Genomic DNA, 56,915 nt, shown 5'->3' on the forward strand with positions numbered 1-56,915 from the left:
GTCAGGTAACTGGTTAAGCGGATCGTTTAACAAGGTCTTAAAGACCGCATTGCTGGATTTAGGACTAAAGCCGTGAACCTCATAATCGTCATAATAACTAGCGTTAAAATTAATATTAAAACTTTTTGTTTCCCCATAAGTAAATGAAAACCAATTTCCTCTTGCAGTCGCTTTAGTATTGGCATGATTAAAGCGATTGATATACAAATAGCCACTGTTTTCTTCATTTGCCGGTTCCACTGAATAGGTTAATTCATTAAAATTCATATTATTTCGATTATCGTAGCCTACAGCCAAGGGAAATCGATAAGCAAAATAATCGTAATATTGTTGTTTTTCCTTTTGCTCGCCACTAATGGGTGCAAATAAATCAATTGATTCCCATTCTGGTTGCCATTCTTCATCTCCTTTTTGTGTCTTTAATGTATAAATTCGATTGATATTCGCATCGTTGCTAATACCAATACTCTCATTAAAGTCAAAATCCACGAAAGTCAGAAACCCTTGAATCGCAATTGGCTCAGATTCTCCTGGTAAATGAATGTTACTCCCTAAGGAGACTAATGGATTATAATCACTCGGATGCTCATAAAAGGTATAATTTATTTCTACATACCCTGGTTTTGCCGATTTAGTATAAGTTGATGCCCCTGTCTCAGACACAGACATCGCTGAATCTGGATTTATATCGTCGGGATCACTATCAGCATTTTGGCTACCTGTCCCAATCATCACGCCGCGAGCCAAATTTTGACCTGGGTATTTTTCCATAGTCACTTCTGCAATAGATACCACAGTCATTTTGACGTCTACTTGTTTGCCTCGGTAAGTTCCCATATTTGTGAAAATAATCGAATTCTCAACTGATTGACCATTGGATATCATATTTCCTAAAGTAAAACTCTCTGAACTATTCCGAGTCACATATGGTTCCCCACCGCTTCTCGTCACAATCGCTTGGCTTCCTCCATCTTCAGCATTAGCATTATTCCAACTTGGTGAAAAGCCGTACTCACCAGGAATTACTTGTTCATCCGCAATTTTACCAATAACTGGTGGAGCCAGGCTGTCCCCGCTAATACGTTTTGGCATTAATGTCATATGATATGGCAAGTCTGGATTATCCACTGTAGGTAGGCTACTTTTATTGATCGCATCAACTAATAAGCCATGATCTTGCTTGGTCTCATCGTACTCTACAATATGATCACCTATTATGTTAGGTAGAGCGCCCTTCAGCTGTCCCCACTTTTGATTAACAATAAAGCTAGACAGGACCACAAGTAAACACGCCAAGAAAAATATTCTACCTTTATTATGTTTTTTCATATGTCCTCCTAATTTTTATCGATTAACATTCCTAATAACATGTCAATGCTAATCTGGGCAGCTTCAGTAGGTTCAGCCAATGCCGTCAGCCCCCACCATGCTTGACGATACTGTCTTTCAGCCGCCGTGATAGTCTCACTTTTTAATTGAATTGTTAGTTTGGCATCTTGATAGCTTTGACTTAACAGAATGTTATTTCCTATGGTAACCCGAGTAAAGACAGGTGGTGTAATTTCCCCCTTAGACAGTTTTCCCAAATAATAATAATAGCCATCATTCCCTGAAATCCACTTTGGATTTAAATCAATGTCAATTTCGCTTCCAATTGTCCCTGCCAGTGAAAAGCCTTCATCAGTAGTAATCTCGGGAAAAACCATCACTCGTACAAATAGATTCAGATTACCAGTATTTTTAACAGTCACTTCTTTAGGATAGTCTACCTGACTGACTAGTTCTTGACTATCATCAAAAGTCTCCTTGAGCTCTCCTTTTAAATGGCCAATTGTCAGTCGATTCAACACACTGTCATCCTTTTTCAATGCACCATAAACTAAAGTACCTGCTACCGAACACAACAAAAGTACCAAGAGACCGATAATCACTGGCTTATTCTTTATTCCTTTCATTTAATCACCGCACCTTTCTATTTATTACTAAAATTAGGATCATTGGCAAACATGGTCAACACTGCTGAACTACTCCCCCAACTAGTTAACCCGTCTCTTGTTGGCGCGACGCCATAAGCTTCCACATCTATATAATACAACCCATGTTTAAATTGATTGGACAACTCACTGCTCATTTGCGTCACAGCTTGTAATAACTCAATTTCAGTGGTTTCTCCCCCTGCTAAGACTTTCGAATAATAAAAATACCCATCTTCGTAATACCAGGCAGGTGTATCTACTGTCCCCTGATCAAGAGGCTTGACGCTTGGGTGGAATTGCAATGCCACGCCTTCTAACGCTGAAGGTCGCTCCCCCTCACTATATAAATACGTGTGTTCCTTAATTAGTGAGCTCGCGATATAATACTGAGGCTGACCATCTTCGCTTAAACCCGAATCGTAAATGCCTCCTTCAATCCATAAATTTGGATGTTGATCCGTTATTTCTTGATCCCCATTTTTCTTCCCTCTTAATTTAAGGTTACCATTTCCTTGACCTTGTCCATTACTTAAATCAATCACAAAAGACAAGAAAGATTCCTTTAATTTTACTCGCACAATAGCTGAACGAGTGGCACTATTTCTCACCTTGATCTCTTTTTGCACCTGACTCCCATAAAAGATCACACTATTCTGTTCAAATTTTTCTTTAACCTGTACCGCAATCGCTTCGGGATTTGCCTGCATATGATTTTTTACCCACTCGGCATAGCTTGACCAGGCAAAAGTCGCCTGTAACAGAACAATCATCGTAAAGATAATCATAAAGCTCCCCCAAAATTGACGATTGTCCTTAAAAAAAGTTTGTTTGGTTGATAGCCTTCTTTGCTTTTTCTTTTTCACACATATCCCCCCTGCTTGAATTAATTTCATAAAGAAATGTTTGATGGCAAGACACTTACTTATGAAATCAATTCAAGCTTTAGCTTTCTAAAGCTTGAACTAATTTCATTCCCTCATTAAACCACGTTTTTTATACACACTCAGAGACAATAAAATAATCAGCAAACCGATAATCATCCCGATGATCACGAAAGCCAGTTCCTCACCAGTTTGTGGCAACTTCTCCGCTAACCCAGGTGGAAGTTTTGTCCACGGTCCGGTTGGCTTAGTTTTCGGTAACTCTTTTGTTTCGTCACGGTTCACATAAAATACCCAATAGAAATCAACCTCACTGATTTCCTGCCAATCCTCTTTTGGCAGATCATTTCTAACCTTAAAATCTGCATTTAAATGGCCAATTTTCCCCGTGCTATATTCTCCTAAAACAAAAGGTGTATTTTTATTACGTTTGTTATCTTTACCAGTCCCATCCATCAGGCCTTCATAAATAACCTTACCATCTAGAGTTAATCTCACGTCAATTGCCCGCAATAAATTAACCTTACCTACCGACTTGGGGACATAATCTTTGTTATCTTGATTCATGATCAGTTTAACAGTCAGTGGTCCATCCTCTTGAGAATAGTTACTCATAATAATTTCTTTAGCGAAGGTCGCCCCTGGCTCAACCTGATTGTATTCGATAAAATATTTTCCATCTGATTTTGCAGTGAAGCCCCCATCGTCTCCAATAAGAAAACCAGAAGGAAGGGATTCCGCAAATGATCTGTTAGAAAAACCAAACAGCAATAACCACGCCATTAAAACAACTAAACTTGCGACTTTTTTTACCAGCGCTCCCACTCCTTCCAGTGTCATTACTTACTTATTCAACAATAGTCACTTTAGCTGTAAAGTATTTAATCAGAGCGGCTTCGTTTGCTTTTCCAGCATCCAAGCCCCAACCAAATCCGTTAGATTCCCAAATTTTACCATCCTTATCAGGTGTTGGCGTTACCCCACTGGCAAAACTACCACCATTTGAGGCCTCCGTTAAGGCGCTTAAAGCAGCCGGAATGGCTTCCATTCCAAGATACAAATCGTAACTAGCAATGTTGAATTTTTGATTATTTGCTGGGAAAGTTATCGCTTCTAATACTGCATTTGTCGTTGTTGAACTAGAAACTAAGGTATCTAGATAATAAAAATAACCAGACTCTTCATCATAAAACCATTTCTCACCTTTAATGTTTGTTAAATCCGTCGTGACACTAGTCATAGTAAAGTTGATATCGCCGTCAATTAATGATTGGCTGTAATTAGCAGCAGTTTGCGATGGTGATGATGCTGGCGTACTGACAAAAACATTTTGTCCAGCCCAGTCGGCATCAGTCTTCGTTCCTAAAACAGCCCCAAATCCCCAATAAGCAAGAGGGTCCGTTCCATGTGTCGTTTCCACATTCCATTTACCAGTTGCCGCTTTTTTAAGAATGACACCAGACATTTTTTGTGCCACAACTGCCTCTTTTGTTCCTGTGACAAAACTGCCAGAAATAACTGGCACATTTGGAATTTTTGTGTCTTCAAAAACAAATCCCTCAGGCCATTGACTGGCGTTCATTTTAATTTCTCTGAAGATAACGGCTTTATCATCGTTGACATACAATCTAATATCGCTTGGTGCTACAACATCGTCGATAGTCAAATCTGTAGATTTATCGGTCCATTGAGATCCCGTTTTTGTGAATTCAGCAGCATTAAAAATAATTGGAAATCCAGCAGCATCCGTTGTACTGTAACCAGCGGCTGCCGTTGCAGTATCTTCTAAGTTATGCAACATTTCCTCAAATGATACACGGACAAGTGCGTCGGTGCTTGTTGAGTTCGTAACATTTACTTTTTTCGTCAACGTCCCACCGACTCCAATTTCAGTATCTGGAAACTCCTCGACAATCGACACACGGCCGTCTTCAAATCCCTTCGATTGCATGTGGTTTTTCACCCATTCAGTATAAGATGTCCAGGCAAATGTTCCCATAATAAGTGTTAGCAGGGCTAAAGCGGTTAAGATCAGCGCTACCTTTTTCTTTTTATTTTGTTTAAATTTTTTTCCAGTTCTCATTATTTCCTCCTTGTGTTACCACTATTTTATGTTAACTTGTACGGTTAGATACAAGTAGACATCCTACTAGATGTTTACAGTGACAGGTAATACCTTAACGTCATCAATGATGTGAATAAGACCACAAAGAAAATGGTTACAACTACCAGGTTCTCTCTAATGAAATTCAATCCTAAGCCCACATTGGGAATCGAATAAATCACTTTCCCAACAACTTGATCACCTTGAATCGGAATGTCCGATCCCGTATTAGCATCCCCTTGAGTCTTAATAAATGCTTCTTTCTCATCTTTTTTACCTTCATCAATGTCGATAATTCTATGAGTCAAATACGCATCTGTATTTTTTCTCGACGGATAAAAAGTGATAATATCATCCTTCTTTAACTTCGATGGTATCTCTCGTTCTAATATAATAATAGCTCCCCGACTAAAACCATCCGTAAAAGCCACACCTTTAGTTGGTGCCATTGAATTTGTTAAGACTGTCATAAAACGATAACCAAAAAAATCTTTTTTAGGGTTGTCATTAAAATTGAAAAAAATTGCACCTATAAATAGTACCAGCAATGCGCCATAAAACAATAAATTACTTATCATAGAAAAAACTGGCTTACTTTCAACTTGTTCATCACTCCTCTTTTTTATAATCTGAGAGGCAGTTTTCGACTGTTTCCTTTTTTTCTTGTTGCCTTTCTTTTTTCCCTTGGGCAACGTCGACTTTGTTGAATGGCGATCTGTTTTTCGTTTACGTTTTGTTTTAATCTTCTTTGGACAGTCTGTTTTCACTACCAACGGATCTTTTTCGTCCATTTTCCCCATTTATTGACCACCCTACTTTTACTAACTAACATGCTATGCCTTATAAATGATAATCATTTAGCAAAGACATCAAGTTCTAAATATCACCATATCACTATTTTTTATCTAATCAACTCCTTTTTTCACTATTTATCTGCATAAATTTTATAAAATTATTCATTAACTACTCCTGAAAAATAAATTAATAGGAAATTAGCAAGGTCCTCCAGAGAGGTTCACCTTTAGATTACCTTAAGGACCACCTTTATTTATGAACAAAAAAAAAGATCTTTTTTTTATAAAAAATTCTTATCAAGACGGTTCATAATAGATAGTTAAAACGAAAAAGCGCTGATCATTTCAGGTTTTTACTGCCTTGTCATGTTAGTTAACCTAAAAAAGCAGTGCCCCCTCCATAAGGAGGAGGCACTGCTTTCACTTTATTTAAATGGAAAATTAACACTAACTTTAGTCCCTTCGCCTAAGGAGCTCTCCAATTTAATTTGCCCTTTCAATAATTTGGCGTAATGACTGACGATCGATAGACCTAAGCCAGAGCCACCAATATTTCGCTGACGTGATTTACTGACTCGGTAAAAACGTTCAAAAATGCGACTCTGATCCTCTTCAGAAATCCCCACACCTGTATCCATCACACTAAAAATCAATTCCTGATCTTTAGTCCGCAAGCTGATGTGAATTTTCCCTTGATTTTCGGTATAATCCACGGCATTTTCCAGTAAATTTTTAACGACGGGTTGAAAATAATCTGATGGGACTTCTTTATTGGTCACATCGTCCAAGCCTAAGGTCACCTTTAATTCTTTGGACTCAATCTTACTTTGATACCGTGCCATTTCCTCTTCAATAATGCTGACTGGGGATACAAAGGCAATGTCTTTCTCGGCCAGACTGGTTTCTGTCCGCAACAGCAACAAAATATTTTGAATTAAGCCATATAGGCGGTTAGCCTCAGATTGAATGATTTCCAAAAAGTCCTTGGCGACTTCTTTCTCGTTTAACGCGCCGTCTAGCAAGGTCTCTGTAAACCCAATAATTGAGGTAGTTGGAGTCTTTAATTCATGGGAGATATTGCTGATAAAATCTTGATGAATCAGCTCCATTTGTCGAATATCGGTTATATCATAGACAATTCCAACATACTCTTTTTGTTTTTGATTATCTGGCTGTAAAATTCGCAAGACGACATTTAAATCCTTTTCCAGAGGGGTTTGCAAGTGTATTTCCGCCTGCAATTCCTGTCCCTCTTGTTTGACCCGCTCAACCAGTTTCTGCATCTCCTCATCGCTAAACCAAAGCTGATACGAGATTCCATTTGCCAGTGGCTCATGGGGATTAAACAACTGATGCATCGTTGGGTTGGCAGAGACGATTTCCAAATCACTATTCATAATGAACACTCCAATATTCAAGCTTTCCAAAAGAAATTGCAGCTTTTCTTCGTTAAAGAGTTGTTGATAATAGAGTTGATTGGTCTCTCGCATCAAGCGATTGACCGATTGATAGAGTTGATTCCATTCTGCCGAACTTGTATCCAGTTCCTGTTTTTTTTCTGGATGGTCAATGGCTTCTTGTAAGGCTGGTAAGACGAAACGCAGAGGCTCGTTAGTTTGCCGAATAAAATAAAACAATAAAAACATAATAGCCCCAACTAAGATAATAAATACCACTGAAATCACTTGTTGGAACTGGCGAATACTGTCGGAAAAGCCAGTGTATTTTTCTGACAACCGCAGCACACCAATTAATTCGCCATTACGATAGATTGGCTTTGCCACATACAATAGTTTTTCCCCAATGGTTTTACTTTCCCGCAAAGCGGAGCCTTGTGAAGCTTTGCCAGATAAAACAGCTTGAACTTCAGGTCGTTTGCTGCGAGTGCCGATGGCCTCCTTCTCATGGGAAGAATCGTAAATGATCAAGCCACCTTTACTAAGCAAGGTTAAACGCTCATTTTTACCAATCAAATAAGCTAAGTCATCCTCTTTTCCAAAGGCTTGCAAGTCGCTCTTTTCTTTCAACATAAGAGCAATCATCAAATCGATTTCATTGGCTAGTTTAGTCGTTTGCTGACTGATAATTTCCCGATTAAAAAAACGATTAGTAAAAATTGCCCCCCCTAAACAGAGGGCAATAAAACTAATCACAATGACTATTTTTTTGAAATGTTGAGGTTTATTCATTGGCTGTCGGCTCCTGAAATTTGTAACCAAACCCACGAATAGTGATTAAATAATTAGGGTTCTTAGGATCATCTTCGATTTTTTCCCGTAAATGACTGACGTGAATGTCAACGGTTCGCGAATTATTGTATAACTCATCTTGCCAGACACGTTGGATCAAGGTGTCTCGGTCAATCACACGGTTCTTTCGTTCCATGAAATAGACGAGTAATTCAAATTCTTTTTTCGTTAAGGTCAGCTCTTGTCCGGCTTTGCTCACCACATATTGCTGAGGATAGGCCAGCAGCAAGCCAACTTCCACTTTCTCATTGACCAGCTCGCTCTCTTCGGGGGGCGTTGAAGGAGCTGGTGTCATGCGACGGTAAACCGCCCGCATTCGTGCCAGTAATTCACGTGGACTAAAGGGTTTGGTTAAATAATCATCTGCACCAATTTCCAAGCCGATGATTTTATCGACTACTTCATCCTTGGCCGTCAGCATTAAGATGGGGGTCTCGATATGTTGTTGGCGTAGTTTTTTAGTGACTTCAAAACCATCTAACTTGGGCAACATCAAGTCCAGGACAATAAAGTCAAAGTCTTGATTTGTTGCCATTTCCACAGCTTGTTGACCATCAAAGGCAACCTCAACTTCCAATCCTTCTTTCTCCAAATTATACTTCAGGAGCGTGGTAATCGAAGGTTCGTCATCTACAACTAAAATTTTCTTCATTCAAGGCTTTCCTTTCATCAACTATTTCGCTGATATAGTTATCGTCCAGTACGTTTACCACCTAGTGATTGGTTATTGCTAAAATGACCTTTCGACACAATCACTATTCTTCGATTTTTATTATAACACAGGGCCTCTTATTCGCTTACTAAAAGACTTATTTCACCACCCCGTCTAATCCACGCTCTACTTTCATAGATGTAATTGGGATGTAATTTAATTGCTCCACCACATTCTTTTGAACATCATCTGTTAAAATATACTCGATAAAGGCTGTGACTTCTTTTGGAGCGTCTTTAGCCGTATACATGTGCTCATAAGACCAAATTTTCCAAGAGTTATCAGCAACATTTTCCGGTGTAGGTTTAACATCGTCCACAGATAAGCCTAGAAGACCTTCATCAATGTATGAGAATGCTAGGTAACTAATGGCACCTGGTGTTTCCGCCACAATTTTGCGAACTGTACCTGATGAATCTTGTTCTTGAGAGCTAACAGGTTGTTTGCCATCCATCGCCCATTTTTCAAAGGTTGCACGAGTTCCACTACCTGCCGCTCGGTTAACGACTAAAATTTCTTGATCTTTGCCGCCTACTTCTTTCCAGTTCTTAATTTTCCCAGTAAAGATATCTACTAATTGAGCTGAGGTTATATTGGTTACGCCAACCTCTTTATTGGCGACTGGTGCAATACCAACTACGGCAATTTGATGATCAGTTAAGGCATCCGCATCGATTCCGTCTTTTTCTTCAGCATAAATATCTGAATTACCGATTTCCACCGCTCCAGTTGAGACTTGACTCAAGCCAGTACCACTACCGCCTCCTTGAACTTCAATTGAATAATTAGGATTATCTGTTTGATAAATGTCAGCAATATTTTCAACTAAGGGTTGTAAGGCTGTTGAACCGACTGCTGTTATTTCAACTTTCTTTGAGCTTGTGCTACTCGCTGAGCTGTCGCTGGATTTGGTAGCAGATGACCCACAACCTGCTGCAATAAGTAAAACACCGCTAAATAAAATGGTTAAAGCTATTTTTTTCATATTTTTTTCTCCTTCAACATTTGAGTTATTAGTCCCAGTAATTGGCGACGTTTCTCTATCTTTTATCTTTTTTGTTACATCTGGTAACACACTTAGAATAACAACTTATTGTAAAGGGAATTCACGGTTAATTGTAAAATTGATGTAAAGTTATGGGGATTTACCTTATTTTTACAAAAAGACTTGCCTAGTCCCTTACATAATTGGTACCATTAACTATAAAAACCGATAAAAGTGAGGTCATAACATGACAAAAATAGCTTTATTATCCGATGTTCACGGTAACCAAACGGCACTGGAAGCTGTTGTAGCAGATGCTTTAGCTGAAAGTGTTACAGAGTTTTGGTTTATTGGCGACTTGATCATGCCAGGTCCTGGAGCCAGCCAATTGTTTACCATGCTAAAGGAACTTAACTTGACCGTATTTGTAAAGGGAAACTGGGAAGACTGCTTTTTAGAAGGGATTGCCGGCGAGATCGATGTAACCCGTCCCACCGATATTTACATTGCCAGATTGGCTCATTTTCAGTTTGAATGTCTAAGTGATAGTGATATTTCTTTCATTAAAGATCTTCCCCTCCATGTAACTCGTCAGGTAAATGGCTTAAGTGTCGGCATTTCCCATAATTTACCAACTAAAAATTACGGACCGGCACTGATGCCCAGTGCCTCTCAAAACGCTTTTGATGAGTTGCTTACTGACAAATTGGATATTGCAGTCTATGGTCACGTTCATCATCCGCTAATGCGATACAGCAATCAAGATCAATTGATTATTAACCCCGGATCTGTCGGGCAGCCTTTTGCCAAATGGCATGCACTAGGAAGAGACTTGCGAGCACAGTACGCCATCTTAACCATTGACGGGGGCTTAGCTGAAGTCCATTATAAGAAAGTTAATTATGACGTTGACCGTGAAATCCAACTTGCCAAACAAGCTAATTTGCCTTATGTTGAACTTTACCAACTGCAATTAGAAACTGGCAAAACCCATACTCATGATACGGAACGTTTATGGGAAATCAACCAACGCTTTGATTACGTCAGAGATGTCGAAACTTTTTTCGCTAAAAATAAACAGTGAGGCCCTTTTTTGCCTTACTGCTTTTTAATACACAGGCTTTTAAAGAATGGATGAAAATGACTACAGAAAAAAGAACCCAAAACTCTGGATTCTTTCAGTAACTTCTATAGTAATTCAGCACGTAGTTCTTCAACTGGTTTTGGTGACAAGTAGCTCGGCGCAATGTCCAATACTGTATGAGCACCATATTTACCTTCTTTTGCCAATTTAACACATGCTCTAGCATAAGCAACTAGGACGCTGGCTGTAAACTCTGGATTGCTATCCAGTTTTAATGAATATTCAATCACTTGATGAGAGTTTTCATGGGTTGTCCCAGTATGTATGACCGTCCCACCATGAGGCATTTTTTTATGATTAGCGTTTAGTTCTTCTTGAGAAATAAAATTAACTTCAGTTTCATAATCAGCAAAATAATTCGGCATCGTTGTAATCGTCGCTGTTAGTTGGTCCTTATCCACACCATCTGCCACCACTACAAAACATTGACGGAAGTGTTTGTCCCGAGTTGTCAGTGATAACCTTTCACCAGCTTTAAGACGGGTGATAACCTCTTCATTAGGAATAGTATATTGTGTGGCGTCAATTACTCCTGGAATACGGCGCAAGGCATCTGAATGGCCTTGACTAACCCCTTTCCCCCAAAAAGTCGTTGTTTCACCTTGGGGCAAAATACTCTGAGCATAAAGCCGGTTTAAACTAAATAAACCTGGATCCCAACCTGTTGAAATAACTGAGACTGTGTTATTCTTTTTAGCTACTTGGTCAACGTTGGCAAAATGTTCAGGAATTAACGCGTGAGTATCGAAACTGTCCACCGTATTAAAATCAGCTGTTAAAGCCGGTGTTTGTTCTGGTAAATCAGTTGCTGATCCACCACATAAGATACAGACATCAATCTGATCTTTCATCTTTAAAACGTCGTCCATAATGTAAACCTTGGCACCATCTGTTTGAACATCTACTGGTTGTCTTCTAGAAAAAACCCCGACTAGATTCATGTCACTATTTTGTTTAATAGAGCGCTCAACACCGCGACCTAAGTTCCCGTATCCAATAATTGCTACATTAATCATTCATTCCACACCCTTCATTTTTGACTAACCAAATTATAACACACTCAATCCTGCCCTGACAAAGCTGTTTCGACTATCTTTCTCACCCAAGAAAAGCTACATCACTGACAGTAAAGTGAGAGTAGATGTGCCATTCGACTTCATTCTCCTACTTTTTTAGAAAGAAACTCAGAAAAAGTAGCAAAAAGTGCTTAGATAAAAATACATCTGACTGAATTTGGCTTAACAAAGGATAGGTCATCCTTATTAAAAAATATCATCTAATTTAGCACGCGCTTTCGTGCTAGGTTGTTTTCTATTCAATCATATGCCTTGAATAAGTAGTTATAGCCAATTCTTTTAGATCCCCCCTTCAAATTACCTCACTTGATAAGAAAATATTTAACCTGCTATTTCTATATTAATTTAATTATATTAGATTATCCTTCTTGACAAACAGAACAAACGTTCGTATGATGTTCTTATAAATTAATTAGGAGTGAGGCCTTTGAAAACGAATCACATCGGTGTGGTTGATAACATAAGAGTAATCAAAACTTTTCCAGATATGCTTGTACGATTTACATTAATTACTACTAACGAACTTATCAATTGCATTGTAACTAAAAAAGAATTAGCACAACAATTGCTGTTTTTGGAAAATAGGCAAACCGAAATTGCTTGCTTTGGTCATGTTAGCAAAACTGACAAACTTGTTATCGACAAAATGACGATTAGAAACCCAACTTCATTTCTGATGGCATTCGCCATGCAAGCGTAGGTGATTGCAAATGCAATTTATAAAAAAATTAGAACTGGAAAAAGATTTTTTTGCTCCAAGATATTTTGCCAAACACACTAAAAAGTTCCGGCGGTTATCAGCTGAGAAAAAAATTATCGAAAGTATCAGCTACAACCTATGGTCTTTCTCAAGTTCAAAGATACCTATCGGAGCTGCTCTTATCCCTACAAGTAAAGCTAACCATATGCTTTTATTTAGCTTAGAAAAGACTGAGGTATTAAGCACTGTGCCTTTTAGATTTGAAAGATACCTTAAAGTTAACGAGATAACTATTGATAAGTTAATTCCTAATCAGGCTCTTTATGTATCATTTGAGGAGATAGATAGACAATACAACAATATGTAAAAGGTTGAAAATGGTTGTTTAATTGACGATTCTGAAAACTATGAATTGTTTTATAACATTATCACTAAAGATGCTGTCAGAATATTTGAGTTAAACACCTATCAATCCAATATTGATATCAATTTAACCAACAAAACTATTCAATTTCTTCAACTGCAACATGAAGATTAATCTTTCATTTCAAAGCCCAATATTCTAAGGTTTTTTCATTATTTTAAGTGCTCACAAGTTCTATTAATTTCCCTTTACTACAAAAAAGTAAGACCCTGTTACCTATTTCGATGTAGAATCGCTCTAATTCTAGTTATAGTTAATTCATCAAGTAACGCACAGGAAGCACTAGAAAGGTTAGATTCCCCTGACAAAATGAAAGTAGAAATACAAAAAAAGCTAGAGCCCTTGCCTCATAAGGCTTCTAGCTTGGCGTTACAGGCTATTGTTTTATTTCAACTTAAAGCCTCCCCTTCAGTTTGTTTTACTTTTTCAGACCTCCGTCACACATTATTTTTTGGGACTTAATTATCTGTTTTTGATTTCATTTTATTACATCTGAATTCTCATTTTTTTATTATTTTCAGCTAAATTATACACACTCCAGTAAAAAAAAGAATAGAACACTAAGTTCCATTCCTTTAAATCACTCACTTTATTTAATCTTGTTTTTGCGACCACTCTACTGGACTTTTTTTCCAATCTTGTAGCAAAGTCACTTCTGATTGATTGACATACTCAATTGATAAGGCAACATCGATCAAGGTGCTGTAATTCGTTAATGTCAATAGTTTTACTTTTTTTGCAGCAAAGTTTTCAACGCCTTTTGGTAGCTCATAAGTAAAGATCGCTGCCACACCTAAAACGGTGGCACCCTCCCGCGTGGCTGCTTCTGCCGCTTCCAGGACGCTTCCGCCAGTTGAAATTAAATCTTCGATAATCACCATTTTTTGCCCCTCAGTAATCCGGCCTTCAATTTGATTACCTTTGCCGTGTTCCTTGGCTTTGCCTCGGATATAAACCATTGGTAAATTTAAGATTTGCGCCACCCAAGCCGCATGGGGAATACCTGCGGTAGCAGTTCCGGCAATCACTTCTACGTCAGGATAAACCTCTTTAATCTGTTGAGCCAACCCTTCAGCAATGGCTGTACGAACTTTCGGATAACTCATCGTAATCCGATTGTCACAATAAATAGGGCTCTTTAAACCACTAGCCCAAGTAAAGGGTTCACTAGGACTTAAGCTTACTGCTTTAATTTCTAATAAATCTTGGGCAATCTTTTTTGCTAATTCCGTCATCTTAATTATCTCCATTCCATTCAGTTAATATTCTACGATAAGCCTCAACGGGATTTTCCGCCTGAGTAATCGGACGACCTACTACGATATAGTCAGAACCAATTCGATGGGCATCTGCAGGAGTGACTACCCGCTTTTGATCACCTACTTGGCTACCACTTGGGCGAATTCCTGGTGTTAAACAGACAAAGTAATCTGAGGTTGCACCTTTGATTTCAGCTACTTCCAAGGCCGAACAAACAACACCATCTAGTCCACTTGCTTGCGCTAATTGAGCGTAATGTCTGACACTTTCAGCTAAACTCACCTTAATCAATTGGTCGTGTTGCATTGCTTCTTCACTGGTAGAAGTCAATTGAGTGACCGCAATGAGTTGCGGACGTCGTTGTCCTTCTGCGGTTCCTTCTTCAAGCCCACGTAGAGCGCCTTCCATCATTAGTTGGCCCCCTGCTCCATGGACATTAGTCAGCGCAACCCCAAGTTTAGCAATCCCTCTCATCGCACTTTCAACCGTATTTGGAATATCATGTAATTTTAAGTCAAGAAACACATCATGACCTAGTTCTCTTAGCCAAGTAACAACGTCAGGTCCTTCCTGATAAAATAATTCCATGCCCACTTTTACAAACAGTTTTTCATCAAACTGACTTAAAAAATCTTCGACGCCTTGACGATCTGGAAAATCCAACGCAATAATCGGTCGATTCATTCTTATCTACCTGCCTTTACTTCATTTATCAAACTCATCAAACTCTCAATACCTAGTTCATCCATTCGCTTAGGTAATGCATCAATTAATTTGGGACAGACATAAGGATCGGTAAAATTCGCCGTCCCGACTGCTACTGCACTGGCACCTGCCATATACATCTCGAGAACATCATCCACTGTATAGACACCACCCATACCAATAATCGGAATATCCACAGCGTGAGAGACTTGGTGAATTAAGCGGATCGCTACAGGTTTAATGGCTGGACCCGATAGACCACCTGTTTGGTTGGCTAAGACTGGCTGGCGCGTTTTTAAATCAAGGCGCATCCCCAGTAGCGTATTGATCATCGTTAAGCCATCTGCACCACCCTCTTCAATTGCTTTGGCAATCGGCACAATGTCGGTGACATTCGGTGATAATTTAACGTAAATCGGCACACTGCTAACGGCTTTCACAGCCTTGGTTAAACGATAAGCAACTTCTGGGTCAGTTCCAAAAGCAATTCCCCCATGCTTCACATTAGGACAGGAAATATTTAATTCAATCGCTTTGACATTAGGCGCATCGCCGATTTTACGACAAACCTCCACATAGTCCTCTTCCGTGGACCCAGCCACATTAGCGATAACCGGCACATCATAAGCTTCCAAATAAGGTAGCTTCTTACTCATAACAACATCTAATCCAGGATTTTGGAGTCCAATGGCGTTCAACATGCCACTAGGGGTCTCCGCCACACGGGGCGTAGGATTTCCAAAGCGTTGTTCAACGGTTGTTGCCTTCACCATAATAGCCCCCAAAAGACTTAAATCATAATATTTGGCATACTCTTCGCCAAATCCAAAACAGCCGCTCGCTGGCATAATCGGATTTTTCAAGTCCAATCCTGGTATACTAACTGCTAAACGGTTCATAACCGCACCTCCCCTGTTGCGAAAACCGGTCCTTCATCACAGACTTTCTTACTTTCCTTACCTGTTTCATCCGCTTGTAAATGACAGACACAGGCATAACAGGCGCCCATCCCACAAGCCATTCGCGCTTCTAATGATAAATAAGCTCGAGGATGATCATGAAAATTAGCTTCCACTGTTTTCAATAGACCATTAGAGCCACAACTATAAACTGCCGTCGGCTGATAAACCTTGAGTAACTCATCTAGAAGATTTCCTGCATGTCCATGAGACCCGTATGAGCCGTCGTCTGTCGAGATATGAACTTCATCTAATGCCATAAATTGGTCCTCGTAAAAAATAACATCCTGTTTGGCAAAGCCTAAAAGATGAACCACCTTCGCCCCACGCTCTTTAATTTGACGAGACAACTCATAAAGTGGTGGCACGCCAATACCGCCACCGATAATAAAGACGCAATCCTCAGCGGTGATATCCGCAATCGGAAAACCATTTCCCAGTGGTCCCATAACATCTAATAAATCACCTGGCTCCAGTAAACTAAGGTCGGCCGTACCATCACCTTCCACTCTGTAAATAATCGTACATTCTAACCTTGCTTGATTAATAGCAGCCAAACTAATCGGTCGACGCAATAATAAATCGGCCCGAGGCACTTTAATGTGAATAAATTGACCAGGAACCTTCATTTCCTTTACCAACTCACCTGTTAAAACTAATTCATAAATATTCGGGGCCAAACAAACTTGACTGACCACCGACATCATTTCTTGCTTCATGGCTTACCTCCTCATTTAAACAATTTTTGAGCTATATATAGAATACCTCATTATACAACACAGTAGTGAAAAGTGACCTTTCCACTACTGATAATGGCTATAAGGCTTCAACTTGAAAGGCTTGAGATTCTAATACTTTCAAAATCGCACTGGCTGTGTCCAGTGACGTGAATAACGGAACCCCATGCTCCACTGATTCTCGTCGAATCAAGAAACCATCGGACTCAGCAGCCCGTTTTTTATCCATAGTATTAACTACGACTTGGGCTTCCCCTTTGCGAATCACATCAATCACTGTTTCACTGCCTTCATGAGAAATTTTAGATACCGACTTAACCGTCAACCCTTGCTGCTTAAAGTAAGCTGCCGTTCCTTCTGTTGCCACTAAACTGTAACCAATTTTAGTAAAGCGTTTTGCCAAAGCCAAGCTTTCTTCTTTCGCTTCATCAGCAATGGTGAACAAGACTGAGCCATAGCTTGGTAAATGCATCCCACTTGCTTCAAAAACCTTATACAAAGCTTTATCCAAATTGATGTCAGAGCCCATAACTTCTCCCGTTGATTTCATCTCAGGGCCTAAGTAGGTATCTACAAGCTGTAGCTTGGCAAATGAGAAGACAGGTGCTTTCACATGAACTCCTTTACTTTCTTTGTAGAGGCCATCTTCATAGCCTAACTCTTTTAAGGTTTGACCTAAAATTAATTTTGTCGCTACTTGTGACATTGGAATCCCCGTGACTTTACTTAAGAAAGGCACGGTTCTGCTTGCTCGAGGGTTGACTTCAATCACGTAAACCGTCTCTTGGTGAATAACAAATTGGACATTCATCATGCCTTTACAATTTAAGCCCAAGGCCAGACGTTTTGTATAATCCGCTATGGTTGCCTGAATGTCAGGTGATAGTGTTTGTGGTGGGTATACAGCCATGGAATCTCCTGAATGAACTCCCGCTCGTTCGATATGTTCCATAATCCCAGGAATCAAGACGTCCACCCCATCACTGATAGCATCCACTTCACACTCTCCACCTACTAAGTAACTATCAACAAGCACAGGATGTTCTGGCGATGCTTTAACCGCTTCGACCATATAACTTTCCAAATCCTCTTTATTTTCAACGATCTCCATGGCTCTGCCACCAAGAACATAACTTGGGCGAACTAAGACGGGATAACCGATGCGCTCGGCAATCACCACTGCTTCTTCCTTACTGGTGGCAGTATCTCCTGGCGGCATGGGAATGCCCATTTCAGTCAGGGCTTGTTCAAACAAATCCCGGTTCTCGGCTCGGTCTAAGTCTTCAATCGTTGTACCAATAATTTTCACTCCACGCTTTGTCAGTGGTTCGGCTAAATTAATCGCTGTCTGACCGCCAAATTGGACGATAACACCTATGGGTTGTTCCAAGTCAATGACATTCATCACATCTTCAAGAGTGAGGGGTTCAAAATACAGTTTATCAGAGATTGAAAAATCAGTCGACACTGTTTCGGGGTTACTGTTCATGATGATGGCTTCATAGCCAGCCTGCTGAATGGCCTTAACAGAATGGACCGTTGCGTAGTCAAATTCAACTCCCTGACCGATTCTTATTGGGCCAGATCCTAGGACTAAGACTGATTCCTTATTTGACTTAATACTTTCATTTTCCTGTTCATAAGTACTGTAAAAGTAAGGGGTCACCGATTCAAATTCAGCAGCACAAGTATCAACCATTTTAAAGACTGGCATTAACTGGTGCTCTTTTCTAAACTGGCTAACACTTAATTCGTCACTTTGCCATAATTCCGCCACTTTTTTATCGGTAAAGCCGTTTTGTTTCGCTTCTGCCAAAACTTCAACATTGCCGACATGTTCTGCCAGTTCTTTTTCCAATTCGATAATATGTAATAGTTTATCTAAGAATAATAAATCAATTTTGGTAAGCTCCGCTAGTTCTTCGATTGAATAATCTCGACGCAAAGCTTCAGCCAGATAAAATAACCGATCATCTTGTGCTTTGATTATTTTTTCAGTTAGCTGATCTTCTGAGACACCTGCTAGCTCTTTTAGTTCAATATGGTGAGTGCCAATTTCTAATGAACGAACAGCTTTCAATAGTGACTCTTCAATATTACGACCAATGGCCATGACTTCACCAGTGGCTTTCATCTGAGTGCCTAATTTACGCTCGCCTTTTTCAAATTTATCAAAGGGCCAACGGGGAATTTTAGAGACCACATAATCGAGAGTTGGCTCAAATTCAGCATAGGTAGTTTCCGTCACTGGGTTTTTCATCTCATCGAGAGTCAAGCCAACGGCAATTTTCGCCGCGAGTTTAGCAATCGGGTAACCTGTTGCTTTACTGGCTAAGGCAGAACTGCGACTAACCCGTGGGTTTACTTCAATGACGTAATAGTTAAAGCTATGAGGGTCCAAAGCCAGCTGAACATTACAGCCTCCTTCAATTTTTAAGGCGCGAATAATTTTTAGAGAGGCATCACGCAACATTTGGTGCTCACTGTCGGATAATGTCTGACTTGGGGCAAAGACAATCGAATCTCCTGTGTGAATGCCAACAGGATCAAAGTTTTCCATGTTACAGACGACAATCGCATTGTCGGCTGAGTCACGCATGACTTCATATTCAATTTCCTTATAACCGGCAATACTTTTTTCAATCAAACATTGGGTAGCTGGCGATAATTTTAGGCCGTTGCTGGCAATTTCAATTAACTCCTCAACGGTGTCACACATGCCGCCACCTGTTCCACCTAACGTAAATGCTGGTCTAACGATGATGGGAAAGCCAATTTCTTCAGAAAAAGCAACTGCATCGGCCACGTTATTAACAATCACACTTTCAGGAATCGGTTGATCCAACTCTTCCATTAACTGTTTAAATAAATCCCGATCCTCGGCTTGATCAATGGCCGTTAACTTTGTGCCAAGTAACTCAATCTGCAACTCATCTAAGATGCCTGATTTTGATAATTCCATGGCCATATTAAGACCGGTTTGCCCTCCAAGAGTTGGCAAAATAGCATCGGGACGTTCTTTTCGTAAAATCCGTGAGACAAACTCAAGGGTAATTGGTTCAATATAGACTTTATCGGCTATCTCTTTATCTGTCATAATCGTCGCTGGGTTGGAGTTAACCAAAATCACTTCATAACCTTCTTCTCTTAATGCCAGGCAAGCTTGTGTCCCGGCATAATCAAATTCAGCCGCTTGACCAATGACGATTGGACCAGAGCCAATCACCATAATTCGTTTAATATCTGTTCTTTTTGGCATTAGTCAATCTCCTTCCAAGCATCCATTAATTCCATAAATTCATCAAACAAGTGAACCCCATCATGTGGTCCAGGGGCAGCATCGGGATGGAATTGGACCGTAAAAGCAGGAAACGCTTTATGGCGCACACCCTCGACAGTACCATCATTGATTTCCAGATGGGTAATCAGCAGTTTTTCATGATCAATTGACGCCTCATCCACGGCATATCCGTGATTTTGTGAAGTAAAATCAATTCTACCTGTGGCTACTTCACGAACAGGATGGTTAACCCCCCGGTGGCCAAAACGCATTTTATAAGTGTCGGCACCATTAGCTAAAGCAAAGAGTTGGTGGCCTAGACAAATCCCAAAGATTGGCACTTTCCCTTGAATCCCGCGAATCATCTCTAAGACTGCTGGTAAACTTTTAGGGTCTCCAGGTCCATTACTGAGCATTACACCGTCGGGATGTAAATTTAAAATCGTGTCAGCATCAACATCATAAGGCAGTACCGTAATATTGCAATGGCGTTTGCTTAATTCCCTTAGAATGCTGTGTTTAAGGCCAAAATCCACTACTACCACATTGCGGCCAATGCCCGGGCTTGGGTAAGCCTTAGTCGTCGACACTTGCTCCACCTGATTAGTTGGCAGAACTGTCGCTTTCAACTGATCAAAGGCGTGATCAAGATCAGCTCCTTCATCAATAAAACTACCTTTCATCGTACCGACAGAACGGATTTTCCGTGCTAGCATACGGGTGTCAATGCCTGCGATTCCAGGAATATCTTTGCTTTTTAGAAATTCATCTAAGGTCATTTGACTCCGCCAGTTTGATGCCAAACGGGCATGTTCCTTAACAATAACCCCTTTACAAGTTGGTTCAATCGATTCAAAATCGTCTCGATTAATACCGTAGTTCCCCACCATCGGGTAAGTAAAGGTGATGATTTGGCCGTTAAAACTTTGATCGGTAATCGTTTCTTGATAACCAGTCATACTGGTCGTAAACACGACTTCTCCCGTGACCCCACGATCAGAGCCAAAAGCTTTTCCTGTAAAAATAGTGCCATCTTCTAAAATTAATAAGCGTTTCACAGATTATTCCCCCTGTTTCCAAGCAACCTGCCCATCGACTAAGGTCAAAAGGGTTTGGCCTTTGACTTCTTTGCCGACAAAAGGCGTGTTGGAAGATTTCGATTTAAATTCAGCAGCATCAATGGCGTAAGTCGTAGCTAGTTCAAAGACAGCCAAATCGGCTTGACCGCCGATGGTTAAACGTCCTGCATCCAAATTAAAGAGCTCAGCCGGTTTTACCGTCATCCAATCAATGACTTGTTGGAGAGTAAAGACTCCTTTTTCCACAAATTCAGTATACATCAGAGCAAAAGCTGTTTCGCTGCCAACAATCCCAAATGGTGCTTTTATCATGGTTTGATCTTTTTCATCGTGCCCGTGTGGCGCATGATCCGTCGCAATACAATCAATTGTGCCATCCAATAAACCGTCGATTAGTGCCTGACGGTCATCCGTCCCTCGTAATGGTGGGTTCATCTTAAAATTACCATGATCGTGAGTAATGTCTTCTTCCGACATAATTAAATGATGAGGGCAGACTTCACAGGTCACATGAACCCCTGCTCGTTTAGCGTCACGGATTATTCGGACACTTTCTTTAGTCGAGACATGACAGACATGGTAGTGGACGCCGGTCTCTTCCGCTAATAAAATATCACGGGCAATTTGGGAGGATTCCGTTGCGCTCATTATGCCAGGAAGGCCTAATTTTTCTGAAACCTTCCCTTTATGCATACAACCGCCGAACAACAAAGACTCATCTTCTGTATGTGCCACAATCGGGCGATTGTGCTTGGCGGCTTCTTTCATGGCCAAATACATCGTCCCAGCCGTTTGAACCCCGACGCCATCATTCGTGAAGGCGAAAGCCCCAGCTTTGGTCAAGCCTGTCATATCGACTAAGACCTCACTGCGTAACGCTTCCGTAATCGGCGCATATTGTAAGACTTTTACTACCGCATCTCGCTCAATCAGCTGTTGAACCTCGTTAAATCGTTCAACTGTATCTGGGACAGGATCAAGGTTTGGCATGGCGCATACCGTGGTATATCCCCCACGAGCCGCAGCCTTACTACCTGTTTCAATCGTTTCTTTATAAGTAAAACCCGGTTCTCTAAAATGGACATGAACATCCACTAGTCCAGGCGTAATCAAACCGCCAGCAACATCAATAACCTCATCAAATTCAATACCACTCGTGTCAAAATCAAGGCCAATGGCTTTGATTTTTCCCTCTTCAATCCAGATATCACTTTTTAATAACTCATTTTGACGGTCAATCATTTGACCATTTTTAATTAGTGTTTTCATTACTTACGCCTTCCCTTCTAAGATTGCTTCTAAAATTGCCATTCGCATAAAGACCCCATTGCTCATCTGTTGGACGATCCGTGATTGGATGCTTTCCACTAATGAATCTGCCAACTCAACATCCCGGTTGACTGGCGCTGGATGCATGATAATCGCATCTGCCTGCATTTTTTTGGCTCGTTCAATGGTCAAGCCATATTGTTGATGGTAGTCTTCTTTGGAAAAGCTTTCCGTTCCATCATGCCGCTCATGTTGAACCCTTAACATCATCATCACATCTACGGTTTCAACTAATTCATCTAATGGTAAAAATGTCCCATAGGCTTGAAACTTTTTGTCGAACCACTCAGGAGGTCCAGAGAAAAAGACTTGAGCCCCTAGCCGTTTTAACATTTGCATATTGGATTTTGCCACACGGGAATGATTAATATCTCCCACGATGGCTACTTTTAAGTTTTCAAAACCGCCAAATTCTTCATAAATTGTGAGTAAATCAAGCAAACACTGTGAAGGATGCTGGCCACTACCATCACCACCGTTAATAATCGAGCTAGTAATCGTGTTACTTTGGATCAACTGATTGTAATAATTTTCTTCTTGATGGCGGACAACGCAGGCATCTACTCCGATAGCTGACATGGTCAAAACTGTGTCGTAAAGGGATTCGCCTTTTGTCACAGAACTTGTCGACGTATCAAATTCAATCACTTCCAAACCTAAACGCTTTTCTGCCACTTCAAAACTTTTGTGAGTCCGAGTACTATTTTCAAAAAACAAATTAGCCACAAAAAACTTCCGTTGCTTCGGTTTCCAGTTATCACCATTCTTGAATTGTTGGGCCCGACGAATTAATCCTAAAACTTCCTGATCACTTAAGGCTTCGACTGTCAATAAATGTTTTAAACTAACTTGTTCTCTTGTAATAATCATCTTCTGACCTCACTTTTCTTTTTTGGTTTAATCTTCACTTAAGGCTTTTGCCGGTAAAACTAGATTAAGAATGATTCCGAATAAGGTTGCTAAAGCCATGCCCGATAAGACGAAAGCTCCTGCTTCAAATTTAAGTCCGCCAATCCCAACGACTAAGATAACAGACGCGATTAATAGATTTCGCTTTTGATCAAAGTTAACTTTATTATCGATTAATATTTTTAAACCGCTCGATGCAATCACTCCGAATAAGACAAAACTGATACCGCCAATAACAGGACCAGGGATACTGGTAATAATCGCACTGATTTTCCCGATAAAGGCCAAGATAATCGCTAAGACTCCTGCGCCTCCTAAGACAAAGACACTGTGGACTCGTGTGATGGCTAGAACGCCAATGTTTTCTCCGTAGCTTGTGACTGGCGGGCCACCAACTAAGCTAGCCACAATTTGAGCTAAACCATCACCGAACAACGTTCGAGAAAGACCAGGTGATTCGAAAAAATTACGTTTCGTCAACTTGTTTAAAACCGTTAAGTGACCGATGTGTTCGGTCATCGTCACAAATGCAATAGGCGCCATAGTCAAGATTGCCCCAAGATGCAATTTAGGCGTATAGCTGGCAAAAGGAATCTGGAAATCCGGCATTGCAAACAATGGCGCATTTTTAATTAAGTCTGTATCAACAATCCCGAAAGCCAATGCCACCAGATAGCCACCGATAATGCCTAGTAAGATTGGCAGCAATCCTAGAAACCCTTTTAAGTACATATTAAAGATAATCGTTAGGGCCAAAGTAACCAAGGCCACGATGATATAAGTGATATTGTAGTCACCAGCTGGCGTATACATGGCATTTTTCGCAGCTGTTTCAGCTAAACCAAGACCAATGACCATTACGACAGGTCCTACTACAATCGGCGGCAACAATCGATCCAACCATTTTGAGCCAAACTTTTTAATTAGTAAGGATACCAGCAAGTAAACCAATCCTGTGGTCATGGCGCCTTGAGCAATCGCTGGATAACCAGCACCCTGATCGGCCATCAGCATTTGCATGGCTGTGATAAAGGCAAAACTACTTCCTAAGTAAGCGGGAATTTTCCCTTTTGTGACGAGCATGTAGACAATTGAGCCCAAACCTGAACTCAGTAAAGCAATCCCTGGATCCAATCCAACTAATTTGGGAACAAGGACAGTAGCGCCAAACATCGTAAATAAGTGCTGTAAACTTAGACCAAACCACTGTAAGGGCTTGGGCTTGTCATTAATATCTAATACTGCATCTGGATTTCTAAACTCTGTCATAAAAAAATACTCCTCCTCGGTGGTTATTGGCCACCTATCATTATTGAAGCTGTCGGTTTCTTGTGAATCTTATTAGCTAGCGCACTAAAAGACCCTCATACCAGAGGTATGAGGGTCAATCCACTTCACCAAATTTAGGCTAGTCTTTAGCCATTGGTTCTATGATTGCTCTTCTCAGTCTCTCTGGACTCAATTAAAAAGCGCGTTTATTTTTCTTTAACGATACAGATACGATCCTGTTTGTCGAACTCTTCCATTTCAACCACAACTGCCTCTTTGGCAGATGTTGGCAAGTTTTTACCAACAAAATCAGCACGGATCGGCAACTCTCGGTGACCTCTATCCACTAATACTGCTAAAGAAATTTTTTCTGGCCGACCAAAATCCATCACAGCATCAAGAGCTGCTCGAATAGTTCTGCCGGTGTAAAGCACATCATCAACTAAAATAACGTGTTTGCCTTCCACTGAGAAAGGAATCGTTGATGCTGATAAATCTGGTTTCGCTTCAATTTCCTGACCTTTATCATCACGATACAAGGTAATATCAAGCTCTCCAACTGGTAATTCCAACCCCTCCAACTGCTTCATACGCTCCGCAATTCGTTGGGCAATAAAAATTCCTCTTGTTTTGATGCCGATTAGCACCACATCCTGAACGCCTTTATTGCGCTCAATAATTTCATAGGTAATACGAGTTAAAATCCGCTTCATTGTGACGCTGTCAATTACTTCTTTTTCAATCATCGTAATACTCCCCCTCTTTTTCCATTATTGACTGCTTATTTCTTGTCTCATTTTGCGCTTAAGTAATCTGGCTTGAATTAAGATACTTGTCTAGTGCTTTCGACATCTATTCTCATCCCTACACACTAAAGTGTTGAGAATTAAAGGCTATGATCCTATAGCATTGTGATAAAAAACATCTACACGCCTCGCTTTAACTAGACAAAAACCGTTAGCATATATCTGTATTAACCGGCTTGCCTAGCTGTCCACGGGCAAGCAAACAAAAACTCCTGCCTTTAGAATAAAGGCAGGAGTTAAGTAGTTGGATTCACTTAAATACAGTTTCCCCAAGGGATGACTGTGCGCCTTTTTAGCCTCACGGGACTAGTTCTTAAAGGTGTTTATTTAATTTTTCTTCTAACATAGTGTACCTTTAATTATCTTAAAATGCAAACTATTTTTCTAAATTTTTTAAGGTTTCAGCAAACAGCTCTGGAATCGGCATTTCGAAGAACATCTCTTCGCCTGTTCGTGGATGAACGAAGCCCAAAGTTTGAGCATGTAAAAATTGCCCTTTGCCTTCCAGTGTTTTACGACGGCCATACAAAGGATCCCCGGCTACTGGATGTTTAATGTATTGCATGTGAACGCGAATCTGATGGGTTCGGCCTGTTTCCAATTGGCATTCAATCAGGGTATAGTCTTTAAAGCGCTCAATGACGGTGAAATTAGTCACTGCTGGTTTGCCGCCTTCAATCACTGCTTGTGATTTGCGATTAATTTTCGAGCGACCAATTGGCGCATCAATGGTTCCTTTATCATGAGAAATTTCATCATGAACAATCGCTAAATACTTACGCGTAGCTGTTTTATCTTTTAATTGCTTACTTAAAGACTCGTGAGCTTGATCATTTTTGGCAATCATTAACAATCCTGAAGTATCTTTATCAATTCGGTGGACAATCCCAGGGCGAATCACATCATTTATACTGGATAAATTTTTGATGTGGTACAACAAGGCATTGACTAAGGTCCCAGTCGGGTGACCGGCTGAAGGATGGACGACCATTCCTTGAGGTTTATTGATAACCACCACATCTTCATCTTCATAAACGATTTCCAAGGGAATATTTTCCGCTTCAACAGTCATTTCAACTGGCTCTGGCCGGAAGATTTCAATAAAATCCTGATCTTTCACTTTATAATTGGCACGAGCGACTTCCCCATTAACCACCACAAATTCATCTTTGATCCACTGCTGAATTTGTGAGCGCGAAAATTTTGGTAAAGCCTCCACTAACGCTTTATCAAGACGGCCACTTTGTCCGTCAATTGTTACTTCTAATTTTTCTAACATATCATTTCACCTTATCTTTTTTTTCGTCAAGTATAATGTAAATAAAGACGCAAATGACACCGATTGTTAAGGCGATATCAGCTACATTAAAAATGGGGAAATTGAAAAATTCCACCTGAAACATGTCCACCACAAACCCTAAACGCAAACGATCAATAAAATTGCCAATCGCTCCGCCTAAAATCAATGCTAAACCTACAAGTAGCCACTTGCTTTCTCCTTGGTTTTTATAGAGAAAGTACAACACAACGACTGACGTAATCGCTGTTATGATGTAAAAGAACCACATTTTACCTTCTAGAATACTCCAAGCGGCTCCTTCGTTACGAATGTGTGTTAACGATAAAATGGGGTTGTGAAAAATGGTCTCCCCAAATTCAATATTTCCTGCTACCCACCATTTAACCAGTTGATCTAACGCTACCGCAATGGCAGCAATAATTAAATAGATAATCAATTAAGGTTCCCCCACTCTTCATAATAATCTTGGAACACTTCTTTTGGTCGCATAATGCCAATTAAATTGCCATTAGGATCGCCGTCTTTTGTAATTAACAAAGCTTCCACTGTAGGGTCTTTCAGGAAGTACTCAATCGCTTGAAAGATAGTCGTCTCCTTGTCCACAAAACGATAATTATTTCGCTTGCGATCACTTTCCAGGACCACTTCAATTGTTTGACCATTAATTCTAATCGACGTTTCATGGTCTTGCATTGCCATCCAAATCCCTAAACCATGAGCTGTCACCAGTCCAAGGAATTTACCACCGTCATAGATAGGGAACTGCGAATAACGTTTTTCAGCCATAATGGTCAGTATATCCGTTAATTTCGTGCTCTTGTCAAAACCAGTCACGTGTTTTTTAAATCTGGGAATGACTTTTTCCGGACGTGTCAAATCCAATTCAATTTTCGCCAATTTTTCAATAATCCATTCATTAGGCTCCGCAATCACAAAATCTGGCGAAATTCGATCATGAACAATGGCGTTACGTAACTGAGCAATTTCTATTAAATCATCTTGATAACGCCGGACTAATAGATCTTGGCGTTTAGCCAAACGTCTAACTAACTCACTGAACCCCATGCTGTTAGGGGCATCTACTTCATTCCGCATCCATTTTTCAATTCGATTAAAGGCCGCTAAAAACCTATTGGCTTGTTCTCCCACTTAGTCAAGCTCCTCAATCACATAAAATTTCCGAGACATGACTGCCACGAAAATGATATATATCGCTAATATCCCCACTCCCAGTTCCCAAGACTTAAAGATAATCGGTAGAATAAAAATCAGAGTGAATAATGACATATACAATTTAAGAATATTGGGATTGATTTTAACTTGCAATTGTTTTTCTTCGGCATTATTATCAATTTGAACTGTTTCACTTTTAAGGAAGGAAAACTTTACATCCAAATTAATAGCCTCTTCAGATGCGTCAATTTCTTTCGTTTGATCGTTGTTTAATAAAAAGACCTGTTCCCCATTTTTAAAAACTTTAAGAGGGCTTCCCATTCCAAAGAAGCCAGTTTTTCTTGTTAATGATACTTTCATCGCTTATCTCCTCTTTCTAATTGGACCGAACTTCACTACGCTTCGATGTATTCGATGGAAACCATCAGTGGAAGGTCCAGTATGCCCAATCTGCTTTATCGTCAATCCCAGACACTTAGGCCACTTCCTCATTTTTAGTGACTTTAAGACGTAAATCAACTGTTTCGTCCCTTCCTATAATAACAGTAAACATCAAAAAAAGCCAAGTAGAATGTAGGAAATCCACTCTACTTGACCGAATTAGTTTATACTTTTTTTTGGTTTAAGCTTTTTTCACGCTGTAACCCACTTTTTAAGGCTTTTGGATAATAAATAAATAGTCGACCCACAAAATACCCGCATTTGTACATAACTGCTTCAACTTTCTTCATGTCTGCCACGTCCTCGTCACTTGCTTACCACCAGTATAGCCCATTGCTAGTGAGTTGTAACGAGGCTGCCAGCGATTTAACATTTATTTATTATTTTTGTAACAAATTTAATATATTACTAAGTAATGATCCTTATTTCACACAATTATGAGTTTTAGCGAGGTGGTTGGCCACCACCTCGACCTCCGCCACCCATTTGATTAGATAAGACGGTTTCACCGCTCTGTGAAATCGAAGTGGTCACAGCATCTAAAGTCACTGTCAGTAATTCATCACCTTGATAGTCGCTTTTAGGAGCAAAACCAAACTGACTGTCAGTCATCATCTTACCACCGACTGAGAGTGTGTACCCACTTCCCTTTTGAATATCTGGGGCACTAATCGCCACGTGCTGATAGCTTTTATTCGGGGCAAAACTAATGATATTATTGCCATCGGTATCTGCTACATTGATCAACTGATCGGCCTTCTGACTACTGTCGAAGTAAAGACCAACTGAGGCTTGGCTAGAACTGTCACTTGGCAACATGGCCATCCCACTACTGCCTGCAGCTACTAAGATACCGCCACTGATAGTGTATGTTCCATCATAATCCAAAGCCCCATTGCCGCCATTTATCGGACCGCTAACTAGAGCAGTTCCGCCTGTTTGGGTGACCGTTCCGTTAGAATCAATGCCGTCACCTTCTGAGTCAATAAAGATCATTCCTCCATTGATGGTTATTGAATAATCACCGCCACCAAAGTTATCTTTACCAAATCCACCTCCATCTGTCCCGTCACTGCCACCACCAGCATTTAGACCATCATCACTGCTTGTGACTGAAATCGTCCCATCTTCAATCATGATATCCGCCGCTTCCAAGCCTTCATATGACTCAACAACGGTGATGGTTCCATTATTGATCTGTAAGGTCTCATCTGCATGTATCCCGTCGTCACCCGTCTTTAAATTAAATTCACCCTGATCAATTGTCAGACTTCCATTGGTATGGATACTGTCATCAGCCGAATTTATGGTGAATTTCCCCGTATTAATCTGGATACTAGAGCCTGCTTTCATCCCTTTTAAACTTTCTGTATCACTTGAGCTAGTGGAACCTCCGCCAGCTTCGATTTCAACCGTGCCTGCTGATACCTTTAAATCTGTTTCAGCTTGGATACCATCACGTTCGCTTTTTATGCTTAAGCTGCCTCCATCAATGGCAATCCAGCCTTTTTCCTTATCGGTAGAGCTGGATTGAATCCCATCATTTTCAGCCTTAATTTCGTAACTTCCATCTAATATTGAAAGTGAATCATTTCCCTTTAAGCCATTATTTGCCGCCTCTATTTTATAAGTACCACTAATCAGTACAAGATCGTCTTTGCTTCTGATGCCATCATGGTAGTCACTGACAACTTCTAAACTCCCTTGCCCGTTAATCGTCAAATCAACTTTACTAAATAATGTGGCGTCTGGTTCCGTGTCATCGTCGTCGGATTTTGCCTGACGTCTGTCAGTCAAGAAGTTGCTAGTTCCTTTTGCAAGAGTGATTATAACCTTGTCAGCCATCTCAATATCAACGGGTGAGGTTGTGCTGTTCATAATTGTGGCACCATTTAAAATCATCCTTACGTCATCGGATTCCTTAGCTGCTACGACTAATTGCCCCTCTTTTAATTCACCACTTATGCTATAGGTGCCTGCTTGGGTAATGGTGATAGTGCCATCTTTGACAGTCACCCCCTCCCCTTCTACTGTCGTCGATTCGCCTAAAAGGATCGTTGCCGTCTCTTCGGCAGCCTCTTGCTGATCTTTTTCACTATAAACACCATACTGATCTGCCGAGACTGTCGCCACCGCGGTTTCAGCACTACTAGCTGTAGTGACAGCACTGGAGCCAGTGCTTTCTGTTTCCACCTTTTGACAAGCGCTTAAGGACAGTAAGGTAACTAATAACATCGTTTTTTTCAATTTTTGATTACTCATTTTTGACACATCCTTCGTTACAAATTATAACTCTTCACGATTCGTGGCCATTTTCGCTGAGGTCACGGTTAAGTTGCCATTGCGGATTCTAATTTTATCCAGTAATTCCTTTTCCAGATTCTGGTCTTTCAGCATAACACTGTAGCAAAGTTCATACAAACTCCCCATATTAGTTGTTTTAACCCGGTCAAGGGTGGCTTCATGCGTGTACTCCGTCCACAGGTCGTCAAACAAGTTTGGATAATCCAAATCTTCTGGAATCACAATTTTAATCATTCGATTCGATACTTTTGACTGTTTACCAAAATTTGTCAGTTGTAAGACAATCAATGTCCCCCCTGTAATCACTGAGAAGACGGCAATGTAGGCAATGTATCCCATCCCTGTTGCCAACCCAATTCCCATTGACCAAAAAATACTGGTTATTTCACGAGACCCACCGGCCACGGAACGAAAACGAATCAAACTGAAGGCCCCTAAAACTGCCATCCCTGTTCCCAAATTACCATTGACCAGCATAATTACAGATTGAACAAGAACGGGTAAAATAGCGAGTGTAACGATAAAATTCTTAGAATAAACATTGCGATACATATGAATGGAGGCCACAAACACCCCTAAAATGATGGAACTTAGCGTGCAGATTAATAATTGCACCATGGTAATATTTTCAGTATTATTGGCTAATAGACTAGATAACATGTTGGAACGACTCCTTCTTAAATAAATATCGTTGATAAGTTTGACCATATTTCGTAAACGAACCTGGGTAAATGGCTAAGATTGCTAATGCTTCAGCAAACCAAATTGGATAGGCACCCAAGGCCTTAACTTCCATTAAGACATCAATTTCCGGTGCCACTCGCTCCCCTTCAGTTCCATTAAGCAACTGTAACCCTTCTTGGCGGTAGCGAATATTAAAATCAAAGGTCACTCTGAATTCCGGCTCACTTGGGGCGAAAAAGGCCCGACGTTCGTAAGCAATCATCACTTTTGGTTCCAATTTCTTGCGCGTTAACAGCCAGCTGATTTCCTGACTTACTTGGCGCTCAACCCCACTCTTAAACTTATCTTCCGGCTGAGCGATATAAGCTGCCACTTCCTCTAAAGGCATGGCCACACGTCGTTTATAAACAATTCCAGCATATTTCTTTTTAATTTCTAAAAAGACTGGGGTAGAATTTTGAGGTTCACCATAGGCTCTTAGGCGAAATTTTTCCCGGTAATCTGGCTTTTCAATCGAGGCCCGAATCAAGTCGTAATCCTCTGTATCGAAATACAAGGAAGAAATAGTATGTAAACCATACTCATCCTCAACTAAGTCGGAACCAAGGGTCTCGATTAGTTGGGCGAAGTTAGCGTAACTAAGTAAATACTTCTTTTCTTTTCGTTGAAACATATGTTTTAATTTGGTCATCTTTCGTCACTCTTTCTTTCGTTTTGTGATATCCTTAGGTTAACTTGCTTACCATAAACGAACCTTAAAGCCATTCTTAAGATTGATTTAAGTTAAAAAGCTTATACTTAATGAAGATAAGTAAATAAATGACAGGTAGTATCCTAAAAAAAGAAATGAGGCCTGAAGATGAACATGATTAATATTTTACTGGTAGAGGATGATCAGGTTTTAGCAGGCAGTATTGCCGAGATTTTGGAAGAAGTAGGAACTGTTACTCAAATCCACGATGGCGATGAGGGGTTATATGAAGCTGAATCAAATAAGTATGACTTGTTTGTTTTCGACATTATGTTGCCTGGCTTAGATGGTTATGGTATTTTGGAAAAATTACGCAGTCAATCTATTGAGACCCCTGTCCTTTTCTTAACCGCCAAAGATAGTTTAGAAGATAAAATTAAAGGATTTCAACAAGGTGCCGATGATTATTTAACTAAACCCTTCCATCGTGAAGAGCTCTTATTACGGGTTCAAGCGATGCTAAAACGAAGTTTAGGTCTTTCAGCTGAACAAACGATCAGCTTTCACAACACTGACTGCCAACTAAATACCCGTTTAGTCACCGTTAATCAAAAACCTTTAGAACTCCAAGGAAAAGAGTTTGAATTACTGATTTACTTAATTAAACAAAAAAATCGAATTGTCACGAAAGAACAAATATTTGAGCGAATTTGGGGCTTTGATTCCGAAACCTCTTATACGGTTGTGGAAGTCTATATGAGTAATTTACGAAAAAAATTAAAACAGGCCGAATCCGATGTGAACATTAAAACTATTCGCAATGTCGGCTATATTCTAGGAGAGACACAATGAAAACTGAATTTAAACAACGACGCTCCCTTTTTATGCGGAATGTTTTGGCCTTTGGGCTAATCTTTCTTTTACTGGGCTTCATTGTTAACCAAGTGTTGTATCAATCCCTTTACACCAACATTGACGAGGAATTGCGCTCGGTCTCAACCAATACTAATTTTATTGAGCAGGAATTAATTAAGGGAGATGCTAGTAAGGGCGATATCCCAAAGTTTTCTGGCGAGCTTAAACCTCATCGCGACTTAAAACCGCCTAACAGTTTTCAAGTCCAACCGATTCTATGGTCAGCTTCAGGTAAAATCATTAATCAAGAAGCTTTAGGCAATCGCTATAGTGACATGGCTAACCTGACCTTTGACAAAGAAAAACTCGATCAAATAGAAGCAGTCCACGTGAAAGACAGCTACAATCAAACCATCAATTTTCGTTCGATTACTAAAAAGGTGGACAGCGGTGGTGTTGCTTATATCCAGTTTGTTTCCAATACTAATCAGTTGGAAGAAAGTATGACATTTTTTCAACAAGTTTTGATTGGTTGTATGATTGTCTTTTGGATTCTTTCTATTGTCGTTAGCTATTACTTGGCTAAACTTAATATGGCACCTATTATGGCTTCGTGGAAACGTCAGCAGGAATTTGTGGAAAACTCTTCTCATGAGTTACGCACTCCTTTAACGATCATTCAAGCAAAATTGGAGAAACTGTTTACTAAGCCCACTCACACGATTTTAGAAGAGTCGGAAGACATTGCTTTAGCCTTAAACGAAACACGCCGCTTGAATCAACTGACTAACGACTTATTATTGTTAGCCCGCTCTGACAGCAATGAATTAGTGGTTGATCGTAAATTATCGGATGTCAAAGATTTTCTAATCAAAGCCAGCGAACCCTATCAGGAGATTGCTGAAAGTCAACAAAAAAAAATGACCTTAGAGTTAGGTCACCTCCAGGCCGTTTCATTTGATGCTAAATTGTTAACGCAACTCTTGATTATCTTACTTGATAACGCCTTAAAATACACCGGTCCTGGTGAAACAATCACTGTTTTTTCTGAAACGACTGCCAAGTATTGGTTAATAGAAGTACGGGACACTGGCATTGGACTCAAAACAACCAACACCGATCAGTTGTTCACTCGTTTTTATCGAGAAGACGGGGCTCGCCAGCGGAAGACTGGTGGTTATGGTTTAGGCCTATCCATCGCCAAATCCATTGTTGATATGCACCATGGTAAAATAAGCGTCAAAGCAAACCAACCAAAAGGAACTATTTTTAGTGTCATATTGCCATTGGCATGAGAAAAGGCTTACTGATAATTAAATCAGTAAGCCTTTTTTTTAGAATATAGGAAAGTGTATCACTTCCTATATATTCTAGTCGGTGTCTAGCTTAGCTCATCAACCACTACATAAATTTCGTTATCCTAAACACAACACAAGGCTCCGATCTCATCAACTTCTAAGTACCCTTTGACCTTCAATGCTCGACGCTTCAGCGTATAGCGATTGATGAGATCGAAACGCAGTATAGTGTCCCTTGTCTTTAAGTGCTGCCGTTATTCTTAGCGGTTTGCCGCTTAGAAATAAAGGACAACGTAGTAAAGCCATAAGAACAACGGCAGCGATTCGCGAAGCTTTTCTTATTAAAATAACCCTTTTGATTTTCCGTGAGAATCTACCGAGATTCGCAAAGCGGCTGGTTCTTTTGGCAAGCCCGGCATGGTCATAATATCACCAGTGAAGGCTACGATAAAGCCAGCTCCCATTTTTGGTACCAGTTCCCGAATAAGGACAGTAAAACCAGTCGGACGTCCGATTTTAGTCGGGTCATCAGATAATGAAAACTGAGTTTTAGCCATGCAAATTGGCAATCTATCCCATCCGTATTTTTTAAAGATGGCAATCTGTTCTTTCGCTTTTTCAGTAAAAATAACTCCGTCGCCACCGTACAACTCTTTCACGATTGTCTCGGCTTTTTCTTCAATGGTCATTCCAAAAGAATAGACCGCTTCAAAATCACTGGTCTCCTCTTCAATAATAGCCACCACTTTTTTGCCTAAGGCCAAGCTGCCTTGGTAACCATCTGCCCAACTACTGGTAACTTCAACAATTGCCCCCATCTCTTCACATAAACGGGTTAATAAAGCCAACTCCTTATCCGTGTCACTGATGAACTGATTAACTGCCACAATAACAGGCAAACCGTACTTTTGCATGTTTTGAACGTGTTTTTCTAAATTCGAAACCCCTGCTCTCAAAGCTTTTGGGTTTTCGATGGTCAATTCATCATGGGAGACACCGCCGTGCATTTTTAAGGCTCGAATCGTAGCCACGATCACAATCGCATCTGGCGCTTTTTCTAGAATAGGCACTTTTATGTCCAAGAATTTTTCTGCACCCAAGTCTGCGCCAAAACCTGCTTCTGTTACCACAAAGTCGCCTAATTTTAAGGCCATCTTCGTGGCAATTACGCTGTTGCAGCCATGAGCAATATTACCAAATGGGCCACCATGAATAAATGCTGGGGTTTGATATAGGGTCTGAACTAAATTGGGGTTTAGGGCTTCTTTCAACAATAAAGTCAACACTCCTTCTGCCTTCAAATCTCCCACTGTTACTGGCTCATTTTGAAAGGTATACCCAATAATAATATTACTCAGGCGATTGGTTAGATCCCCCAAGTTTTTAGCTAAACAAATCACGGCCATAATTTCACTGGCTACGGTGATTTCAAACTGCTCTTCACGTGGAACGCCTTGTTTAAGTCCTCCCAAGCCAATCGTTGTTTGCCTTAAACTGCGGTCATTGATGTCCAATACCCGCTTCCAAATCACTCTCCGAGGATCAATCTGTAACTCATTACCCTGATAAAGATGGTTATCAATCAAAGCCGACAAGGTGTTATTCGCTGTAGTAATCGCGTGCATGTCCCCTGTAAAATGTAAATTAATATCGTCCATCGGCGCCACTTGAGAATAACCACCTCCTGTTGCACCGCCTTTAGTGCCCATGACAGGGCCTAGAGAGGGTTCTCGCAATGCGATTACCGTCTGCTTGCCCAGAGCATTTAAAGCATCTCCCAGACCAATTGTGACTGTGGTTTTGCCTTCGCCAGCACTGGTCGGATTAATCGAAGTGACTAATACCAGCTTACCGTCCTGACGATTTTGCAACCGATTCAAGGCGCTGGTCTTCACTTTTGCTTTTAGTTGTCCATATAGTTCGACTTCTTCAGTTAATAGATTGAGTTTTTCAGCAATATCCGTTATCGGCATAATAGGTTTTGTTCGAGCAATTTCACTATCTGTTTTCAATACTCTCTCCTCTTTCTGCATCTAGCAATATAAAGTCAACATCGATTTATACACTAGTTTTTTTCGGTCTGATAGTTTGATTATGTCAGTTAAACAACACATCCAGCCCTTCTAATAAAACGCTTACCCTTTATTTCAAAAATTTTTTTAGACATGACAGCCTGCTTACATTATACCGTGAAAACAAAAAAATATCATTATCAACCAATAGTTATCATAGATTGTTTGACCTTTGGCCTATTAATCTTTATAATGAATTTAGTTCCAAAATTTAAGCGACGGGGGAATGTAAAATGACTGAAGGCATTGTCAAATGGTTTGATACAAAAAAAGGCTATGGTTTTATTACTTATAATGACACCGAGGAAATCTTCGTTCATTTTACTGGTATCGAAGGTGACGGCTTCAAGACCTTAAAAGATAATCAGCACGTCCAATTTGAAATTAAAGAAGGACACCGAGGTTTACAAGCGACTAACGTGTCTGCTATTGAAGAATAAAGATAAAAAAGTGTCGGCTTACTCGCCCACACTTTTTTTAATACCTACAATCGTTCCGTCAAAATTGTCTGTTTGCTCCAATGCTAATAAAAAGCTAGCAATGGTCTTTTTAGACATTAAGATGGTCCGATCTGATTCTTCAATTCCCTCATAGCCATCTAGGGCAAAGGTCATCCCGTATGCACCTAAGGAAATTTTCTCAATCTTATCTACATCAAATTGATGACTGTTCCTTTTTAAAATTGCTTGGACGATTAACTGGTTGTCCTTAATAATAAAATGGCGTTTTTGGCCTAGATAAACGAGTATGACAAAACAAACAAAAAACAGTACACACAAAACATTTAGACTTAAGGCCTCAAAAACGGCGATTATGCCCAGAAAAAAGGTACCGAAAGTTAGGGACCAATAGATTATGCTGGTTGCTAATTCAGGTTGCCACCTGAATTTTTGGTTGGTTTCTTTTTTAGTCACAACTGTACCTCTCAAACTATCAACTAATACTATCATACTACCATATTCTGCAAGAAATAAAAAATATTTACTTAAAGAAAGGCATGACAGATGTTAAAAATATACGTAGATGCTGCCACCAAAGGCAATCCAGGCATTAGTGGCGCTGGCGTTCAACTGATCGGTGAACAGCTTTACCAGCAATTAAATTACCCTCTTCCTGAGCTAACTAACCATCAAGCAGAGTTTGCCGCTTTAATCTTAGGTCTTGAAGAAGCCATCACTCAGGAGATCAATCAGCAGAACACCATGGTTTATACCGACAGTAAAATTGTCGCTCAAACCATTGATAAAGACTATACAGGTAACTCTTTATTTCTGCCTTATTTGGTGCGAATTAGAGAACTCTATTCCTTTTTTCCCCTATTGGTCATTCAGTGGATTCCTGAAAAGCAAAACAAAGGGGCGGACAACTTAGCTCGTCAAGGGCTCCAAAAAGCACTAAAATTAGCAAAAAAGAATAATCCCCCATAGCGAATGATCTTTTTCTTAAGCTTCTCTCACTAGAGCTTCAAGTAAATCAATAAACTTTGGGTCATCATTAAATGGATGGATATAATTGAAAACTTTTCCGCCGTTCTCAATGAAATATCCACGATTTTCTGCTTCGATTTCTTCAATGGTTTCAATACAATCTGAAACAAAACCAGGTGTAATGATTAATACATTCTCAACGCCTTTTTCCGGTAAGCCCACCAAGGTTTGGTCCAATGCTGGTTTAATCCATTCAGCTTTACCAAAGGTCGATTGGTAGGTCACCATCCAAGGTATTTCCAGTTCCAATTTAGCAAGAATCCCGTCGGTTGTAGCCTGACATTGATCTTTATAAGGATCTCCTTTTTCTACATAACTAACCGGAATCCCGTGATACGAAATTACTAGGCGATCTGGCTGATGTTTAGCCACGCCTTTTTTTATTTGATCAACTAGTAAATCAATATACATCGGATGATCGGTAAACTCTCGAATCAAACGTAGGCTTGGCATGTTTTCCTGTTTTAAGTAATGACGGAAAACAGCATCATTTACTGAAGCCGTCGTAGTCGTTGAATACTGCGGGAACAACGGAATAACCGTAATGTCCTCGACTCCAGCATTAGCCATCTCGGTTAATGAATCTGCAATCGTTGGTGAACTGTAGCCCATGCCGTATCTCACCATATAATCAGGAAAGCGTTCCTGGAGCTGCTTTGCTTGAGATTTCGTATAAACTAATAATGGCGACCCTTCGTCTGTCCATATTTCTTTATAAAGTGCCGCCGATTTTTTCGGTCGGGTATTTAAAATAATGCCATGTAAAATGGGTAACCATTTCCATCTTGGGGTGTCAATCACCCGATGATCACCTAAAAAATTCTTTAAATAAGCCTTAACTTCTTTGGGTTCTGGCTTATCTGGTGTCCCAATATTGGCGATTAAAATACCTTTTTTCTTTTTCAATTCCTTACCCCTCTTTACTAAAAAGCCTTATTCATCACATACTACCGTCACCTAGTATAACAAAGATTCTTTTATCTTCCTACTACTTGAGACAAATCCTTAAGCGGTTCTTAATATACAAATTGATCTGAGAACGTTATACTGAGAACAGAACAGGTTATAGTCATTGTTATCTTATTTAATCGCAATAACTGATTGTATCAACTACTTACAGATCATTTAGACAGGGAGGTTTTTTTATGAGTTTTTCATGGGAAGAGCGTCGGGAACATCTAAAAAAAATGTCGGCAGTCACACTAGATATTTTAATTATTGGAGGCGGTATTACCGGTGCTGGGATTTCCCTAGACGCCATCAGTCGCGGACTTGGTGTTGGCTTAGTCGAAATGGGAGATTTTGCTTCAGGTACGTCCAGTCGCTCAACAAAGCTGGTTCACGGTGGTTTGCGTTATTTAAAGCAGTTTGAAGTGAAGACTGTCGCGGAGGTTGGGCGTGAACGAACGATTGTTTACGAGAATGCTCCTCATGTCACCACACCCGTCAAAATGGTTTTGCCTTTTTATCAAGATGGATCTTTTGGTCCATTTACAACTGCCATTGGCTTGGATCTTTATGATAAATTGGCTCAAGTGGATAAGCATGAGCGCAAGTTTATGTTACGGGCTCGAGATACCTTAAGACGGGAACCTTATTTAAAAGCTGAGGGCCTAAAAGGCAGTGGCGTCTATGTGGAATACCGAACTGATGACAGTCGTCTAACCTTAGAAGTCCTAAAAAAAGCTGAGGAATTTGGGGCTTATATTGCGAACTACGCTAAGGTCGAAAAATTGCTTTATAGCAAAGAAACAGGCAAGGTTATAGGTGTTCGTGTCCGAGATTTAATTGACAACATTGAATACCCGATCTATGCCAAACGTGTGATAAATGCTGCTGGTCCATGGGTTGATCATATTAGGGAAATGGATCACTCTAAAGAAGATAAATACCTTCATCTGACTAAAGGCGTCCACTTGGTTTTTGATGATGCTCGCCTGCCTTTAAGCAATGCCGTTTATTTTGACACACCTTTTGAAGATGACCGCATGATGTTCGCTATCCCTCGAGAAGGAAAAGTCTATGTTGGCACAACGGATACGTTTTACAAAGACTCCCCGGCCGACGTTACCGTTACATTGGACGATGTTACTTATATACTGGATGCTATCAATATCATGTTTGCCATTCCTCCAATGACTGTGGCAGATATCGAATCTGCTTGGGCTGGTGTTCGACCACTGATTCATGAAGATAGCAAAGACCCCTCTGAAATCTCGCGAAAAGATGAGATATTCCACTCCGAAAGTGGCCTTTATTCGATTGCTGGTGGTAAATTAACTGGCTATCGGCATATGTCGAAAGAAATTGTCGACAAGGTGTTACATGATATCTGCAAGGAATACAAACGACTCTTTATCAAATGTCGCACGAAAAATTTAAATTTATCTGGTGGCGATGTTGGTGGTAGTCAAGGCTATCAACGGTATGTGAAAGAATTTGTCAAAATTGGTATCGAGAAATTTCACTTGACTCACCGGGAATCGAATTTACTAGTTAAACGTTACGGCTCCAATGTCATTGATTTATTTGCTTATTTACTGAATGTTCCAGAAAGCAGTCAACTATCTGATGTGGATTACGTCATGTTGCGCTATGCTCTGGAACACGAAATGTGTCTTCATCCGATTGACTTCTTGCTTAGACGCACCAGTTACATGCTTTTCAATATGGCACGCTGCCAAACAATCAAAGAAGAAGTCGTCGCTGAGATGGGCAAGTTCTATCAGTGGACTGAGGAGTATCAGGAAAAAATGTTAGCAGAAACCAATCAAGAGATAGACAAACATTTGATTTTTACAGAATAGGAAAAACACCCCAATAGCTAATTATTGGGGTGTTTTTCATTTAGTTATCTATTCAGAAATGTTGTAAACATCAAAGTACAACTGGCGCATGTAATCAAGTAAGTATTGAGGGTTTAAGTCTTCACCCGTAGCATCCTTGATCAAGCGGTTAGGTTTCCGCGAAGAACCGAACTGATGGATATGCTCTGTCGACCATTTGCTAATAGCAGAATAATCGTCAGAACCCAGAATTGCCTCAACATCCAGTTCTTTTTCCATGGCATGGTGCAATTGAGCGGCATACATATATCCCAATGCGTATGAAGGGAAATAACCAAAACTAGCTCCCGACCAATGGACATCTTGTAAGATTCCCTCTAAATCATTTCCGGGGCGAATGCCCAGATACTCTTCATACTTATCATTCCAGATTTGCGGAAGATCCTCAACCGCAACCTGGTCATTAAAAATCATTTTTTCGATTTCATAACGAATGATGATATGTAGCGGATAGGTCAATGAATCAGATTCAATTCGCACCAAACTGGCTTTGGTTTCTTTTAGCCCTTTATAGAAGGATTCAAAGTCAATATCGGCAAACGTATCACCGGTAATTTCTTTAAGAGCTGGGAATTGACGTTGCCAGAATGCTTTACTACCACCTACGATGATTTCGTTGAAAAGTGACTGAGACTCATGAATTCCCATTGAGACGCCACCTGCCAAAGGAGTGTAGTCAAATTTGGCTGCCACATTCTGTTCATACATACCGTGACCAGCTTCATGAATCACCCCTAATGTGGCCATCGCAAAATCATCTTCATCCCAACGAGTAGTAATCCGAGCATCATTGCGGTTTAAATTCAGCATAAATGGATGAACAGTATCGTCCAAGCGACCACGGCTAAAATCATAACCTAATTCAGTCACGACTTGAGTCACAAACTGACGTTGTTGCTCTTTCGTCACTCGACGATGCAAGAATGACGTTGCCGGAGCTGTCCCTTTTTCAGCGACCACTTGACGAATCGCCATGATACCATCTCTGACTTGACTGAACACTTCGTCTAAAATTGCCACAGTCATGCCTGGTTCATATTGATTTAACAAGACGTCATAAGGGGTTTTCTCTGCTTTTTGCCACAGTGGAATAAATTCTTTTGTAAAATTAATTAGCTCTTCTAAAGACCCTTTAAATAAATTGTAGTCCTTTGCTTCACGGGCTTTTACCCATTCACTATGGGCCATTGATTGCACTTTACTGAAAGCTTGATAACGGTCAGCAGGAACGTTTTTATTTAAGTCGTATTCTTCTTTTACCTTAGCGTACACTGCTTTACCAAATTCAGATAACTCATCTGGATGAGTAGCAAAATAATCCATATATTCTGTCATTTGAGGCCCTGTGGACATACCGAAAGCTTTACCACTTAAATAGCTGGACACTTCTGCTCGATGTTCCGCGCCTTTTTCAGGCATTCCAGTTTGGCTATCCCATTCAAGTAAGCCAATTGACTCACTGATTAATGCAATTTCTTTTAAATATGCTAAAAAAGCTGTTTCATTCATCTTTGATTTCCTACTTTCCATCTCAATCAGTGCCATTTAATATCAACTTTCAGCAACAAAACGAAAGCTATCTCTTTTCAGATAATCAAATGGAGCTATTGTCTTAATTGTTAGAGAGGTGCTCTTAATGACTGATTAGTCCCATCTTCACGTGGTGGACGTGGCGGGCGTGTTCCCCAGTATTGGAATAAATCAGTTCGCAAGGAACCATTGTAAAGCTTACGCTTCTTAGTGGCCTTTGCTTTATAAAATTTTTCGAATTCCAAATCGCTTGTTAGGATATATTTACTCCATGTTTTCAGTGGACGGTAAGTTTCACCCATCTCACGGTAAAGTCGATGGACGCTTTCTTCCTCACCAAGACGTTCCCCATAGGGAGGGTTGGCCACGATCACACCGTATTCTTTTTCTGTCTTAAAGTCACTTAATTGCAATTGCTTGAAAACAATCGAATCCGCTAAACCTGCCTCTTCAGCATTGGCTTGGGCTATTTTAATCATACGGGCATCATGATCCGTCCCGCAAATATCTAGTTCAATGTCGTAGTCCGCTTTTTCTTCTGCTTCTAAACGAACTTTATCCAAGACCTCTTTATCAAACCATTCCCATGATTCAAAAGCAAATTCCCGATTAAATCCTGGTGCAATATTATGACCAATCATCGCCGCTTCAATACAAATAGTCCCTGAACCACAAACGGGATCATAAAACGGACGATCTTTTCGCCAATTAGTCAGTAAGACTAGGGCAGCAGCCATGTTTTCTTTCAATGGTGCACCCCCTTTATCAATCCGGTAACCACGTTTAAACAAACTTGGTCCCGTCGTGTCTAAGGTTATCGTCACCTGATCTTTAAGTAAAGCCACCTCTAAGGCAAAGAGGGCTCCTGTCTCAGGTAATCGACCGTAACGATGGTAAACATCGCTTAAACGGCTTACGATTGCTTTTTTAGTAATAGCCTGACAATCGGAAACGCTGAACAAAGTTGATTTAATCGACTTGCCCGCTACAGGGAATTCCGCATCCATCGGCAGGATATCTTCCCAAGCAATTCCTTTAGTCTGTTCAAATAACTCTTCAAAGGTCACTGCCTTAAATTCACCAACAACGATCTTCACTCGATCAGCCGTTCGTAGCCAAAGATTCGCAGTAGCAATGGTTTCCATGTCTCCATGAAAAATCGCCTTACCATTCTCAACTTGACACTCAATACCTAAATCTCGTAATTCTTTTCCAACAAGAGCCTCCATACCACTGGCTACTGTTGCGATTAGCTTAAATTGTTTCATATGTGTTGCCCCTTTCTAGGGTTAAATATCAAATTTATTCCATTAAATGCAAATTGCCAAGCCGTTCCTTGGCAACATTGCAAGTTATACTATACGTCTCACTTTAACAAGACTAGCATTTGCGTAACCAAATTTTTAATTAAAGGTTTTATCCGGCAGTTCTCTAATTTACCTGCCTCACTTTAACAAGGCTAACATTTGCACATCAATCCTTTAATTATGCGATTTGTCCGGCGGTTCATGGACAAATACAAAAAATTCCTTCCATTTTAACGGAAGGAATGCCCCTGATAAATTGTAGTTTTCTATAAGCCATGTTCTGTATTGCCAGTTCTCAGGTAAAAACTGGCAACGATAATCATCTGTCTACAGATAAATCTGTCTCTTTTCTTCGTTCATTTCCTTGAAAAAAGTGCCCCGACCGTAGTTTGGGTTGCTCGCTCGAGGGGTTTACCGCGTTCCACCAATTTCATTTCTAAAATTGCTTCGTCACTGTGGCACTTTCAAGCTTACTCCAGCATAGTCCAAAGACCTTAGCTGTTTTGGCTGCCGTTATTCTTACGAATACCTTAGCTTATGGTTTCACTAAGCACGAACACTACAAGCATCTCAGCTTGTGCGAGCATGGACTTTCCTCAACCTAGTTACCTAAGCTGCAATTATCCGAAAACTACAAGAAATCTTTAACTCTTTCTTGCTATTAAAACTGTTTTGTTTGATCCAAATCGTCTTCTTCGTCTAACTTGCTACCGAAAACGGTTTTCTCAAGATTAGACAAACGTTTCAAGATATCAAAGTTTGTCACCGCTGCTGCTTTTGGTGGGTCTTGTTTGATTCGAGACAAGGTTGCTTGACTCTTTGTCAATTGATCTACTTTTGCAATCAAGCGTTGATTTTCTTCTCTTAAGGCCAAAATCTCACGACTGTAAGTTTCGTAATCTTTAATTACGCCATCCAAAAACTCGTCCACTTCAACTGGATCATACCCACGCATTTTTGTTTTAAATTCTTTTTGTAAAATTTCCTTTGCTTCATAGTTAAACTTTGCCATTTTAAGCACCTCATCTATTTCAGTTCATAATTTTGCTCATTATCTTTATCATTCCTATTGTAACTAAAAAAAACAGGAAAATCAAACTCAAACGCTAATATATTTCATAATTTTGCAAATCATCCATCGTTATAAAATCGATAGCGTATTCATGAGACTCCTGAAACTTCTCTGCGTCCCGCAAAAAGAACATGGTTTTCCCTTCAAATTCCCTGTCATAGAGTAAGAGGCAGCCATCTGAATGGTTTAACATAAATTGAGTGTGATTTTTTAATTGACTGGGATTCTGATAAGGCGCATGAGAGGTTGCATTCACATAATCCGCTTGTAATTTCATTTCCGTCATCGCCTGCTGATTGGTTTCATTCCAATTACTACCAAATTCTTCAAAAGGATAAATAACAGAATAACGAATTTCCGGGTAATCCACTCGCAATTCTTGAATAACTTGAGCCGTCCAAAACTCTGTTCCCAGGTTGCCACCGAGCAATATCCACTGGGTTCCATTCTCAATATAGCCAATTATCCGACTTCTTAAGACATTTTTAATTATTTTCACTTTGGGGTCAGTCTCTTGAAAAACCCCGAGTTCAAAGCTTCTATAGCCTGTAATATATATCCGTTTCATCGTTTTAAACATCTTACCTTTCCATTCTATTTTGTTTTTTGTTATAATATTGTCTAGGAGTGTGAATTATTGTGACAATTAACTATCCAAACGGAATGTCTCCTTCTAATAATGGAGCGAAAAAGCAAAAAAAGCAAGGGCAACCTCTTGTCCCAAAAACGAACTTTGCAAATCGTGGCATGAATTTTGAGGATGATCTTAACCAAAGTAATGACTACTATCGCAATCGTAAAACTGCGATTATTCACAAGAAACCAACTCCTGTACAAATTGTCAAAGTCGATTACCCACGGCGAAGTGCTGCTGTAATCAAAGAGGCTTATTTTTCTCAAGCGTCTACCACTGATTACAACGGAGTTTACAATGGGTATTATCTTGATTTTGAAGCAAAAGAAACGAAAAATAAAACCTCGTTTCCTTTACGTAATTTCCATGAACATCAAATTAGCCATATGAGAGAGTGTCGTGAACAAAAAGGAATTTCCTTTGTTCTCTTATGGTTTTCTAGTCTAGGCCGCTGTTTTTTTCTAGATTCTGCATCATTAGAACTATTTTGGAAAAAACAAAGTACTGGTAAAAAATCAATTCCACTTACTGAAATTGAGCACCTTGGCATTGAAATTCAGCCAGGTCTTGCACCACGAATACCGTATATTAAGGCCTTAGATGAGTACTTAAAAAAGGAGATTCAACACAATGGATGATCAAAATAAACCAATGCCGCCAAGAGCAACATCTGGGCAGCCACCTCTAGGTCCAACTAGAGGACAAAAACCAAAAAAGAAAAAAAGGCGGATCTTTTTAAAAATTTTCTTGGGACTGCTCTTTTTAGGCTGCCTGGCATTCCTTGCAGTCTCTGCTGTCGCTTACAGTTATATCAAAGAAGCACCTAAGTTAGAAACGAGTAAACTTGAAGGAGTTCTTTCTTCAAGGATTCTTGGTCCTGATGGCACCTTACTCTTCGAACTTTACACACAAAAAAGAGAGACTGTCCCGATCAATGAAGTACCGCCATTGCTTAAAAAGGCGATTATTTCCATCGAAGATAAACGGTTTGAAGAACATATCGGCGTCGATCCCATTCGGATAGCTGGGGCAGCGGTGGCTAACTTCACTGGTAGCGGTGGCCTTCAAGGAGGTAGTACCCTAACCCAGCAACTGATCAAGCTTTCTTTCTTCTCAACTGACGTTAAGGATCAAAATATCAAACGTAAGATTCAAGAGGCTTGGATGTCTATTCAGTTAGAACGACAAAAATCAAAAGATGAAATTCTCAACTATTACATCAATAAAGTCTATATGTCTTCTGGTTATTACGGTATGGAAACAGCGGCTAGAGGGTATTACAACAAGCCTCTCAACGAATTATCGATTGCCCAAACGGCTTTGATGGCTGGAATTCCCCAAGCACCGGCTGACTACGATCCCATCATCAATCCAGAGGCCGCTAAAAAAAGACGGGACATGGTTTTAAGTGAGATGCGTAAAGATGAGGTCATCACGCAAGCAGAATACGATGCTGCAGTGAATGAACCTATTAATGAAGGGATTGTTGACCAACAGCCTCTCTACGGAGACAGTAAAATCATCGACAATTACATCAAAGAAGTGATTGCCGAAGCACAAACCAAAACCACTCGTGATATTTATACGGACGGCTTAGACATTTACACAAATATCGATATGGATTTACAAAAGTACATTTATCAGATGGTCAATTCCGATGACTATGTTACGTTTAGAGATTATTCCAAAGATGAACTTACTTGGGAAGAAGGCGAAACACCTGTTGATGTGAATTTCCAGACTGCCATTACGGTGATCAATCCAAATAATGGTCAGGTTTTAGCTCAAATAGGTGGTCGTAAAGTTCCTGACGGCGTCCAATTAGGTAATAATATGGCAGTATCGGCTGAACGAGATTTTGGTTCAACAGTTAAGCCCATTACTGATTACGCACCTGCTATTGAATATCTAAACTATGGCACCGGTCGTTATGTAGTCGATGAGCCATATAAATACCCTGGAACCACTGATGACGTTAATAACTATGACCGAGCATACAAGGGAACTATGACCATCAGAGAAGCCCTAGTCGACTCGCGAAATGTGCCAGCAGTTAAAACATTGGATGAAGTAACCTTAGAAAAAGGTGCCGAATTCTTAAAGGGATTGGGAATCGATTATGGCGAAGGCAATATGTTTCTTGCCAACGCTATTCATGGAAACCTAACCTCTCATAAAATGGCTGGTGCTTACTCTGCTTTGGCTAACGGAGGCATTTACTACAAGCCTTATTATGTTAATAAAATTGTGTTACCTGATGGTCAGGAAGAAACTTTCAAACCTGAGGGAACAAGAGCGATGCAAGAGTCCACAGCCTATATGGTGACGGACATGTTGAAAGATGTTTTACTAAGAGGAACTGGGACTCAAGCAATCATCCCAGATTTATATCAAGCTGGGAAAACCGGTACTTCCAATTATGACGATAAATCAATGGCTAAGCTGAAGCTTAACCTCTATGGCGGTGTACCAGATATCAGCTTTGTTGGTTATACTAAGAATTTTGTTGTCTCAATTTGGACAGGTTACGAAAATTACTTTGTGCCAATTGCTTCTGAGGATCAGCAAGATGCCATGACTCTTTACAGATATATAATGAGTTACATGTCCCAAGATATAGAAACGCCTGACTGGGAAATGCCAGAAAATGTTGTAAAAATTGGCAATGAACTTTATGTAAAAGACCATGTCAACGATCAAAGTATTTGGAAGCAACCGGCAAGTACGTGGCAAGAACCGGACTCAAGTTATTATGCGCCACCAGCTTCAAGTTCATCGATTCCGCCGGTTAAAGACTCTACGCCTGCAACCAGCGAGCCACCGATTGAACCAGATCCACCGACACCAACTGAACCACCAACAACGCCGACAGAACCAACGTCACCACCAACTACACCCACTGATCCAACAACACCAACTACACCTACTGCTGAACCTGGCGGAGGATAAAACAAACCCTTGAAATCAGTTGATTTCAAGGGTTTTTCTTATCCGCTACATTTAAACGGTTTTTGCCTTCTTGGCAAAGACTAAGTAAAGGGCAGATATCGCACTTAGGATTTCGGGCTAAACAGTGATAGCGACCAAAAAAGATCATGCGATGATGGGTTTCAGTCCACATTTCCTTCGGTATTTTTTTCATTAAGGTCTGTTCTACTTCTAACACACTAGCGCTTTGCTTGACGATTCGCAGTCGTTTAGAGACTCTTTCCACATGGGTGTCAACCGCAATCGACGGTACACCAAAAGCTTCTCCTAAGACCACATTAGCCGTTTTACGCCCCACCCCTGGCAATTGAACTAATTCCTCCATCGTCCGAGGAACTTCTCCGTTAAATGTCTCAATTAACATTTGAGAACAGGCTTTGATATTTTTCGCTTTATTGCGATAGAGACCAATAGTTCTGATAGCATTTTCCACATCTTCCAAAGGTGCTTGAACAAAGGCATCTGGCGTTGGGTATTTCTCAAAAAGCCCGGGTGTTACTTTGTTGACAGAAACATCTGTGGCTTGAGCGCTCAGTGAAACAGCAATTACCAGTTCAAATGGGTTGCGATAAGTCAGCTCACAGTGAGCCTCTGGAAACATCTCTGCCATAATATTGACTACTTCAATTGTTTTTTCTTTTGATAACATAATTTATGCCTACCTTTTTTACTTATGATGATTCTTTATCTTGGTCCACCCAATTGTAAAGAGGAACTTGGGGTAATTCTTCCTCTTCTGCTTGCGGACTGATTTTATCAGAAATCGATTTTTTGCGACGGCGCTGCTCTGTCAAAACTTGATCTTTAGTTCTTAAATTTTTCCGTTCCCATCCTAATAAAATGCGATCGATGTATTTCAGACTATAGGCTTGATTTAAGACGGCTTCACGCAAACCTAAACGGATAATTTCAAGGTCATACTTATCTTCTTGAATCCACATACTGATCGTTTCCATCTCTATGGGTGATAGAGGTCGGCCAAACTCTTTTTCAAACAGCTCAAATAATTCCTGAACTCCCGCTTCTTGTTTTTGTTGGTCCGTTTGTTTAACTAAGCTAATTAAATGGTGGCTTAACCGTTCATAAATAGGTGTTAAATCGTAAGCATCGACCATCTTTCCCTGGTGATTTTGGGTCGTCACCAAACGAATCATTTGCTTTCCCAATAATCCTTCAAGGAGTGTATATATTTCATCATTGGGCACACCAATCCCTTGACCGATTTCAAATAAATCAGGAAAATCACTGCCTGATTGCTGATGATGCAATAGTTGCAAGTACAATAAAAATTCTTGATTGCTTAGACCAAGGTGATGATAATGGGTCAACAGCAGATTGGAAACCGTTGTCTCCCCCGCATTTAAATAATCTTTTAATTCTAACATGATAAGTCACTCTCTCTTTAATTCTTAGCTCTCCATCCAGTATAGCAATTTTTAAACAAAATTGTTATCTTTTCGGTACGAAAAAAAAGAAACTAGCCAGATTAGTGATTAGCTTCTTTTTTGTCATCCACTTTTGTCTCCCATGAGGGTGGCGCCCAACCGTCTGTAACCAATGGCGTGCAGCCCTTCTCCCCAAGTAGCACGTCCACATAAGACACCATAAAGTTCGACCCTCCTTCCATAGCAAAACGCAAGGTCTCCTGAAATTTTTCTGCACTAACATTGGCACTCAAGAAAATAAAGGGACGATCTGTCGCCTCAGATCGTGCATAAAAAAATCTCAAGACTTCTTCTCTAGTGTAAATATGCTCGTTTCCGCAACCTTCAACCTAGACCATATTGACTGACACTTTCAACTTTTAAAACCTCCACACGATAGTGAGACGTTGAAAATCCTTTTATCATCTCATTGACTTTATGAGGCTACACTTGGGGGTATTCCGGGAATAGCTTATCTAAATTACTAGCGTCATAAGATAATACCTCTAAGTATATCTAATAATTCGCCCAAGTTTCTTGCCAAAACTCGGGCAATTGTTTACTCTCACAGGTGGTTATTTCAGCGCCCAGATCCATTAGTTCTGCCACCCGTTTCTCAAACGTTTACTCGCCTCCTATATTTTTTCCATGGCGAAGCTGCTGAATCCGAACCATGCTTAAGGTTTAATTACTTTTTCCGGCTGCTCACTCACTAAGTAGCTACCCGACTAAACTCATTTTCTGATATTTTTTGCAACTAAATCCAAACGACATAACAACCAATTGGTTACTACCAGAAACAGTTAATTTTTAGTCCACCCTCTCCCCTTTGTCAATCACTACACGGACTTCTCACAATAACACTGTTCAACCCCCTTATTTCTATTGCTCTTTTTAGCGAAAAAAAGCAATCAAGATTACTCCTGATTGCTTTTTCACTGTTATTGCCACACTTGATTAAAATCAAGCCTGTCACTTTTTTTCATTTGAGAGACATAAGGGTGACCGCCCACAAAAAAACGTAATGGCTCCGCTGTCCACTTGCCTTTATTAGGAATGCCAATCCTTGCTGACTGACTGATTGTTGCGGGCTCGCGCTCGGCACCCGATACAATCTCCAATCCGTCACCAAGTACCTTCCCATTTAACTCAGTCGTAATACCCAGTGCTTTAGTTAATTTACCTGGTCCATTGGTTAATTCGACACCCAATTTATTGCGATTCACCATCATCAGTTCTTCATTCTCTAAGGGTTCCAAGGCACGTATCAGAACGGCTTGAGGTTCCCCTATTTCTTTAGTAACGATGTTTAGCATTTTGTGGGTGTGCATAGTGTAAATGTAAATTGTGCCTCCAATGGCGTACATCGATTCCAGCTTTGGCGTCCGTTTATACTGAAAACTATGGGCTGCTTCGTCCTCTGAGCCCACGTAAGCTTCCGTCTCGACAATATACCCGGAAACCAGGCCTTGAGGGGAGTCGAATCTTAACAATTGTCCCAATAAGGCTTGCGCTGTTTCGATTGTTGATGAGCCGACAAAATCAAGCATCTTCATCACTCAACTCTTCATTGATGTAAATTCGTGGCACTCGTTCCGATAAGATACAGGGTAATTCATAATTAATTGTATCAACATACTCCGCCCCGTCTTGAAACGTGTTCACCAGTTCCCCATCTTTGCCAAAAATTGTCACTTTCGTTCCCACAGACAAAGCATAAGGCAGACGAATCATACACTGGTCCATGCACACACGCCCAACAATTTCCGCGTAATGGCCATCGACTATAACATTGAATCCTTTAAAATGTCGAATAAAACCATCGGCATAACCAATCGGTAGGGTGCCAATCCACTCATCTTGTTGAGCCTGATACTCAGCTCCATAGCTGATTCGTTCTCCTTTTTTCAACCGTTTGACTTGAACGAGAGAAGAGATTAAAGACATAGCCTGTTCCAGTTTAAAAGGGGGTTCCAACTCAGCCCCTGAGGGATTTAAACCATACATTTCAACACCTAAACGAATCATATTTGAGCGCCAGTGATCATGCCATAACGCCGTAGCGGAGTTAGACGTATGAATGTAACGGATAGTCGTTGGAAAAATAGCCAGTGCTTTCCTAAAACGTTCTTGCTGCATGTCAAAATAACTGTTATCTTTTGAGTCTGCTTTAGCGAAATGAGTAAAGAGACCTTCTAGATTAAACTCTGGATGTTCTTGGATAAACTCCAATGCGGCGCGCATATCAACTTCTTCAACAAAACCTAAGCGGCCCATACCTGTATCGATTTTGACATGAATCAAAAGGGGGTCTTCGCACTCAAATTTATACCAATAACGACTGGCATCTTTCAGCCATTCCAAGCTGGCCGCCGTTGTCGAAATACGTTCTTGCGCTAAGATAGCCACATGTCTCGGCTCTACTATTCCTAAGACCAGAATCGGTTCATGAAAACCAGCCTCACGTAACTCTAAAGCCTCATCAAGTAAGGACACACAAAAACCTGATGCCCCAGCTTTTTTTGCTACCTCGGCCACTTTTAAAGCACCGTGGCCATACCCATTGGCTTTCACCACAGCAAATATTTCCGCACCATCTTTAATTGTCGCCATTTCATTTTTTATATTATGATAAAGAGCCTGACAGTCAACTACTGCCTTGGTCGGTCTCAAAAATCCAATTGTCATATGATCTGCTCCTTTCACGAGCTTACTAAAACAGATAATCTTTATACTACTCTTTTCTCCTCTGATTTACTAGCCTTTCAACTGGCTTTAACAAATAATTAAAAGAAGAGGGTGAGACTTGAGTCCCACCCCCTTTAGCCTCACGAATGGTAGGCGATAACTGCTCTCCAAAAGTTCGCTCTATTTAATCACTTTACTCAAATGCGCCAAGTTGGTTTCCATCACACTGATATAATTCTCACCGTCAGCTTGTTGGGCTTTAGACAAGCCTTCCAAAGTATTGAGTGTCACTAATTCGGCGCCAGTAGCTTTGGCGATAGTAGTAGCAATTTTGTCGGAAGAAAGCTCTTCAGTAAAGATTACCTTTACTTGATGTTCCTTCACAAAGTCTTCTATCGTTGCTAATTCAGCTGGACTAGGTTCTTGATCAGGTGAAATTCCCGAAATCGATACTTGATGTAGCCCGTAACGTGCTGCCAAATAACCAAAAGCCGCATGTTGTGTAACAAAATCCCGCTGTGTGGCTGATTTAAATTGCGCTTCAAATTGCTGGTCCAGTTCTTTTAACTGACCAATGAAAAGGTCACTATTTTTTTGATAACTTTCTTTATTTTCTGGGTCAGCCTTTAACACCCCATCACGGATCGTCGCTACTTCTTTTTGCGCCAAAACTGGGTCCAACCAAATATGAGGATCAACCCCATGGGCATGATCATGCCCCTCATGATCTTCTTCAGCCGTATCCAATAGCTCAATTCCTTTACTAGCTTCCACGACAACCGTCTTCTCCGTGTCAATACTATCTAAAACCGCCTCAACCCATGTCTCCATTTCTTTTGAATTGTAGACAAACACATCAGCATCTTGAATTTTAGCAATATCTTTGGCACTTGGTTCATAATCATGGGGCTCAGTTTCTCCCGTCATCAAAACTGACACATCCCCATTATCTCCAACGATGTTTTGAGTGAAATCATACATTGGATAAAAGGTAGTCACTACATGTAGTTTACCATTTGACTTATTTTCTTTAGTTGTACCGCAGGCAGCTAAGATGACTAAACTTACCACTGCCATTACTATTAATTTAATTGTCTTCATTTATAACTCCTTTTGATTAAATCGTAATAATTACACTTAGTGATTATAACCAATTTCCACGACAAAATCAATGAAAATATCTTTCAGTAAAAACATAACCGAAAAGAAATCCCCTCAACTAAGCCTCAGTTTAATGGGTAATCCCCTGACTTTTAGGTGTTTTATCACTCGGCACGTCCATTTTAACGTTTTGAAGGTAATCAATGGTTGCTACAAAATCATCTTTAAACTCCTGAGCCATATTAAAACCTAAATCTGCTCGACAAACAATTCGCTGAATAACAGTTTCTCCTAAATTATCAGGTAAGGGATATGTGAGAACTTGCCATCCTTTCATAGCTAAACGATCGGCTAATTCGTAAAGTCTCCAACTTATATCAGCAGTGGCTTTTAGACTGCCGCAAACAATCGGTAGATTTTCTCCCCTATTTTGACTATCGAATCCCCCTATGTTATCAATCTCGTTGGAAATAAATAACGCTACATCTTTTGTCCGTTGGTGAATCGCCCGATAGCCTTCGACCCCTAGACGTGAAAAGTTATCATACTGGCCAATTAACTGGCTGGCGCTATGTGAAAATGAATAGGCCTAGTTGGGACTTCGCCACCTAAGTAGATCACACTATAGATCAATTCCTCTGGTAAATAGTGAGTATCTCGCCACACACCCAGCCAACACCTGGGTATACAAGACCCTATTTATGGCCAGAAGCATTAATTGACATAACACTTTTTAAACGAAAATTCCAAACTAACTCTGGTTTAACAAAGGGCATGAAAAAGTCGCTTGAGGCAGCATATACGTAGATACAAACTTGATAATCTGTCGTCGTATGATACTACCAATCCGTTGATCCAAAGCGGAAATATCCTCAAATTTCTCTGTATAGGTAATACCTAAAACACCCACCACACCAATTCTGTATTCGTCAATTAAGGAAGCTGATTAGTCAATATTAAGACTCATATATCCTCATCAATTGGGACAACACGCATTTCAATATTCCAATAACACAAATTTTTTCCCAACAGACCTAATATCTTGCTGAAATAATCAAATTAGGCTTCGCCATCACATTTAATCCCAGATCTTCTGCATGATCTCGCCAAGCAAATTTTAGGGGTATTCCACAAATCAGCAATAATATTGACACAGCGATTTTCAACTTCTGCTGTTTTCGGGTATTCAAACTCATCAATGGCATTTTTCTCAAGAGCCTCACTCATTAACAAAACCGCTTCATCTTCCATGTACATCTGAGAAAATGTAGCTAATTTCTGACGGGCATGTCCTTCATCTAATTAGTTCATCTTTCACTAACCGATAATCGATCATTGTGACAAATAACACAAAGGAACTCCCTTTCCCTCTTTTTGGAGCCAAAAAGGGGGTTGGCACTCCTGATACGCGTTTGAGCCTCTTCACCCTACAACATTATTAGTCCTCCATTCTAATTGCTTAACATGATACAAAACAATGACTATCTGACTACAGCTTTACTACAAGAAAACTAAATTAGCCCATAATAACCTTGAATGAAAAACAAAAAAAGCCTTATTCCATTAGTTCAGTTAGAATCTAATGGAATAAAGCTTACAGAATAACCCTTTGATACTACTTTTTCTTCTTTTGATCGAAGTTAAAGGCATCTTTCATTTTATCGAAAAAACCTTCTTCTTGTTCCTCAACTTTATCGCCGCCAGCTTCAGCAAAGTCTCTTAACGCACGTTTCTGGGTGTCGCTTAAGTTCTTAGGTGTAATGATCTTAACGGAGACTTGTTGGTCACCATTGCCACTACCACGTAGCTTAGGCGCGCCTTTACCACGTAAGCGGAAAGTGGTACCTGTTTGAGTGCCAGCAGGAATCTTCAATTTAACCTTACCATGAACAGTTGGTACTTCCAACTCATCACCAAGTGCCGCTTGAACAAAGCTCAGTGGCAAATCGTAATAGATTTCAGAACCGTCACGGTCATATAAATCACTTTCTTCCACATGGAAGACGACATATAAATCACCGTAAGGTCCACCGTTTACACCGGCTTCACCTTGACCAGCTAAACGCATTTGTTGACCATCTTCAACACCGGCTGGAACGTTTACTTTAACCGCGTGTTTTTTCTTAACACGGCCTGTTCCATGACAGTCATTACAAGGGTCTTTAATAGTTTGACCAGCGCCACCACATTGATCACATGTTTGACGTGTCATCACACGTCCAAGAGGCGTTTGTCTTTCCACATTAATCGTCCCTTGCCCATGACACTTCGAACATGTCTCCGGCTTCGTACCAGGTTTTGCCCCAGTTCCCGCACAGGTACTACATGAATCTTCCCGATTGAATTTAACGGTTTTTTCAACACCAAAAATCGCTTCTTCAAACTTCAAATTCAATGAATATTGTAAATCAGATCCTTGTCTTGGTGCATTTGGGTTAGCCGAACGACCACCGCCACCACCGAAGAATGATTCAAATATATCTTCAAAACCACCAAAGCTGCCACCGCCGCTGAAACCTTCAAAGCCGCCGCCACCAAATCCACCGCCACCGTAATTAGGGTCGGTACTCGCGTGACCGTATTGATCATAGGCCGCTCTTCTTTGGGGATCGCTTAAAATCTCATAAGCTTCTGAAACTTCTTTAAATTTATCTTCCGCATCAGCCTCTTTATTAATATCTGGATGATATTGTTTTGAGAGCTTCCGATAAGCTTTTTTTATTTCATCATCTGTTGCGCTTTTGGACACACCCAGAACTTCATAATAGTCTCTCTTCGCCATGGGTTTTCCCTCCACATCTATTCTCTAGTTTTTTCTGTTTCCAGAGCCTAGTAAATCATACCATATATCAACAAAATACTAAACCATTTTTCGCGAAACAAATTGTCAAAATGTCCTATTTACTGATTATTCTAAACCTAAAAGTAGGAAAAGCCAAAAGCAACTTGCTATTGGCTTCCCTGATTTGATGCTTATTTATCTTCGCCTTCTACTTCTTCAAAGTCAGCATCAACAACATCATCTGCTCCTGCTTGAGCTTCTTCTGGGTTTTCAGCCGCTTGAGCTGCTGCTGCTTGTTCGTACAATTTAACCGTCAACGCTTGAACGATTTCGTTAAGCGCGTCACGTTTCTCTTTCATTGCATCCAAGTCATTAGCTTCAACTGCCGCTTTTAATTCATCACGAGCTTCTTCTGCTTTTTTGACTTCTTCTTCGTCCACTTTACCTTCTAAGTCAGTCAATGTTTTATCAACTGAGAATAATAAAGAGTCAACATCGTTACGTAAATCAACTTCTTCTTTACGTGCTTTATCCGCTTCAGCATTGGCTTCAGCATCTTTCACCATTTTTTCAATTTCTTCATCTGTTAAGCCTGAAGATGATTTAATGGTAATTGTTTGTTCTTTTTGAGTGCCTAAATCTTTTGCACTAACGTTAACGATTCCGTTTTTGTCAATGTCGAAAGTTACTTCGATTTGAGGCACACCACGAGGTGCTGGTGGAATATCAGACAATTGGAAACGTCCTAGAGTTTTGTTATCTGATGCCATCGGACGCTCACCTTGTAAGACATGAATGTCTACAGCTGGTTGATTGTCTGCTGCTGTTGAGAAGACTTGTGATTTACTTGTTGGAATAGT

55 protein-coding genes and 1 other RNA gene (1 of these 56 only partly in view) are annotated in these 56,915 nt (G+C 40.3%); 10 read left to right on the forward strand and 46 right to left on the reverse strand.

Going from position 1 to position 56,915, the window contains the following annotated elements; translation table 11 throughout:
• The 9 genes from RWN13_RS01645 to RWN13_RS01685 form a co-directional block, all read right to left on the reverse strand.
• Positions 1-1,329: the beginning of an isopeptide-forming domain-containing fimbrial protein gene (locus tag RWN13_RS01645; protein WP_314059796.1), read on the reverse strand. 1,809 nt of this gene lie to the left of the window's left edge; only the first 1,329 of its 3,138 coding nucleotides appear in the window; its start codon is at positions 1,327-1,329; its stop codon lies beyond the left edge, outside the window.
• Positions 1,330-1,337: 8 nt separating this feature from the next.
• Entirely contained in the window at positions 1,338-1,955 is a 618-nt protein-coding gene (locus RWN13_RS01650) for a hypothetical protein (RefSeq protein ID WP_314059798.1), read from the reverse strand.
• 17 nt (positions 1,956-1,972) lie between these two features.
• Positions 1,973-2,839, reverse strand: a complete 867-nt coding sequence (locus RWN13_RS01655; RefSeq protein ID WP_314059801.1) for a hypothetical protein — start codon at positions 2,837-2,839, stop codon at positions 1,973-1,975.
• Positions 2,840-2,944: 105 nt separating this feature from the next.
• Positions 2,945-3,697 carry an LPXTG cell wall anchor domain-containing protein gene (locus RWN13_RS01660; protein WP_314059804.1) on the reverse strand — a complete coding sequence of 251 codons (753 nt, stop codon included), beginning with the start codon at positions 3,695-3,697 and terminating at the stop codon, positions 2,945-2,947.
• A gap of 7 nt (positions 3,698-3,704) precedes the next feature.
• Positions 3,705-4,940, reverse strand: coding sequence for a hypothetical protein (locus tag RWN13_RS01665; RefSeq protein ID WP_314059806.1), 1,236 nt, complete (start codon positions 4,938-4,940; stop codon positions 3,705-3,707).
• A 74-nt stretch (positions 4,941-5,014) separates the two neighbouring features.
• Positions 5,015-5,761: a signal peptidase I gene (locus RWN13_RS01670; RefSeq protein ID WP_314059807.1), complete on the reverse strand. Its 747-nt coding sequence runs from the start codon at positions 5,759-5,761 to the stop codon at positions 5,015-5,017.
• Positions 5,762-6,180: 419 nt separating this feature from the next.
• Positions 6,181-7,944: an ATP-binding protein gene (locus RWN13_RS01675; RefSeq protein ID WP_314059810.1), complete on the reverse strand. Its 1,764-nt coding sequence runs from the start codon at positions 7,942-7,944 to the stop codon at positions 6,181-6,183.
• Positions 7,937-8,656: a response regulator transcription factor gene (locus RWN13_RS01680; protein ID WP_314059812.1), complete on the reverse strand. Its 720-nt coding sequence runs from the start codon at positions 8,654-8,656 to the stop codon at positions 7,937-7,939. Before RWN13_RS01680 ends, RWN13_RS01675 begins: the two co-directional genes overlap by 8 nt.
• Before the next feature lie 157 nt (positions 8,657-8,813).
• Positions 8,814-9,701 carry a phosphate ABC transporter substrate-binding protein PstS family protein gene (locus tag RWN13_RS01685; protein WP_314059814.1) on the reverse strand — a complete coding sequence of 296 codons (888 nt, stop codon included), beginning with the start codon at positions 9,699-9,701 and terminating at the stop codon, positions 8,814-8,816.
• Positions 9,702-9,948: 247 nt separating this feature from the next.
• Between RWN13_RS01685 and RWN13_RS01690 the strand changes: the two genes are divergently transcribed.
• A complete protein-coding gene (locus RWN13_RS01690; RefSeq protein ID WP_314059816.1) occupies positions 9,949-10,785 on the forward strand; it encodes a metallophosphoesterase family protein in 837 nt (278 codons plus the stop codon).
• Positions 10,786-10,889: 104 nt separating this feature from the next.
• Here the strand turns inward: RWN13_RS01690 and RWN13_RS01695 are convergent, their stop codons facing one another.
• Positions 10,890-11,861, reverse strand: coding sequence for a diaminopimelate dehydrogenase (locus RWN13_RS01695; RefSeq protein WP_314059817.1), 972 nt, complete (start codon positions 11,859-11,861; stop codon positions 10,890-10,892).
• 487 nt (positions 11,862-12,348) lie between these two features.
• Here RWN13_RS01695 and RWN13_RS01700 point away from each other — a divergent pair, with 487 nt between their 5' ends.
• Both RWN13_RS01700 and RWN13_RS01705 read left to right on the forward strand, forming a co-directional pair.
• Positions 12,349-12,621 (forward strand): hypothetical protein, encoded by a 273-nt coding sequence (locus RWN13_RS01700; RefSeq protein WP_314059819.1) that lies wholly within the window; start codon positions 12,349-12,351, stop codon positions 12,619-12,621.
• Positions 12,622-12,631: 10 nt separating this feature from the next.
• Positions 12,632-12,988 carry a hypothetical protein gene (locus RWN13_RS01705; RefSeq protein ID WP_314059821.1) on the forward strand — a complete coding sequence of 119 codons (357 nt, stop codon included), beginning with the start codon at positions 12,632-12,634 and terminating at the stop codon, positions 12,986-12,988.
• A gap of 650 nt (positions 12,989-13,638) precedes the next feature.
• Here the strand turns inward: RWN13_RS01705 and pyrE are convergent.
• The 18 genes from pyrE to RWN13_RS01795 all read right to left on the reverse strand — a co-directional run bounded on the left by pyrE (position 13,639) and on the right by RWN13_RS01795 (position 31,971).
• On the reverse strand, positions 13,639-14,280 hold the full coding sequence (pyrE, locus tag RWN13_RS01710) for an orotate phosphoribosyltransferase (RefSeq protein ID WP_314059822.1): 642 nt from the start codon (positions 14,278-14,280) through the stop codon (positions 13,639-13,641).
• Position 14,281: 1 nt separating this feature from the next.
• Positions 14,282-14,989 (reverse strand): orotidine-5'-phosphate decarboxylase, encoded by a 708-nt coding sequence (pyrF, locus tag RWN13_RS01715; protein ID WP_314059825.1) that lies wholly within the window; start codon positions 14,987-14,989, stop codon positions 14,282-14,284.
• A gap of 2 nt (positions 14,990-14,991) precedes the next feature.
• Positions 14,992-15,909: a dihydroorotate dehydrogenase gene (locus tag RWN13_RS01720; protein ID WP_314059826.1), complete on the reverse strand. Its 918-nt coding sequence runs from the start codon at positions 15,907-15,909 to the stop codon at positions 14,992-14,994.
• Complete coding sequence (locus RWN13_RS01725) at positions 15,906-16,688, reverse strand: dihydroorotate dehydrogenase electron transfer subunit (RefSeq protein ID WP_314059828.1); 783 nt, start codon at positions 16,686-16,688, stop codon at positions 15,906-15,908. Before RWN13_RS01725 ends, RWN13_RS01720 begins: the two co-directional genes overlap by 4 nt.
• Positions 16,689-16,785: 97 nt before the next feature.
• Positions 16,786-19,965 (reverse strand): carbamoyl-phosphate synthase large subunit, encoded by a 3,180-nt coding sequence (gene carB, locus RWN13_RS01730; RefSeq protein ID WP_314059830.1) that lies wholly within the window; start codon positions 19,963-19,965, stop codon positions 16,786-16,788.
• Positions 19,965-21,044 carry a carbamoyl phosphate synthase small subunit gene (locus RWN13_RS01735; protein ID WP_314059833.1) on the reverse strand — a complete coding sequence of 360 codons (1,080 nt, stop codon included), beginning with the start codon at positions 21,042-21,044 and terminating at the stop codon, positions 19,965-19,967. Before RWN13_RS01735 ends, carB begins: the two co-directional genes overlap by 1 nt.
• A gap of 3 nt (positions 21,045-21,047) precedes the next feature.
• Positions 21,048-22,334, reverse strand: coding sequence for a dihydroorotase (locus RWN13_RS01740; RefSeq protein ID WP_314059835.1), 1,287 nt, complete (start codon positions 22,332-22,334; stop codon positions 21,048-21,050).
• Positions 22,335-22,337: 3 nt separating this feature from the next.
• Positions 22,338-23,264 (reverse strand): aspartate carbamoyltransferase catalytic subunit, encoded by a 927-nt coding sequence (locus tag RWN13_RS01745; RefSeq protein WP_314059837.1) that lies wholly within the window; start codon positions 23,262-23,264, stop codon positions 22,338-22,340.
• A 27-nt stretch (positions 23,265-23,291) separates the two neighbouring features.
• Positions 23,292-24,572 (reverse strand): solute carrier family 23 protein, encoded by a 1,281-nt coding sequence (locus RWN13_RS01750; RefSeq protein ID WP_314059840.1) that lies wholly within the window; start codon positions 24,570-24,572, stop codon positions 23,292-23,294.
• A gap of 206 nt (positions 24,573-24,778) precedes the next feature.
• A complete protein-coding gene (pyrR, locus tag RWN13_RS01755) occupies positions 24,779-25,318 on the reverse strand; it encodes a bifunctional pyr operon transcriptional regulator/uracil phosphoribosyltransferase PyrR (RefSeq protein ID WP_314059844.1) in 540 nt (179 codons plus the stop codon).
• 436 nt (positions 25,319-25,754) lie between these two features.
• On the reverse strand, positions 25,755-26,657 hold the full coding sequence (locus RWN13_RS01760) for an RluA family pseudouridine synthase (RefSeq protein ID WP_314059847.1): 903 nt from the start codon (positions 26,655-26,657) through the stop codon (positions 25,755-25,757).
• A 1-nt stretch (position 26,658) separates the two neighbouring features.
• Entirely contained in the window at positions 26,659-27,114 is a 456-nt protein-coding gene (gene lspA / locus RWN13_RS01765) for a signal peptidase II (RefSeq protein WP_314059849.1), read from the reverse strand.
• Positions 27,111-27,827, reverse strand: a complete 717-nt coding sequence (locus RWN13_RS01770; RefSeq protein ID WP_314059851.1) for a CBS domain-containing protein — start codon at positions 27,825-27,827, stop codon at positions 27,111-27,113. Before RWN13_RS01770 ends, lspA begins: the two co-directional genes overlap by 4 nt.
• A complete protein-coding gene (locus tag RWN13_RS01775) occupies positions 27,828-28,211 on the reverse strand; it encodes a hypothetical protein (RefSeq protein ID WP_314059854.1) in 384 nt (127 codons plus the stop codon).
• Positions 28,212-28,456: 245 nt separating this feature from the next.
• Positions 28,457-28,582 (reverse strand): hypothetical protein, encoded by a 126-nt coding sequence (locus RWN13_RS01780; RefSeq protein ID WP_314059855.1) that lies wholly within the window; start codon positions 28,580-28,582, stop codon positions 28,457-28,459.
• A 154-nt stretch (positions 28,583-28,736) separates the two neighbouring features.
• On the reverse strand, positions 28,737-30,554 hold the full coding sequence (locus tag RWN13_RS01785) for a carbohydrate-binding domain-containing protein (protein WP_314059857.1): 1,818 nt from the start codon (positions 30,552-30,554) through the stop codon (positions 28,737-28,739).
• A gap of 24 nt (positions 30,555-30,578) precedes the next feature.
• Positions 30,579-31,256 carry a DUF4956 domain-containing protein gene (locus RWN13_RS01790; protein ID WP_314059859.1) on the reverse strand — a complete coding sequence of 226 codons (678 nt, stop codon included), beginning with the start codon at positions 31,254-31,256 and terminating at the stop codon, positions 30,579-30,581.
• Positions 31,246-31,971 (reverse strand): polyphosphate polymerase domain-containing protein, encoded by a 726-nt coding sequence (locus RWN13_RS01795; protein WP_314059862.1) that lies wholly within the window; start codon positions 31,969-31,971, stop codon positions 31,246-31,248. Before RWN13_RS01795 ends, RWN13_RS01790 begins: the two co-directional genes overlap by 11 nt.
• Positions 31,972-32,145: 174 nt before the next feature.
• Between RWN13_RS01795 and RWN13_RS01800 the strand changes: the two genes are divergently transcribed.
• Entirely contained in the window at positions 32,146-32,823 is a 678-nt protein-coding gene (locus RWN13_RS01800) for a response regulator transcription factor (RefSeq protein ID WP_314059918.1), read from the forward strand.
• Positions 32,820-34,121: a HAMP domain-containing sensor histidine kinase gene (locus RWN13_RS01805; RefSeq protein ID WP_314059864.1), complete on the forward strand. Its 1,302-nt coding sequence runs from the start codon at positions 32,820-32,822 to the stop codon at positions 34,119-34,121. The genes RWN13_RS01800 and RWN13_RS01805 overlap by 4 nt, the downstream gene beginning before the upstream one ends.
• Positions 34,122-34,465: 344 nt before the next feature.
• Here RWN13_RS01805 and RWN13_RS01810 read toward each other — a convergent pair whose 3' ends face one another.
• On the reverse strand, positions 34,466-36,136 hold the full coding sequence (locus RWN13_RS01810) for a formate--tetrahydrofolate ligase (RefSeq protein ID WP_314059866.1): 1,671 nt from the start codon (positions 36,134-36,136) through the stop codon (positions 34,466-34,468).
• Between the two features lie 293 nt (positions 36,137-36,429).
• On the opposite strand from RWN13_RS01810, the gene RWN13_RS01815 reads away from it, so the two are divergent.
• Positions 36,430-36,636, forward strand: a complete 207-nt coding sequence (locus RWN13_RS01815; RefSeq protein ID WP_209531144.1) for a cold-shock protein — start codon at positions 36,430-36,432, stop codon at positions 36,634-36,636.
• Between the two features lie 18 nt (positions 36,637-36,654).
• Here RWN13_RS01815 and RWN13_RS01820 read toward each other — a convergent pair whose 3' ends face one another.
• Positions 36,655-37,110 (reverse strand): EbsA family protein, encoded by a 456-nt coding sequence (locus RWN13_RS01820; protein WP_314059868.1) that lies wholly within the window; start codon positions 37,108-37,110, stop codon positions 36,655-36,657.
• Between the two features lie 90 nt (positions 37,111-37,200).
• On the opposite strand from RWN13_RS01820, the gene RWN13_RS01825 reads away from it, so the two are divergent.
• Positions 37,201-37,623: a ribonuclease HI family protein gene (locus tag RWN13_RS01825; protein ID WP_314059869.1), complete on the forward strand. Its 423-nt coding sequence runs from the start codon at positions 37,201-37,203 to the stop codon at positions 37,621-37,623.
• Positions 37,624-37,638: 15 nt separating this feature from the next.
• Here RWN13_RS01825 and hemH read toward each other — a convergent pair whose 3' ends face one another.
• Positions 37,639-38,589, reverse strand: coding sequence for a ferrochelatase (gene hemH, locus RWN13_RS01830; RefSeq protein ID WP_314059871.1), 951 nt, complete (start codon positions 38,587-38,589; stop codon positions 37,639-37,641).
• A gap of 239 nt (positions 38,590-38,828) precedes the next feature.
• Here hemH and RWN13_RS01835 point away from each other — a divergent pair, with 239 nt between their 5' ends.
• Positions 38,829-40,490: a glycerol-3-phosphate dehydrogenase/oxidase gene (locus tag RWN13_RS01835; RefSeq protein ID WP_314059874.1), complete on the forward strand. Its 1,662-nt coding sequence runs from the start codon at positions 38,829-38,831 to the stop codon at positions 40,488-40,490.
• A gap of 48 nt (positions 40,491-40,538) precedes the next feature.
• Here RWN13_RS01835 and RWN13_RS01840 read toward each other — a convergent pair whose 3' ends face one another.
• The 5 genes from RWN13_RS01840 to RWN13_RS01860 all read right to left on the reverse strand — a co-directional run bounded on the left by RWN13_RS01840 (position 40,539) and on the right by RWN13_RS01860 (position 45,006).
• Positions 40,539-42,038 carry a carboxypeptidase M32 gene (locus RWN13_RS01840; RefSeq protein WP_314059876.1) on the reverse strand — a complete coding sequence of 500 codons (1,500 nt, stop codon included), beginning with the start codon at positions 42,036-42,038 and terminating at the stop codon, positions 40,539-40,541.
• A gap of 110 nt (positions 42,039-42,148) precedes the next feature.
• On the reverse strand, positions 42,149-43,327 hold the full coding sequence (locus RWN13_RS01845) for a class I SAM-dependent RNA methyltransferase (protein WP_314059877.1): 1,179 nt from the start codon (positions 43,325-43,327) through the stop codon (positions 42,149-42,151).
• 303 nt (positions 43,328-43,630) lie between these two features.
• An RNA gene (gene rnpB / locus RWN13_RS01850) (RNase P RNA component class B) lies at positions 43,631-43,998 on the reverse strand.
• Positions 43,999-44,027: 29 nt separating this feature from the next.
• Positions 44,028-44,378 (reverse strand): cell division regulator GpsB, encoded by a 351-nt coding sequence (gene gpsB, locus RWN13_RS01855; RefSeq protein ID WP_314059879.1) that lies wholly within the window; start codon positions 44,376-44,378, stop codon positions 44,028-44,030.
• Between the two features lie 94 nt (positions 44,379-44,472).
• Entirely contained in the window at positions 44,473-45,006 is a 534-nt protein-coding gene (locus tag RWN13_RS01860; RefSeq protein WP_314059880.1) for a DUF1273 domain-containing protein, read from the reverse strand.
• A gap of 71 nt (positions 45,007-45,077) precedes the next feature.
• Between RWN13_RS01860 and recU the strand changes: the two genes are divergently transcribed.
• Both recU and RWN13_RS01870 read left to right on the forward strand, forming a co-directional pair.
• Positions 45,078-45,710, forward strand: coding sequence for a Holliday junction resolvase RecU (gene recU / locus RWN13_RS01865; RefSeq protein WP_314059883.1), 633 nt, complete (start codon positions 45,078-45,080; stop codon positions 45,708-45,710).
• Complete coding sequence (locus RWN13_RS01870) at positions 45,703-48,021, forward strand: PBP1A family penicillin-binding protein (protein WP_314059885.1); 2,319 nt, start codon at positions 45,703-45,705, stop codon at positions 48,019-48,021. Before recU ends, RWN13_RS01870 begins: the two co-directional genes overlap by 8 nt.
• 25 nt (positions 48,022-48,046) lie before the next feature.
• Here the strand turns inward: RWN13_RS01870 and nth are convergent, their stop codons facing one another.
• The 10 genes from nth to RWN13_RS01915 all read right to left on the reverse strand — a co-directional run.
• Complete coding sequence (gene nth, locus RWN13_RS01875) at positions 48,047-48,709, reverse strand: endonuclease III (protein ID WP_314059887.1); 663 nt, start codon at positions 48,707-48,709, stop codon at positions 48,047-48,049.
• 22 nt (positions 48,710-48,731) lie between these two features.
• On the reverse strand, positions 48,732-49,445 hold the full coding sequence (locus RWN13_RS01880) for a DnaD domain protein (protein WP_314059888.1): 714 nt from the start codon (positions 49,443-49,445) through the stop codon (positions 48,732-48,734).
• Positions 49,446-49,546: 101 nt separating this feature from the next.
• Positions 49,547-49,789 (reverse strand): hypothetical protein, encoded by a 243-nt coding sequence (locus RWN13_RS01885; RefSeq protein ID WP_314059890.1) that lies wholly within the window; start codon positions 49,787-49,789, stop codon positions 49,547-49,549.
• A gap of 636 nt (positions 49,790-50,425) precedes the next feature.
• The gene (locus tag RWN13_RS01890) at positions 50,426-51,040 is read right to left on the reverse strand and encodes a DNA-3-methyladenine glycosylase (RefSeq protein WP_314059893.1); all 615 of its coding nucleotides are present in this window, start codon (positions 51,038-51,040) and stop codon (positions 50,426-50,428) included.
• Complete coding sequence (gene alr, locus RWN13_RS01895; protein WP_314059894.1) at positions 51,027-52,172, reverse strand: alanine racemase; 1,146 nt, start codon at positions 52,170-52,172, stop codon at positions 51,027-51,029. Before alr ends, RWN13_RS01890 begins: the two co-directional genes overlap by 14 nt.
• 180 nt (positions 52,173-52,352) lie before the next feature.
• Positions 52,353-53,273, reverse strand: coding sequence for a metal ABC transporter substrate-binding protein (locus RWN13_RS01900; protein WP_314059895.1), 921 nt, complete (start codon positions 53,271-53,273; stop codon positions 52,353-52,355).
• A 130-nt stretch (positions 53,274-53,403) separates the two neighbouring features.
• A complete protein-coding gene (locus tag RWN13_RS23595; protein WP_399553618.1) occupies positions 53,404-53,610 on the reverse strand; it encodes a hypothetical protein in 207 nt (68 codons plus the stop codon).
• Between the two features lie 722 nt (positions 53,611-54,332).
• Positions 54,333-54,530 carry a hypothetical protein gene (locus RWN13_RS23600; RefSeq protein ID WP_399553619.1) on the reverse strand — a complete coding sequence of 66 codons (198 nt, stop codon included), beginning with the start codon at positions 54,528-54,530 and terminating at the stop codon, positions 54,333-54,335.
• A gap of 358 nt (positions 54,531-54,888) precedes the next feature.
• Positions 54,889-56,055 (reverse strand): molecular chaperone DnaJ, encoded by a 1,167-nt coding sequence (gene dnaJ / locus RWN13_RS01910; RefSeq protein ID WP_314059898.1) that lies wholly within the window; start codon positions 56,053-56,055, stop codon positions 54,889-54,891.
• 191 nt (positions 56,056-56,246) lie between these two features.
• The coding region (locus RWN13_RS01915; RefSeq protein WP_314059900.1) for an Hsp70 family protein at positions 56,247-56,915 on the reverse strand (669 nt) is incomplete at its 5' end.

It is taken from the genome of uncultured Vagococcus sp. (genome assembly GCF_963518325.1).
Lineage (GTDB): Bacteria > Bacillota > Bacilli > Lactobacillales > Vagococcaceae > Vagococcus_D.

Coding starts and splice junctions, on each gene's coding strand:
- RWN13_RS01690 (WP_314059816.1), top strand. CDS start 9,949: ATGACAAAAATAGCTTTATTATCCGATGTTCACGGTAACCAAACGGCA.
- RWN13_RS01660 (WP_314059804.1), bottom strand. CDS start 3,697: ATGACACTGGAAGGAGTGGGAGCGCTGGTAAAAAAAGTCGCAAGTTTA.
- RWN13_RS01825 (WP_314059869.1), top strand. CDS start 37,201: ATGTTAAAAATATACGTAGATGCTGCCACCAAAGGCAATCCAGGCATT.
- RWN13_RS01750 (WP_314059840.1), bottom strand. CDS start 24,572: ATGACAGAGTTTAGAAATCCAGATGCAGTATTAGATATTAATGACAAG.
- RWN13_RS01680 (WP_314059812.1), bottom strand. CDS start 8,656: ATGAAGAAAATTTTAGTTGTAGATGACGAACCTTCGATTACCACGCTC.
- RWN13_RS01870 (WP_314059885.1), top strand. CDS start 45,703: ATGGATGATCAAAATAAACCAATGCCGCCAAGAGCAACATCTGGGCAG.
- RWN13_RS01650 (WP_314059798.1), bottom strand. CDS start 1,955: ATGAAAGGAATAAAGAATAAGCCAGTGATTATCGGTCTCTTGGTACTT.
- RWN13_RS01880 (WP_314059888.1), bottom strand. CDS start 49,445: ATGTTAGAATTAAAAGATTATTTAAATGCGGGGGAGACAACGGTTTCC.
- alr (WP_314059894.1), bottom strand. CDS start 52,172: ATGACAATTGGATTTTTGAGACCGACCAAGGCAGTAGTTGACTGTCAG.
- RWN13_RS01815 (WP_209531144.1), top strand. CDS start 36,430: ATGACTGAAGGCATTGTCAAATGGTTTGATACAAAAAAAGGCTATGGT.
- RWN13_RS01720 (WP_314059826.1), bottom strand. CDS start 15,909: ATGAACCGTTTAGCAGTTAGTATACCAGGATTGGACTTGAAAAATCCG.
- RWN13_RS01665 (WP_314059806.1), bottom strand. CDS start 4,940: ATGAGAACTGGAAAAAAATTTAAACAAAATAAAAAGAAAAAGGTAGCG.
- RWN13_RS01900 (WP_314059895.1), bottom strand. CDS start 53,273: ATGAAGACAATTAAATTAATAGTAATGGCAGTGGTAAGTTTAGTCATC.
- RWN13_RS01785 (WP_314059857.1), bottom strand. CDS start 30,554: ATGAGTAATCAAAAATTGAAAAAAACGATGTTATTAGTTACCTTACTG.
- nth (WP_314059887.1), bottom strand. CDS start 48,709: ATGTTATCAAAAGAAAAAACAATTGAAGTAGTCAATATTATGGCAGAG.
- RWN13_RS01675 (WP_314059810.1), bottom strand. CDS start 7,944: ATGAATAAACCTCAACATTTCAAAAAAATAGTCATTGTGATTAGTTTT.
- RWN13_RS01705 (WP_314059821.1), top strand. CDS start 12,632: ATGCAATTTATAAAAAAATTAGAACTGGAAAAAGATTTTTTTGCTCCA.
- RWN13_RS01795 (WP_314059862.1), bottom strand. CDS start 31,971: ATGACCAAATTAAAACATATGTTTCAACGAAAAGAAAAGAAGTATTTA.
- RWN13_RS01805 (WP_314059864.1), top strand. CDS start 32,820: ATGAAAACTGAATTTAAACAACGACGCTCCCTTTTTATGCGGAATGTT.
- pyrF (WP_314059825.1), bottom strand. CDS start 14,989: ATGAATCGACCGATTATTGCGTTGGATTTTCCAGATCGTCAAGGCGTC.
- RWN13_RS01860 (WP_314059880.1), bottom strand. CDS start 45,006: ATGAAACGGATATATATTACAGGCTATAGAAGCTTTGAACTCGGGGTT.
- RWN13_RS01685 (WP_314059814.1), bottom strand. CDS start 9,701: ATGAAAAAAATAGCTTTAACCATTTTATTTAGCGGTGTTTTACTTATT.
- carB (WP_314059830.1), bottom strand. CDS start 19,965: ATGCCAAAAAGAACAGATATTAAACGAATTATGGTGATTGGCTCTGGT.
- RWN13_RS01890 (WP_314059893.1), bottom strand. CDS start 51,040: ATGAAGATGCTTGATTTTGTCGGCTCATCAACAATCGAAACAGCGCAA.
- RWN13_RS23595 (WP_399553618.1), bottom strand. CDS start 53,610: ATGAAAGGATGGCAAGTTCTCACATATCCCTTACCTGATAATTTAGGA.
- RWN13_RS01845 (WP_314059877.1), bottom strand. CDS start 43,327: ATGAAACAATTTAAGCTAATCGCAACAGTAGCCAGTGGTATGGAGGCT.
- gpsB (WP_314059879.1), bottom strand. CDS start 44,378: ATGGCAAAGTTTAACTATGAAGCAAAGGAAATTTTACAAAAAGAATTT.
- RWN13_RS01745 (WP_314059837.1), bottom strand. CDS start 23,264: ATGATTATTACAAGAGAACAAGTTAGTTTAAAACATTTATTGACAGTC.
- RWN13_RS01780 (WP_314059855.1), bottom strand. CDS start 28,582: ATGAAGAAAGTTGAAGCAGTTATGTACAAATGCGGGTATTTTGTGGGT.
- RWN13_RS01695 (WP_314059817.1), bottom strand. CDS start 11,861: ATGATTAATGTAGCAATTATTGGATACGGGAACTTAGGTCGCGGTGTT.
- RWN13_RS01835 (WP_314059874.1), top strand. CDS start 38,829: ATGAGTTTTTCATGGGAAGAGCGTCGGGAACATCTAAAAAAAATGTCG.
- RWN13_RS01790 (WP_314059859.1), bottom strand. CDS start 31,256: ATGTTATCTAGTCTATTAGCCAATAATACTGAAAATATTACCATGGTG.
- RWN13_RS01760 (WP_314059847.1), bottom strand. CDS start 26,657: ATGTTAGAAAAATTAGAAGTAACAATTGACGGACAAAGTGGCCGTCTT.
- RWN13_RS23600 (WP_399553619.1), bottom strand. CDS start 54,530: ATGTACATGGAAGATGAAGCGGTTTTGTTAATGAGTGAGGCTCTTGAG.
- pyrR (WP_314059844.1), bottom strand. CDS start 25,318: ATGATTGAAAAAGAAGTAATTGACAGCGTCACAATGAAGCGGATTTTA.
- RWN13_RS01800 (WP_314059918.1), top strand. CDS start 32,146: ATGATTAATATTTTACTGGTAGAGGATGATCAGGTTTTAGCAGGCAGT.
- RWN13_RS01840 (WP_314059876.1), bottom strand. CDS start 42,038: ATGAATGAAACAGCTTTTTTAGCATATTTAAAAGAAATTGCATTAATC.
- RWN13_RS01670 (WP_314059807.1), bottom strand. CDS start 5,761: ATGGGGAAAATGGACGAAAAAGATCCGTTGGTAGTGAAAACAGACTGT.
- RWN13_RS01775 (WP_314059854.1), bottom strand. CDS start 28,211: ATGAAAGTATCATTAACAAGAAAAACTGGCTTCTTTGGAATGGGAAGC.
- dnaJ (WP_314059898.1), bottom strand. CDS start 56,055: ATGGCGAAGAGAGACTATTATGAAGTTCTGGGTGTGTCCAAAAGCGCA.
- RWN13_RS01740 (WP_314059835.1), bottom strand. CDS start 22,334: ATGAAAACACTAATTAAAAATGGTCAAATGATTGACCGTCAAAATGAG.
- RWN13_RS01725 (WP_314059828.1), bottom strand. CDS start 16,688: ATGAAGCAAGAAATGATGTCGGTGGTCAGTCAAGTTTGTTTGGCCCCG.
- pyrE (WP_314059822.1), bottom strand. CDS start 14,280: ATGACGGAATTAGCAAAAAAGATTGCCCAAGATTTATTAGAAATTAAA.